Annotated in this window: 56 protein-coding genes; 9 read left to right on the top strand and 47 right to left on the bottom strand. The window is 58.9% G+C overall.

Annotated elements, in window-relative coordinates; translation table 11 throughout:
* Positions 1–202: 202 nt before the first annotated feature.
* Positions 203–1,090 carry a glycosyltransferase gene (locus VL197_09830; protein ID HUJ18276.1) on the top strand — a complete coding sequence of 296 codons (888 nt, stop codon included), beginning with the start codon at positions 203–205 and terminating at the stop codon, positions 1,088–1,090.
* Positions 1,091–1,152: 62 nt separating this feature from the next.
* On the opposite strand, the gene VL197_09835 is transcribed toward VL197_09830, so the two are convergent.
* From VL197_09835 to VL197_10000, 34 genes are all read right to left on the bottom strand, one after another.
* Positions 1,153–2,349, bottom strand: coding sequence for a hypothetical protein (locus tag VL197_09835; protein HUJ18277.1), 1,197 nt, complete (start codon positions 2,347–2,349; stop codon positions 1,153–1,155).
* A gap of 63 nt (positions 2,350–2,412) precedes the next feature.
* The gene (locus VL197_09840) at positions 2,413–2,796 is read right to left on the bottom strand and encodes a DUF2304 domain-containing protein (GenBank protein HUJ18278.1); all 384 of its coding nucleotides are present in this window, start codon (positions 2,794–2,796) and stop codon (positions 2,413–2,415) included.
* A 4-nt stretch (positions 2,797–2,800) separates the two neighbouring features.
* The gene (locus VL197_09845; GenBank protein HUJ18279.1) at positions 2,801–3,496 is read right to left on the bottom strand and encodes a glycosyltransferase family 2 protein; all 696 of its coding nucleotides are present in this window, start codon (positions 3,494–3,496) and stop codon (positions 2,801–2,803) included.
* A gap of 1 nt (position 3,497) precedes the next feature.
* Positions 3,498–4,535 carry a glycosyltransferase family 2 protein gene (locus VL197_09850; GenBank protein ID HUJ18280.1) on the bottom strand — a complete coding sequence of 346 codons (1,038 nt, stop codon included), beginning with the start codon at positions 4,533–4,535 and terminating at the stop codon, positions 3,498–3,500.
* A 36-nt stretch (positions 4,536–4,571) separates the two neighbouring features.
* Positions 4,572–5,036: a DUF2062 domain-containing protein gene (locus tag VL197_09855; protein HUJ18281.1), complete on the bottom strand. Its 465-nt coding sequence runs from the start codon at positions 5,034–5,036 to the stop codon at positions 4,572–4,574.
* Positions 5,027–6,064: a thiamine-phosphate kinase gene (gene thiL / locus VL197_09860; protein HUJ18282.1), complete on the bottom strand. Its 1,038-nt coding sequence runs from the start codon at positions 6,062–6,064 to the stop codon at positions 5,027–5,029. Before thiL ends, VL197_09855 begins: the two co-directional genes overlap by 10 nt.
* 297 nt (positions 6,065–6,361) lie before the next feature.
* Entirely contained in the window at positions 6,362–8,773 is a 2,412-nt protein-coding gene (lon, locus tag VL197_09865) for an endopeptidase La (GenBank protein ID HUJ18283.1), read from the bottom strand.
* Positions 8,774–8,836: 63 nt separating this feature from the next.
* Positions 8,837–9,706 carry a UTP--glucose-1-phosphate uridylyltransferase GalU gene (galU, locus tag VL197_09870; GenBank protein ID HUJ18284.1) on the bottom strand — a complete coding sequence of 290 codons (870 nt, stop codon included), beginning with the start codon at positions 9,704–9,706 and terminating at the stop codon, positions 8,837–8,839.
* A 71-nt stretch (positions 9,707–9,777) separates the two neighbouring features.
* A complete protein-coding gene (locus tag VL197_09875; protein HUJ18285.1) occupies positions 9,778–11,211 on the bottom strand; it encodes an MlaD family protein in 1,434 nt (477 codons plus the stop codon).
* 96 nt (positions 11,212–11,307) lie between these two features.
* Positions 11,308–12,054 (bottom strand): ABC transporter ATP-binding protein, encoded by a 747-nt coding sequence (locus VL197_09880; protein ID HUJ18286.1) that lies wholly within the window; start codon positions 12,052–12,054, stop codon positions 11,308–11,310.
* 99 nt (positions 12,055–12,153) lie between these two features.
* Positions 12,154–12,924, bottom strand: coding sequence for an ABC transporter permease (locus VL197_09885; protein HUJ18287.1), 771 nt, complete (start codon positions 12,922–12,924; stop codon positions 12,154–12,156).
* Positions 12,925–12,998: 74 nt separating this feature from the next.
* Positions 12,999–14,171 (bottom strand): alanine racemase, encoded by a 1,173-nt coding sequence (gene alr, locus VL197_09890; protein HUJ18288.1) that lies wholly within the window; start codon positions 14,169–14,171, stop codon positions 12,999–13,001.
* Positions 14,152–14,346 carry a hypothetical protein gene (locus VL197_09895; GenBank protein HUJ18289.1) on the bottom strand — a complete coding sequence of 65 codons (195 nt, stop codon included), beginning with the start codon at positions 14,344–14,346 and terminating at the stop codon, positions 14,152–14,154. Before VL197_09895 ends, alr begins: the two co-directional genes overlap by 20 nt.
* A gap of 279 nt (positions 14,347–14,625) precedes the next feature.
* A complete protein-coding gene (ptsP, locus tag VL197_09900; GenBank protein HUJ18290.1) occupies positions 14,626–16,380 on the bottom strand; it encodes a phosphoenolpyruvate--protein phosphotransferase in 1,755 nt (584 codons plus the stop codon).
* Between the two features lie 34 nt (positions 16,381–16,414).
* A complete protein-coding gene (locus VL197_09905; GenBank protein ID HUJ18291.1) occupies positions 16,415–16,684 on the bottom strand; it encodes an HPr family phosphocarrier protein in 270 nt (89 codons plus the stop codon).
* Positions 16,684–17,472 carry a PTS system mannose/fructose/sorbose family transporter subunit IID gene (locus VL197_09910; GenBank protein HUJ18292.1) on the bottom strand — a complete coding sequence of 263 codons (789 nt, stop codon included), beginning with the start codon at positions 17,470–17,472 and terminating at the stop codon, positions 16,684–16,686. Before VL197_09910 ends, VL197_09905 begins: the two co-directional genes overlap by 1 nt.
* 18 nt (positions 17,473–17,490) lie before the next feature.
* Positions 17,491–18,270: a PTS sugar transporter subunit IIC gene (locus VL197_09915; protein HUJ18293.1), complete on the bottom strand. Its 780-nt coding sequence runs from the start codon at positions 18,268–18,270 to the stop codon at positions 17,491–17,493.
* A 26-nt stretch (positions 18,271–18,296) separates the two neighbouring features.
* Positions 18,297–18,785 carry a PTS sugar transporter subunit IIB gene (locus tag VL197_09920; GenBank protein HUJ18294.1) on the bottom strand — a complete coding sequence of 163 codons (489 nt, stop codon included), beginning with the start codon at positions 18,783–18,785 and terminating at the stop codon, positions 18,297–18,299.
* 13 nt (positions 18,786–18,798) lie between these two features.
* Positions 18,799–19,200 carry a PTS sugar transporter subunit IIA gene (locus VL197_09925; protein HUJ18295.1) on the bottom strand — a complete coding sequence of 134 codons (402 nt, stop codon included), beginning with the start codon at positions 19,198–19,200 and terminating at the stop codon, positions 18,799–18,801.
* A gap of 78 nt (positions 19,201–19,278) precedes the next feature.
* Positions 19,279–20,142 (bottom strand): RNase adapter RapZ, encoded by an 864-nt coding sequence (rapZ, locus tag VL197_09930; GenBank protein HUJ18296.1) that lies wholly within the window; start codon positions 20,140–20,142, stop codon positions 19,279–19,281.
* Positions 20,139–21,023, bottom strand: coding sequence for an HPr(Ser) kinase/phosphatase (gene hprK, locus VL197_09935; protein ID HUJ18297.1), 885 nt, complete (start codon positions 21,021–21,023; stop codon positions 20,139–20,141). Before hprK ends, rapZ begins: the two co-directional genes overlap by 4 nt.
* Positions 21,020–21,493 (bottom strand): PTS sugar transporter subunit IIA, encoded by a 474-nt coding sequence (locus VL197_09940; GenBank protein HUJ18298.1) that lies wholly within the window; start codon positions 21,491–21,493, stop codon positions 21,020–21,022. The genes hprK and VL197_09940 overlap by 4 nt, the downstream gene beginning before the upstream one ends.
* A gap of 12 nt (positions 21,494–21,505) precedes the next feature.
* A complete protein-coding gene (gene raiA, locus VL197_09945) occupies positions 21,506–22,036 on the bottom strand; it encodes a ribosome-associated translation inhibitor RaiA (protein ID HUJ18299.1) in 531 nt (176 codons plus the stop codon).
* A 146-nt stretch (positions 22,037–22,182) separates the two neighbouring features.
* Positions 22,183–23,658, bottom strand: a complete 1,476-nt coding sequence (gene rpoN / locus VL197_09950; GenBank protein ID HUJ18300.1) for an RNA polymerase factor sigma-54 — start codon at positions 23,656–23,658, stop codon at positions 22,183–22,185.
* A 78-nt stretch (positions 23,659–23,736) separates the two neighbouring features.
* The gene (gene lptB / locus VL197_09955) at positions 23,737–24,462 is read right to left on the bottom strand and encodes an LPS export ABC transporter ATP-binding protein (protein ID HUJ18301.1); all 726 of its coding nucleotides are present in this window, start codon (positions 24,460–24,462) and stop codon (positions 23,737–23,739) included.
* A 10-nt stretch (positions 24,463–24,472) separates the two neighbouring features.
* Positions 24,473–24,970, bottom strand: a complete 498-nt coding sequence (gene lptA, locus VL197_09960) for a lipopolysaccharide transport periplasmic protein LptA (protein HUJ18302.1) — start codon at positions 24,968–24,970, stop codon at positions 24,473–24,475.
* A complete protein-coding gene (lptC, locus tag VL197_09965; GenBank protein ID HUJ18303.1) occupies positions 24,945–25,526 on the bottom strand; it encodes an LPS export ABC transporter periplasmic protein LptC in 582 nt (193 codons plus the stop codon). The genes lptA and lptC overlap by 26 nt, the downstream gene beginning before the upstream one ends.
* 118 nt (positions 25,527–25,644) lie before the next feature.
* Complete coding sequence (locus VL197_09970) at positions 25,645–26,892, bottom strand: PAS domain S-box protein (protein ID HUJ18304.1); 1,248 nt, start codon at positions 26,890–26,892, stop codon at positions 25,645–25,647.
* A 74-nt stretch (positions 26,893–26,966) separates the two neighbouring features.
* Positions 26,967–27,809, bottom strand: a complete 843-nt coding sequence (locus VL197_09975; GenBank protein HUJ18305.1) for an ABC transporter ATP-binding protein — start codon at positions 27,807–27,809, stop codon at positions 26,967–26,969.
* Positions 27,810–27,992: 183 nt separating this feature from the next.
* Positions 27,993–28,697, bottom strand: a complete 705-nt coding sequence (locus VL197_09980; protein ID HUJ18306.1) for an energy-coupling factor transporter transmembrane component T — start codon at positions 28,695–28,697, stop codon at positions 27,993–27,995.
* Between the two features lie 17 nt (positions 28,698–28,714).
* Positions 28,715–29,395, bottom strand: coding sequence for an energy-coupling factor ABC transporter permease (locus VL197_09985; GenBank protein ID HUJ18307.1), 681 nt, complete (start codon positions 29,393–29,395; stop codon positions 28,715–28,717).
* A gap of 83 nt (positions 29,396–29,478) precedes the next feature.
* Entirely contained in the window at positions 29,479–29,871 is a 393-nt protein-coding gene (locus VL197_09990) for a phage holin family protein (GenBank protein ID HUJ18308.1), read from the bottom strand.
* Positions 29,872–30,169: 298 nt separating this feature from the next.
* Complete coding sequence (locus VL197_09995; protein ID HUJ18309.1) at positions 30,170–30,655, bottom strand: copper chaperone PCu(A)C; 486 nt, start codon at positions 30,653–30,655, stop codon at positions 30,170–30,172.
* 264 nt (positions 30,656–30,919) lie between these two features.
* Positions 30,920–31,111, bottom strand: a complete 192-nt coding sequence (locus VL197_10000; protein HUJ18310.1) for a hypothetical protein — start codon at positions 31,109–31,111, stop codon at positions 30,920–30,922.
* A gap of 876 nt (positions 31,112–31,987) precedes the next feature.
* Between VL197_10000 and VL197_10005 the strand changes: the two genes are divergently transcribed.
* Together VL197_10005 and VL197_10010 are read left to right on the top strand one after the other, a co-directional pair.
* The gene (locus VL197_10005) at positions 31,988–32,188 is read left to right on the top strand and encodes a peptide-methionine (R)-S-oxide reductase (GenBank protein ID HUJ18311.1); all 201 of its coding nucleotides are present in this window, start codon (positions 31,988–31,990) and stop codon (positions 32,186–32,188) included.
* Between the two features lie 310 nt (positions 32,189–32,498).
* On the top strand, positions 32,499–33,530 hold the full coding sequence (locus VL197_10010; protein ID HUJ18312.1) for a serine hydrolase: 1,032 nt from the start codon (positions 32,499–32,501) through the stop codon (positions 33,528–33,530).
* 133 nt (positions 33,531–33,663) lie between these two features.
* Here the strand turns inward: VL197_10010 and VL197_10015 are convergent, their stop codons facing one another.
* Positions 33,664–33,936: a hypothetical protein gene (locus tag VL197_10015; protein HUJ18313.1), complete on the bottom strand. Its 273-nt coding sequence runs from the start codon at positions 33,934–33,936 to the stop codon at positions 33,664–33,666.
* Between the two features lie 387 nt (positions 33,937–34,323).
* On the opposite strand from VL197_10015, the gene VL197_10020 reads away from it, so the two are divergent.
* On the top strand, positions 34,324–34,965 hold the full coding sequence (locus tag VL197_10020) for a DUF922 domain-containing protein (GenBank protein ID HUJ18314.1): 642 nt from the start codon (positions 34,324–34,326) through the stop codon (positions 34,963–34,965).
* A gap of 123 nt (positions 34,966–35,088) precedes the next feature.
* Here the strand turns inward: VL197_10020 and VL197_10025 are convergent, their stop codons facing one another.
* Together VL197_10025 and VL197_10030 are read right to left on the bottom strand one after the other, a co-directional pair.
* Positions 35,089–35,412: a hypothetical protein gene (locus VL197_10025; protein ID HUJ18315.1), complete on the bottom strand. Its 324-nt coding sequence runs from the start codon at positions 35,410–35,412 to the stop codon at positions 35,089–35,091.
* Positions 35,413–35,807: 395 nt separating this feature from the next.
* Entirely contained in the window at positions 35,808–36,788 is a 981-nt protein-coding gene (locus VL197_10030; GenBank protein HUJ18316.1) for a formylglycine-generating enzyme family protein, read from the bottom strand.
* Positions 36,789–37,111: 323 nt separating this feature from the next.
* Here VL197_10030 and VL197_10035 point away from each other — a divergent pair, with 323 nt between their 5' ends.
* The 3 genes from VL197_10035 (at position 37,112) to VL197_10045 (ending at position 40,605) form a co-directional block, all read left to right on the top strand.
* A complete protein-coding gene (locus VL197_10035) occupies positions 37,112–38,305 on the top strand; it encodes a pyridoxal phosphate-dependent aminotransferase (protein ID HUJ18317.1) in 1,194 nt (397 codons plus the stop codon).
* A 137-nt stretch (positions 38,306–38,442) separates the two neighbouring features.
* Entirely contained in the window at positions 38,443–39,243 is an 801-nt protein-coding gene (locus VL197_10040; GenBank protein HUJ18318.1) for a hypothetical protein, read from the top strand.
* Positions 39,244–39,477: 234 nt separating this feature from the next.
* Positions 39,478–40,605 (top strand): sensor domain-containing diguanylate cyclase, encoded by a 1,128-nt coding sequence (locus VL197_10045; GenBank protein ID HUJ18319.1) that lies wholly within the window; start codon positions 39,478–39,480, stop codon positions 40,603–40,605.
* An 874-nt stretch (positions 40,606–41,479) separates the two neighbouring features.
* Here the strand turns inward: VL197_10045 and VL197_10050 are convergent.
* The 9 genes from VL197_10050 to VL197_10090 form a co-directional block, all read right to left on the bottom strand.
* A complete protein-coding gene (locus VL197_10050) occupies positions 41,480–42,280 on the bottom strand; it encodes a tetratricopeptide repeat protein (protein ID HUJ18320.1) in 801 nt (266 codons plus the stop codon).
* Between the two features lie 2 nt (positions 42,281–42,282).
* Positions 42,283–43,353: a SpoIID/LytB domain-containing protein gene (locus VL197_10055; protein ID HUJ18321.1), complete on the bottom strand. Its 1,071-nt coding sequence runs from the start codon at positions 43,351–43,353 to the stop codon at positions 42,283–42,285.
* Between the two features lie 54 nt (positions 43,354–43,407).
* Positions 43,408–43,944 carry an epoxyqueuosine reductase QueH gene (locus VL197_10060; protein HUJ18322.1) on the bottom strand — a complete coding sequence of 179 codons (537 nt, stop codon included), beginning with the start codon at positions 43,942–43,944 and terminating at the stop codon, positions 43,408–43,410.
* A 67-nt stretch (positions 43,945–44,011) separates the two neighbouring features.
* Positions 44,012–45,031 carry a Holliday junction branch migration DNA helicase RuvB gene (ruvB, locus tag VL197_10065; protein HUJ18323.1) on the bottom strand — a complete coding sequence of 340 codons (1,020 nt, stop codon included), beginning with the start codon at positions 45,029–45,031 and terminating at the stop codon, positions 44,012–44,014.
* Between the two features lie 296 nt (positions 45,032–45,327).
* The gene (gene ruvA, locus VL197_10070) at positions 45,328–45,918 is read right to left on the bottom strand and encodes a Holliday junction branch migration protein RuvA (GenBank protein HUJ18324.1); all 591 of its coding nucleotides are present in this window, start codon (positions 45,916–45,918) and stop codon (positions 45,328–45,330) included.
* A gap of 1 nt (position 45,919) precedes the next feature.
* The gene (ruvC, locus tag VL197_10075; protein ID HUJ18325.1) at positions 45,920–46,483 is read right to left on the bottom strand and encodes a crossover junction endodeoxyribonuclease RuvC; all 564 of its coding nucleotides are present in this window, start codon (positions 46,481–46,483) and stop codon (positions 45,920–45,922) included.
* A gap of 258 nt (positions 46,484–46,741) precedes the next feature.
* On the bottom strand, positions 46,742–47,485 hold the full coding sequence (locus VL197_10080) for a YebC/PmpR family DNA-binding transcriptional regulator (GenBank protein ID HUJ18326.1): 744 nt from the start codon (positions 47,483–47,485) through the stop codon (positions 46,742–46,744).
* Between the two features lie 124 nt (positions 47,486–47,609).
* Positions 47,610–48,629, bottom strand: a complete 1,020-nt coding sequence (locus VL197_10085) for a PIN domain-containing protein (protein HUJ18327.1) — start codon at positions 48,627–48,629, stop codon at positions 47,610–47,612.
* A 95-nt stretch (positions 48,630–48,724) separates the two neighbouring features.
* Positions 48,725–50,224 (bottom strand): DegQ family serine endoprotease, encoded by a 1,500-nt coding sequence (locus tag VL197_10090; GenBank protein HUJ18328.1) that lies wholly within the window; start codon positions 50,222–50,224, stop codon positions 48,725–48,727.
* 190 nt (positions 50,225–50,414) lie between these two features.
* Between VL197_10090 and bioA the strand changes: the two genes are divergently transcribed.
* Entirely contained in the window at positions 50,415–51,812 is a 1,398-nt protein-coding gene (gene bioA / locus VL197_10095; protein ID HUJ18329.1) for an adenosylmethionine--8-amino-7-oxononanoate transaminase, read from the top strand.
* Here bioA and VL197_10100 read toward each other — a convergent pair.
* Entirely contained in the window at positions 51,809–52,450 is a 642-nt protein-coding gene (locus tag VL197_10100; protein ID HUJ18330.1) for a hypothetical protein, read from the bottom strand. The genes bioA and VL197_10100 overlap by 4 nt on opposite strands.
* A gap of 354 nt (positions 52,451–52,804) precedes the next feature.
* On the opposite strand from VL197_10100, the gene VL197_10105 reads away from it, so the two are divergent.
* Positions 52,805–53,207: MFS transporter (locus VL197_10105; protein HUJ18331.1), on the top strand; the 403-nt coding region annotated here is incomplete at its 3' end.

Raw genomic sequence — 53,207 nt, forward strand, 5'->3', positions numbered from 1 at the left:
GCGCGCGCCGGGAAGATCAGCGAGGTCCTTCAATGGCAGCCACGGTATAAAGACCTCGGGACGATCGTCTCAGATGCGTGGCGATGGGAGCAAAAGTTGGCAATCGGCGCAAAACAAAAAGGGCGGCCTTGATGACCGAAAGAGGCCGCGCCGTATCGCCGGCTTGGGCCGCGCACGATGTGAGCAATGCAGCGGAGAACAGATGAAACCGTTACTCAGTATCATCATCCCGGCCTATAAGGCCGAAAAGACCATTGACAGGACCCTCGATTCGCTCTCGCGGATGTCTCCCGAATCCCGAAGTGCTGCGGAAGTGATCGTCGTCGATGACGGGTCCACGGACCGGAGTGCTGAGATCGCGGAATCAAAAAGGGCGTCCCTTTTGCCGCTCGAACTCTTGATCCTGTCACAATCGAACAAGGGACTGTCTGCTGCACGGAACACGGGGCTCCGGCACAGCCGGGGCGAGTATATCTTCCTGCTGGACTCCGATGATGAGCTCGCCCTGGATCCGGTTCCCTGGATCCGCCAGCAGAGAGAGGCCTCGTCACTTCTCTTCGCTGTTCGCTATCAGAAGGGAGATTCATTCCTGCGCAGGAGAAAGGCGCCGTCCCTGACGACGCACAATCTGTTCGACGTGTTCACCGCGGGGAACGCATTAACGGTGTCCAGCATCATCTTTCGAAAAGACCGCGTACGATGCCCCTTCGATGCAGCCCAATTCAGCCTCGAGGATTGGCTTTTCTGGATGACGAACCCGTTGATTTTCGAGAAGACACGATCTTTCCCGCAGGAGACATCGGCCATTATTCACGTGCATGAAGAGAACATGTCCTCGAATGCCGGGAAGATGGGGAAATACCGTCAGAGGGCTGCGGAAATGATGCTGGCGAACGCGGGGGGCGGGCTGACGCGGAAGCAGAGAAACAACCTGCTGATCCAGGCACGAATCGGTATGATCCAGCAGGGGATGAAGGCGCCCGTCGGGACCTATTTTCTCGTTCCCTGCGCGATGTCTCTTTACGTGCGATTGATTCTCTACGGTGTCACGGGGGGGAACCTGGGGAAGCTGGGATTATACAATAGCTGATCGGTTTTCACGGTGCAGATGAACTCCGGCACAGGAATGCCCGCGCCGCGTCCGGCGGCGCTTCATGCCTTCGCTTCTTTCAATGCCTTCCGCTCGAAAACCCAGTCAAAGAAAAGCTCATAGCCCACGACGAAGACCATGATGAAACCGATGGACGGCATATACATGCGGTGCTCGAAAATGATGTCGAGAATGGGTACGAAGCTCTGCACCGGGGACAGCCCGATGTAGAACCACGCAACCCCGAACGGAACCAGCAGGGATCTCTTCTTGAGGTAGAGCCAGAAAGCGCCGCACACGACCGCGACATGCCCGAGGAACGACAGGAGCGTCGGGAACTCGAAGAGGGTTTTTGCCAGGGGATAGTCGTAATCGAGGTTCTGGTTGATCGGGAGCAGCATGAGTCTGATATAGGTCCACATCACGTTGAATGAGGTGAGCAGGTACGTCATGGGCGTTATCCCCTTCTGACCGCTGATGCCGAACCCCGCACTCGTGCTTCCGCCCGATCCCGACATCGACGGCATCACGATCTTCAGGATCAGGGCCCAGGGAAGGACCAGCAGGAGATAGGCCTTCCACCGGCCCAGCACGTTCTTCAGGCTGCCATCGGCGACGAACAGGAAATCGTACAGCGCCAGCAGGGCCGGCAGCGTCACGGCCCATTCCTTCGAGGCCATGGACAGGAGGGAGGTGAAGAAAGCAAGCACATAGTGCCTGAATTTTCCCGTCTGGAGCCCTTCGATAAAGAAGAGGAACGTCGAAAGATAGAAAAACGTCGCCAGGAGCTCGCTGCGGCTGATGATATAGGTCACGGATTCGGTCTGGATCGGATGCACGGCAAAGAGCAGGGCGCCGAACAGGGCCATCCTGCGGCTCTTCTCCGCATACCGGGCGCTCAGGCTGGGCAGGTTCAATGTCCGGAGGAGGAACAGGAAGACCAGGACGCTGTTGGCGATGTGAACCCCGATGTTGAAGGCATGCCACCCGACCACTTTCAGCCCGCCCAGGGCATAGTTCAGCATCAGCGACAGATTGACAACTGGCCGGTTGGAGTTCAGGCACGTCAGGATGTTCTCGACGGTCACATGTTTGATGGCAAAGTTCTCCGATATGGCGGCGTCATCATCAAAATGAAAACTCGCCGTGAAGGTGTTCGAATAGGCAATGAGGACCAGGACCGCGATGAGCCCGATGGCGATGAGATTGAAACGGGGGCTGCCGAAGATCCGGGCAAGTTTGTCGCTGAACGCATTCATGACTTCTGTTCAACCTCCCTGCAATTTGTGCAATCTACCATGGAAAATCAGGCAAGTAAAGCATTAATTCCCGTGTTGCCGGCTTCCGGCACCGCCCGCCGCTCCTTGCTGGCTCATCGCGGCCACTTCCTGTTTGAGGAGCGCAAGCTCCTGCGCAAGCTTCTTGTTCTTTTCGGACAGCCCCGAGATCACGATGGAAAAATGCAGCGTGATCATCAGGAGGAAGAGGAATGCGATGAGAAACAGGGCCGACGGCGGGTAATAGATGCCGACGAGGTGTGAAATATACTCGATGCCCTTCGTCGCGGACAGGACGAGCAGAACTCCGCTCGCGAGCAGCCAGAGCAGCGAATAGCGCTCCTTGAGGCGGCCCCTCCGGATCAGTTCGATCACCAGCAGCAGCACCGCTGCGCTCCCGCAGATGGCGAGCAGCTTCAGAATGTCCATCGTCTCACCTCACCTCTTTCATCAGATCGATCAGGATCGCCAGCATCACCTTGATCATATAGTAGGCGGACCGGAGCGGCGTGATCGAGGACGTGCCGCCGGTTCGCTCCTGCATGACGACGGGGACCTCCCGGATGCTCATCCGCTTCTTGTGCAGGAGGACCAGAGCCTCCACCTCGGGGTAGTCTTCCGGGTAACTCTCGGCGAAGAAATCGATCACCTTGCGGTTGACCGCCCGGAATCCCGACGTGCTGTCCGTCACCGGCGTGTCGAGGATACGGGACAGGACGGTCGAAAAGATCCATATCCCCGTCCTTCTCAGAAAGGGGGCCCGGTAGGTGCCGGCGTTCACGAAGCGGGACCCGATGACCAGGTCGGCATGTCCGGACCGGATCGCGCCCAGCAGCTTTTCGATCTCCGAAGCGCAGTGCTGCCCGTCGCCGTCGAACTGGATGGCCGCGTCATACCCGTTCTGCCTGGCATACAGAAAGCCGGTCTGCATCGCGCCGCCGATACCCAGATTGAATGGCAGGTCCACGACCCTGACCCCGAGCCCGGCCGCCGTTTGCCCCGTGTTGTCCTTCGACCCGTCGTTCACGACCAGGATGTCCGCTTCGCCGAAATGAGCCCGGAGATCGTCTATCACTCCTGGAAGGCTCGCTTCCTCGTTGTAGGCCGGTATGATGACCAGGATTTTCATGTCAGTCCTTCAAGGCGAGCTCCGAAGCGGAGATGCCGTGCGCGCCGAATAAACGGTACAACTCGCGACGTCCGATGCGCCGGAGAGGCCGAAGCTTCCGCCGCTGCTTCAGGATGCGGACCAGCGACGCGAGTGCGGCGCCCCATGCCTTCAGCAGAACGGCGGCTGCCGTGAACATACCCTGCTCGGAGGAGAATTTGCCGCTCGCGCCCCGCCCGGTCACCGCTCCGTAGAGCTGGATGGCCAGGCGTTTCAGCGTGAAGAGCGGGCTGACCATGATCAGCTCCGCCGGATAATACTTCAGCAGCACCCAGATCCTGTTCCGCTCCACGAGAAAAGCCTTGAGCGGGGAATAGGTCGATGACGACGAGGAGTAGCGGTGGTAGACTCTTGCCGAGGGCACATACACGCACCGCCAGCCCGCGAGCCGGGCGCGGAGGCCAAGGTCCACGTCGTCAGCATACGCGAAAAAATCCTCATCGAGCAGTCCGATCTCGTCCAGCATCGACCGCCGGTACAGGCCGGCGCACCCGCTCGGGAACAGGACCTCTTCCTGCCGGTCATATTGTCCCTCGTCCCGTTCGAGCCGCCCCCTGCCGCGGGCAAGCCCGTCACGGTACAGCAGAAGACCCACGTTGTCGATCACTCCCGGATCATCGTAGGTCAGGATCTTGCTCGCCCACATTCCCGACTGCGGGTCCGCCTCAGCGGCCGCGATCAGGCTGCTCAGCCAGTCAGGGTCGGCTCGCGTATCATTGTTGAGGAGCGCGATATACGCCCCCGATGAAACTCGGATCCCCGCATTACATCCGCCGGCAAAACCCGTGTTCGTTTCCAGGCTGACAAGCACAACCCCCGGATGTTCCCTGCGCAGGTATTCGACGGAGCCGTCCCGGGATCCGTTGTCGACCACGACAACCTCAAAATCCCCGAACCGCTGCTGCGAAAGCGACTGCAGACAGTCGGCGAGCAGCTTCTTCCCATTCCAGTTTACGATGACCACGGAGACAAGCGGTGATGGTACTCCATTCTGCGGCATATGTTTCCGTGCGGCCTTCCGGCGTCCTGACCAATGCTAGGAAAGCGCGCTGATTTCCCTTTCTCGTTTTCGGTACCGGATCACGGCCCAATAGATGACGACGTATGCCACTCCGGCGGCGACGGCCCCGATGATGACGGTCCCCGCGACAAAGGGCCAGAGGTAGGGCATCAGCACTTCATAGGCATTCCGGAACGTGAGCTCGTTCCAGGCGATCACGGGAGCAGCGATATCGGCTCCGGTGATTTTGAGTCCGAACCAGAGGCAAAACCCGTACAGGGGTACAACGGTCCAGGGATTATTGATGAGGGCTCCCGTGAACACGACCAGCTTGCTCAGGCGGAACAGCCACGCGAGCAGAAGACAGCTGATCGTGTGCAAGCCGAACGTGGGGGAAAAGCCGATAAAAACACCGAGGGCGAAGGCGGCAGCCATCTGGCTCGGAGAATCGTCCAGCTTGAAGATCCTCCTGATACGGTCTCTCACATATTTTATAGGCATCGTTGTTCGGGCGTCCGGCGTTTCCCCGCTCCCGGCGCTTCGGCCCGGAAATGATCGTATCCGGCCGGCGGCAGCTCCCGGGAGCCCGAGTCGTCGATCAGGCGTACGCCTTTCCGCTTCGTTACGGTCCCCACCTCCGTCACGGGAAGCTTCAGGGCATGGAGCCTTTTCACACGGCCCGGGGGAACGGTGAATAAGAGTTCGTAATCCTCGCCGCCGGCAAGCGCGTACTGGAGCGCGGGCTGCGGGAGTTGGGATGACCATTTTCGAAGTGCCGTCGAGAGGGGCAGCTGACCGGCAATGATATCGGCGCCGACCCCGCTTTGCGAGCAGATATGGGTGAGATCCGAGGACAGGCCGTCGCTGAGGTCGATCATCGCGCTGACGCATCCGGCGCGGGCGAGCTTTCTCCCCTCGGCCACCCGGGGAATTGGCCGGAGGTGCTTTTGGACCAGCCGTCTCATGCCCGGCTCTTCACGCCCGACGCCCGCCTTCAACAGCTCGAGCCCCGCAGCGGAATCGCCCAGCGTACCCGTAACGAACACCTTGTCCCCGGGCCGGGCCCCTGCCCTCGTAATGGTCCGGGACGGCATCGCTTCTCCGATGGCGGTGACGCTGATGAAGAGTCCGCGCCGGGAGGCACAGGTGTCTCCGCCCGCCAGGAACGCCCGATGGCTGCGCAGCATGCTGTGAAAGCCGCGGTAGAATTCGACGACCTGTTCCGTGGTGATGCTCCGCGGAAGGCCGAGCGCCGTCAGACAGAACCGCGGCGAGCCTCCCATTGCGGCGATGTCGCTGAGGTTCACGGCCGCCGACTTCCATCCCAGGGAATAGAAATCGGTGAAGGAAAGGTCAAAATGAACGCCCTCGAGCAGGAGATCGGTGGTGACGAGCACGGCCGCTGAGGCCGGCAGCCTGATGACTGCAGAGTCGTCCCCGATGCCAACGAGCAGCGAGGGGTGCCTGCCCGGAGACATCTTCCGGATGCGGTTGATCAGGCCGAATTCACCGAGGTCTGATAATTTCATGCGATGCAGACTGCAGACGACAGGCGGCCGTTCCTTGTGCGTCTGTCCCTGTCCTCTGGAATCTGAACTCCCAACCCGGCCAAGCCGGAATCAAGATTGTCATTAACCACAGGCGGCAACTCGACTAACCTCGTCGAGGTCTTCGCCGCACACGGGCAGAAGCACGGATACAAAGCGCGAGCCCGCTTTATCTGTGTGTCCGCGAAGCGGACCCGTGGTTCAGCAGGGTTTTGGCTTTCGCAGTGTGTGCGATTATTCGAATGCCCCACCACGGTGAGAGAACTCTGACGTATTTGTCTAATGCGTGGCCCGGGATCTGCCGGGGAGCTTCTTGTGCGCAATGCGGCGCGGCTGCTTGGCGACAAGCGCCGACGTGATCACATCGTCCATGGTCTTGGCAAAGATAAAGTGCATATCCTTCCGGAGATACTTCGGGATGTCGTCAAGGTCCTTCTCGTTCTCCTTCGGTATGATCATGGTCTTGATGCCTGCCCGGCGTGCGGCGAGCGTCTTTTCCTTCAGCCCGCCGATCGGCAGCACCCTCCCCCGGAGCGTCACTTCGCCCGTCATGGCAAGGTCCTTCTTGACCGGCGCATTGGTGAAAACGGAAGCAAGGGCCGTTGCCATGGTGACGCCGGCCGAGGGACCGTCCTTCGGAATGGCGCCCGCGGGAACGTGGATATGCACGTCGGTCTTGCCGAACACCTCGGATTGGATGCCGAGCAGTCCTGCGCGCGACCGCACGTAGGTGAGCGCCGCGTGCGCCGATTCCTTCATCACATCGCCGAGGTGCCCGGTCAGCGTCAGGTTGCCCTTGCCGCGCATGGTCGTCGCTTCGATATACAGGATATCGCCGCCCGTCTCGGTCCAGGCCAGCCCGGTCACGACGCCGACCTCGTCCTGTTCACGCTCGACCTCGGGCAGGAATTTCGGCACGCCGAGGTACGTGTGGAGGTTCTGGGGCGTGATCGTGAACAACCCTGTTTCTCCTTCCGCGACCTTCCTCGCCACCTTGCGGCAAAGATGCCCGATCTCGCGTTCGAGGTTCCTGACGCCGGCCTCGCGGGTGTACTGGGCAATGACCTGCAGGACCGTCTTGTCGGGGATCGCGATGTTCTTTTCCGATATGCCATGCTCGGTAAGCTGGCGCGGGATCAGATAGCTTTTCGCGATGCCGAGCTTTTCCTGTTCCGTATAACCGGAAAGATGGATGATCTCCATACGGTCTTTCAGCGGGCCCGGGATCGGATCGGTCATGTTCGCGGTGGTGATGAACATCACCTTGGACAGGTCAAAAGGCAGCCCGATGTAGTGATCGCTGAAGGAATTGTTCTGCTCCGGATCGAGCACCTCCAGCAGGGCGGCCGAAGGATCGCCCCGGAAGTCGGCCCCGATCTTGTCGATCTCGTCGAGCATGAAGACGGGGTTGTTGTTCCCGGCTGTCTTGATGCCCTGGACGATCCTGCCGGGCAGCGCGCCTACGTAGGTCCTGCGGTGGCCGCGGATCTCCGCCTCGTCTCGTACCCCGCCCAGGGAGATGCGCACGAACTCCCGTCCCAGCGCGCGGGCAATGGATTTGCCGAGCGAGGTCTTGCCAACTCCCGGAGGCCCGACAAAGCACAGGATGGGGCCCTTCATCTTCTCCTTCAGCTTCCTGACCGAGAGATATTCCAGGATGCGCTCCTTCACCTTCTCGAGGTCGTAGTGGTCCTCTTCGAGCACCCGGTGCGCCGCCTTCAGGTCCAGATTGTCCTTGGTCGCCTTGCTCCAGGGAAGCTCGGCCAGCCATTCGATATAAGTCCTGGTCATGGATGCCTCGGCGGCATCGGGATGCATGCGCTCCAGCCTCCGAAGCTGCTTCTCCGCCTCCTTGGCCGCCTTTTCCGGCATCTTCGCTTCCTTGATCTTCTCGCGCAGCTCGCGCATGTCCTCGGACCGGTCGTCGGTGTCGCCGAGCTCGCGCTGGATCGCCTTGAGCTGTTCACGCAGGAAGTATTCGCGCTGGGTCTTGTCGATCTCACCCCGCACATCGGCCTGGATCTTCTGCTGCATGGAAAGCAGCTCGATCTCCTTGCCGAGCGCCTCGTTGATGCGTTTGATCCGCTGGATCGGGTCGGTGATCTCGAGGATCTCCTGGGCCTGCTCCACCTTGAGCCCCATGTTGGCGACAGCGAGATCGGCGAGCTTGCCCGGATCGTCCACATTCTCGATGACCACCATGATGTCGGGGAGGATCACCTTGCCGAAGGAGACGAGCTTCTCGATCTGCTCCTTCACATTCCGCATGAGCGCTTCGGTCTCGAGGTTCGCCTCGGACGGGACATCGGCGAAGGTCTTGATCTCGACCTGGTAGTAGGGCTCCTTCTGCAGGAACTTCGCGGTCTTCGCGCGGGCGACGCCCTGGACCAGGATCTTGATGCGGCCGTCGGGAAGCTTCAGCATGCGCATGATCACGCCGACGGTGCCCACCGAGTAAAGATCGGAAGGGGAGGGATTCTCCACGTTGATGTCCTTCTGGGAGGTCAGGAATATCATCCGGTTCCCTTCCAGCGCGACCTCGATCGCCTTGATGGACATTTCCCGGCCCACGAACAGCGGCAGCACCATGTAGGGAAAGACCACGATGTCGCGGATCGGGAGCAGCGGCAGTTTCTTGGGTATCTCGATGGACTGCTGGAGATCGATGTTTTTTGTCTCTGTCTTGGCCAAGCCTTCCTCCTCAATGAACGGTTCCTTCTGATTCCCGCGGGTCCGTTCGCAGCCGTCCCTGCCCTACAATTTTAACTTCTGAAGATAATTTTTAAACTCCGTTCCGAACTCCTTGTTCTTCAGGCCGAACTCCACGGTGGCCTTCAGGAACCCCAGTTTGTCGCCGGCGTCATGGCGGATCCCCTTGAACTCGAATGCGTAGATGGGCTCCTTCTCCATGAGCAGCTTGAGTCCGTCCGTGAGCTGGATCTCGCCGCCCTTGCCGGGTTTCGTCTGTTCCAGCGCCGGAAAGATCCCCGGGGTCAGGATGTACCTGCCGATGATGGCGAGGTTGGAAGGCGCCTCGGCAGGGGCCGGTTTTTCCACCAGGTCCTTCACGAGATAGAGACCGTCCTCGATCCGACTGCCGTCGATGATCCCGTACTGGTGTGTCTGGTTCCTGGGCACTTTCTGGATCGCGAGGATCGTCGACGGATAGCGCTGGTAGACCTTGATCATCTGGCTCAGGACCGGAACGCCGGAGTCTATGATATCGTCGCCGAGCAGCACTGCAAAGGGATCATCGCCCACCACGCGCTTCGTGGTCAACACGGCATGGCCGAGTCCCAGCGCCTTCTTCTGCCTTATGTAGCAGAACGTCACCAGGTTAGCGATGCGCTGCACCTCGGAAAGCAGCTTGTGCTTGCCTTTTGCCTTGAGGTCTTCTTCGAGCTCGAAGGCTACGTCGAAATGGTCCTCGATGGCGCGCTTGCCCCTGCCCGTGACCAGCACGATCTCCTCGATGCCGGACGCGACAGCCTCTTCCACGACGTACTGGATGAGCGGCTTGTCCACGAGCGGCAGCATCTCCTTCGGAGACGCCTTCGTGGCCGGCAGAAACCTCGTCCCCAGGCCGGCGGCCGGGAATACGGCCTTGGTGATCGTTTTCTGCACGAAATTCCTCCCTGGACGTTCTCATTCTAAGAAACTGGCCTCTAAATGTCAAGGCTGGAACCCGCCGGTCACTATTTCGGTACCGGAACGCTGCCGAGCAGATACTTCAGGTTCTCATCGTCGAACCTGAGGCCGAACCCTATAAAGGGCGCAGCGCGCTCGTGGTTCAGGAAGTTGTCATACCCGGCGTGAACGAACAGAAGATTGCTCACGTTGTAATTGACCGTGGCTTTGAGGTGGGCGTTTTTATTGTTGGGTTCCTGATCGTTAGTACTGCTGAAGTTCCACGCGTCGAGACTGAACTTGATCTTGTCGTTCCAGGCGTAATAGTCCGCGCCGACGCCGCCGGTGGACTCGATGAGACCGGCGCGCATCCCCAGGTTGCCCCAGCGCTTGGCGAACTCCAGGCTGAACTTGAACTTGTAATCATAGGTATCGACGGTATAGAAGGTCCCCGGCGGATTGATCGCCACCTGCGACTGCGTGAACTTCCCGTTCGGGTCGGACGTGACCTCGAAGATGTAATACTGGTCCTGCACGGGCTTCAGCTCCAGGCTGAAGTAGTTCTGGTACTGCGGGAACATGTACTGCGTCCGGAAGCTGACGATGGTCTGCATGCGCTCCACGCGCGAAACGTAGTTGCTGAGCCCCTTGGCCGCGTTGTCGACGTTGTTGTACATGCTGTCGTCGCTCACGAGCTTGCCGAGGGTGCCCTCACCTTTGTCGACCTTCCGGGCCGCGTCCTGGATCGAGGCAAGGGCCAGTTCCGCGTTCTTCGAGGCCTCGCGGACGTTCTCAATGGCAACCCGGACATTGTCGCGGTTTTCGCCCACGACGCTGTTCAGGCTCGCGACCAGCTCGTTCATGCGCATCACGAGCTCGCTGCCGTCGTTCGTGAGCGTGGAGGAAAATTCCCGGATGTTCGCCGTGGTCGCGCGGAGGTCCGCCACGATGTCTTCCATGGACCGGGTGCCGCGCTCGGATCCGAACACCTGCCTGAGCGAGGACGTCACCTGCTTCACGTCGTCGGAGATGGAGCTCAACTGGCCGATCAGCCTGTCCACATCGCTGGGGGATACGGTCACCTGGATGGTCTCGCCGGGCTCCAGGTATCCGGTCTGAACGCCCGCCGGCTGCCGCCGGCCCCCTTCCTCGAGGACGCGCGAGGGGGGTATGATCTCCACGAACTTCTCGCCGAGCAGGCCCATCGTTTTGACGGCCCCCTCGGACCCGCGCTGGATCCGGACCTCGGGGTCGATCCGCATAATCACCTTTGCCTTGCTATCGACCAGTTCCACCCGATCGACGGTCCCGATCTTGACACCGGCCATCCGCACGGCAGCCTTCGCATCCAGCCCGGACACCGACTCAAAGACCGCCGACAGGAGGTAGCCCCGCTCGGAGCCGAACTGGTATTTGCCGACGACAAAGGTCATGTACAGAAGAATGACGGAGCCGGCAAGCACCAGCAACCCCACCCGTGCCTCTGCGCTCATTTTAGCCATGCGAACTCCCCGGTTGCGGAATGCCGACCGCAAGGTGATGGTTCAACTCAGCATCCTTCTCTCTGCTCTCTGCAAGCTGCAATGCGAAATGCCCCGTCAATCCGCCGTAATCGGCCCCGTTGCGCTTCCGGTGATGAACTGCTGTACGATCGGGCTGGACGACTGCTTGATCTCGGCAGGCGTGCCGACTTCCAGGATCTCCCCCTTGTACAGCATGGCAATGCGGTCTGAGATCTTGTAGGCGCTGTGCATATCGTGGGTGATAGCCACGGACGTTACGCCGAGTTTTTTTCGCAGGTCAATGATCAGGTCATTGATGGCATCCGCGGAGATCGGGTCCAGTCCCGTCGTCGGTTCATCATACAGGATGATCGAGGGATTGATCGCGATCGCTCGGGCCAGGCCGACCCGCTTTTTCATGCCGCCCGACAACTCAGCGGGCATCTTGTCCTCGACTCCCTTCAGGCCCACCAGCGCCAGTTTCTCCGTGGCGGCCGCCCGGATCTCGCCGTCCGACAGCTTTGTGTGCTGTTTCAACGCAAACCCCACGTTCTCCCACACCGAAAGCGAATCGAAGAGCGCGGCCATCTGAAAGAGCATACCGAACTTTTTTCGAACCTCGTTCAGTCCCCGCGGGTCGAGGTCGTTCAGCCGCTGGCCTTCGACGACCACGGCACCCCGGTCGGGGAACAGCAGGCCGATGATATGCTTCAGCAGCACGCTCTTTCCGCTTCCGCTGCCGCCGATCACCGTCATGCTCTCGCCCTTTTCCACGGTGAGGTTGACGCCGCGCAGAACGTGTTGAGCGCCGAAGCTTTTATGCAGGCCGGTGATCTCGATCATTATTCAGAAGTCAGAGGACAGAAGCCAGAAAACAGGAGCAAGAAAGCCTCTCTCCTCGTGTCGGTACTCTGTTGTTTGTCCCCTCTTGTCTGATTGCTCTCACCACAGCAGGGCGGACAAGAAATAATCGAGGATAAGGATCAGCATGCAGGAAACGACGACGGCGCCCGTCGTCGCCTTTCCCACGCCTTCCGCACCGCCCTCGGCATTGAATCCCTTATAGCAGCCGATGAGGCCCACGACCGCGCCGAACACGAGCGCCTTGACCAGTCCGTACCAGATGTCCTTGACCTCGGTATTATTGATGCTCTGGTTTACGTACGTGACGGGATTGGTGCCCAGCACCTTGACGCCGACGAAATAGCCGCCGGAAATCCCGATCATCATGCCGAGCACGGTCAGGAAAAACATCATCACCGTGCTGGCGAGGAACCGGGGCACGACCAGATACTTCATGGGGTTGGTTGCCAGGGTCTCAAGCGCGTCGATCTGCTCGGTGACCTTCATGGTTCCCAGTTCCGCGGCCATAGCCGCCCCCGCCCTGCCCGCGACCATGAGCCCTGTCAGAACCGGACCGAGCTCGCGCGTCATGGAAAGCGAGACCACGGTGCCGATGAGCGATTCCGCGCCGAATCGCTTAAACCCGGTGTAGCTCTGAAGCGCCAGCACCATGCCCGTCGAAAGAGCCGTGGTGAGGACGACCGGGACCGAATCAACCCCGATAACCTCCATCTGCTTCAACAGGTTCCTGAGATAGAAGGGAGGGCCTAGGCTCCCCCGAAGCGCCTGGCTCAGGAAGATCATTACCTTCCCCATCTCCATCAGCAGCAAAAATATCCTGCGGCCGATTTTTTCAAGCCAGGCGTACATATAGCCGGTCTCTCTTCCCCTGAGACGATGCTTTCACACTGGCACGCGCCCGCCTGTTCGTGCGGCGGAGTGCCTTATGCCGGCAGATACCTGCGCGGCACGCGGCCGCCGATACCGCACAGGACCTCGTAGGCGATCGTACCGGTTGCGCCGGCGATATCGTCTGCGGTGATCCGCTCCGATCCCTGCCGCCCGATCAGCACGACCTCGTCCTGCTCGCACACGCCGGGAACGCCCGTCACGTCGAGCATGCACATGTCCATGCACACCCGGCCCGCAACGGGCACACGCAGACCGCGGACCAGGGCTTCTCCCCGGTTGGAGAGCGCCCGGCTGTAACCATCGGCATACCCCAGCGGAATGGTCGCGATCAGGCTTTCCCGTTTGGTGACAAAGGTCCTGCCGTAGCTGATCGGCACGCCGGCCGGGACCTTCTTCAGATATGCAATGCGCGTCACAAGCGAGAGGACCGGATCCAGTCCCCGGTCGCCTGTTCTGTTCCGGAAAGGATCATAGCCGTAGAGCATGAGTCCGGGCCTGACCATGGTAAAGAGCGCACGTCCGTACTCAAGGAGGGCGGCGCTGTTCGCCGCATGCCTGAGCGGTATCGAAATCCCCTGCTCTTCGAGTGCCGTCAGCAGAGCTTCGAACCGGGCCATTTGCTCCGCAGAGAACCGCTGATCACCGAGGTCGGCGTCGGCGAAGTGGGTCATGAGCCCCTGCGCCGAGATGCCTACCAAGGTCTTCAGCTCCCGTATGAAGGGAAGTGCTGCTTCGGGAGGAATGCCGATCCTGCCCATGCCCGTATCGATTTTCACATGGACCGGCGTCGTCGTGCCGCGGCTGAGGCTCGCAGCGGAAAGGGCGCACGCCATGGGCAGCGAGAACACCACAGGGGTCAAACCCAGCCGGACGATCTCCTCAGCCTGGTCCGGGAAGACAGCGCCCATCACCACGATCGGCGCCTGAATGCCCGCGCCCCGCAGCTCCCGGCCCTCCTCTACGAGGGCGACGCCGAGCATATCGGCACCGAGACCGAGCAGATGCCGGGATACGGCTATTGCTCCGTGGCCGTAAGCCTGGGCCTTGACGACCGCCAGAACCTTCCGCCCGCCGGCGCGGCGCAGCGCTTCTTTGAAATTACGGGCAAGTGCATTCAGGTCAATGAGCGCCTCCGTCGGACGGTCGGTGCCGGAGCCACCCGCGGCTGCGCCAGTCGAACAGGGCTCAGTGGATGGTGCTCTCATTTATTTCCTCAAATGCGTTTGACGCCGGCAATATCTCTATCTTGTCGAACGACTCGGCGCAATCCAGGCACTCCCAGTGGTGAACGGTCCAGTACTCATAGTCCATCTGGAGGCTGAAGTCATCCTCCTGGAACAGGTTGGTCCCGCCGCAATAGGGGCACATGATCGGTTCCATGCTCGTCCTCCGATCCTTTTCACGACATCGGCCGCATGGTCGGGTAGATGTCGCCGATTCCGGAAGTGTCATCGGGCAGCACGCAACGAAGGCCGGACCGGCATAAAAAGATACATTTTTTCAAAGCTTTTTTTTACTCTAGCACAGAGAAAATGAATTTGCAAAATAATTCCGGCAGCCAATTCAGCAGGACGCAAAGCACCCGAAACGCAGCGCCCGTCCTTCCGGCCGGGCAGCGTGATGAACAGGAGATACCACCCGCACCGTGATGCACGGACATTAGAGTTCCGCTGCCAGGTCGGGGAAGCGCTCCTCCATGAAGTGCTCCGCCGCCCTCCGCGCCTGGGCGGCAGTAGGCTGCTGCATGACCAGCGCCGCAAGCTCGACGGCGTCCTGCATCCGCACCGACCGGATCACTTTCTTGACCCACGGGATGGACGCGACGTTCATGCTGAGGTGCTCGAAGCCCATCCCGAGCAGGATGGCCGCGTACAGCGGGTCGCCCGCCATCTCCCCGCACATGGCCAGCGCAATTCCGGCCTCGCGGGAAGCCGTGGACACGTACCGCAGCAGGCGAAGCACTGCCGGGTCGAGAGGTTCATACATGTACGCCACGTGTTCGTTCAGCCGGTCGATCGCCAGCGTATACTGGATCAGGTCATTCGTCCCGACGCTGAAAAAATCGACCTCTTTGGCGAGGAGGTCGGCGATCAATGCCGCCGAGGGGATCTCGATCATCACCCCGATCTCCACCCGTTCATTGAACGGTGTCCCTTCCGTGCGCAGTTCCGCCTTTACCTCATCGAGGATCTTTTTTGTCTCGTACAGCTCCTGCAGGCCTGAGATCATGGGGTACAGGATCTTGATGTTGCCGTGGGCCGATGCGCGCAGAATGCCGCGGAGCTGCGTCCGGAACACGTCCCGTTTCTGCAGGCAGAACCGTATGGCCCGGAGTCCGAGCGCCGGGTTCGCTTCCTTTTCAAACCCTCCCGGCATCCCGACCTTGTCCCCGCCCACATCGAGGGTCCGGATCACCACGTCATGGGGATAGGTCTTTTCGGCCACGTGACGGTAGGCCCGGTAGTGTTCTTCCTCGGTGGGCAGCGTATCCCGGTTCATGAAGAGGAACTCCGTCCGGTAGAGGCCGATGCCCCTGCCGCCGTGCTCGGCCGTCGCCATCGCCTCCTCGGGAAGCTCGATGTTGCCCTGGAGCGTGATCAGATGGCCATCCTGCGTCTCCGCGGGAAGCGCCTTGATCTTCTCGAGCTCCTGCTCAAAATATTTATACTGGCGTTGTTTCTTCAGGTAATCGAGGAATGTCTCCTCGTCGGGATCGACGATGACGACGCCGTGAATACCGTCGAGGATGACCACGTCGCCCGTCTTGACCGCCGCCGTGATGTTCTCCAGACCGACGGCCGCCGGAATGCCCAGGGAGCGCGCCAGGATGGCCGTGTGCGAGGTCCGGCTGCCGGCATCCGTGGCGAACCCCAGGATCTTATCCTTGCGCATCATGAGCGTGTCGCTGGGAGCCAGGTCATGGGCGATAATCACCGCCTCATCCTTGATGTCTGCCAGGCTCTCCTGCCTGTGGCCCACCAGGCTTCGGAGGATGCGCTCCCCCACCTGCTCAATGTCGTGCTTGCGCTCGCGGAGGTACTCGTCCTCGATCGAGTCGAACTTCAGCCCGATCCCCGATATCGTCTCCTTGAGCGCGCCCTCGGCATTGATGTGCAACTCCTTGATCCGCTTGATCGTCCCGTCCACGAGCAGTTTGTCCTCGAGCAGCATGATGTGCGTGTCGAGGATATAGATATGCGATTTCCCGAGCCCCTTGCCGAACCGCTTCTTGAGATCCTCGAGCTGGCTCTTCGAGAGTTCGACCGCCCGTCTGAACCGCGCAACTTCGTCCTTGACGCTGACGCCCTCGATCCGCTGTCCCGCTACGACGATCTTTCTCCGGTCCAGAAGGTACACGCGTCCGATCACGATCCCCGGAGAAGCCACTATCCCTTTGTAGATTTTTTCCTGCATATTCGTTTTTCCGATAGCCCCGTACGCCGGAACCCTACTCCTTCTCCCCGAACTTGTCCCTGAACAGCTGTTCCAGGCCGGCCAGTGCCTGGTCCTCGTCGTCGCCGTGCACCTGGACCATCACCGTGCTCCCCTTGGCCGCGGCGAGCATCATGATCCCCATGATGCTCTTCCCGTCCACGTCCAGATCGTCCTTGCTGAGGATGATCTTCGATGCATAGCCGCTCGCCGATTTCACGATCTGTGCCGCGGCCCGCGCGTGGAGGCCAAGCTTGTTCTCGATCAACAGCTCTTTTTTCCTCATCAAACGGCTCCTGCATATGCCAGGGCAGTGCACACGGCGGCTATCCCAAGCATGAGTTTTATCGGCGAACCCCGTCGTCTCAGAAGGGCGGACAGTACGAGCGTGATGAGCAGTGCGGCGACCGCGCTCGCGGTACCATTGGCAAAGAGGTCGGGCTTGTACTCCTGCCTCCAGACCGGAAGCATTCCAATCATGCCCCCCAGAACCGCAATCGCGACTGCCTTGAACAATCCCGCCCACCTCGTGAACCGGTAGCGGGCCATGAGTTGCATGACATCGCCGGAACTGCAGTACCCCAGCCGGAGCACGCCGGCCCTGAGCCAGAGATGCCAGCTATTGTACAGCACCAGGAACAGGATCGGTGCCCACCAGAAACCGGCGAGGAGCACCGTCACGGCGATCAGGACCGACATCGGCTTGAGCGCCCCCCAGAAGAAGCTGTCTCCCAGCGCTCCCAGTGGCGCCATGAGCGTTGTTTTCAGCTCCGAGACTTCGCTCTTCGTGCCCTCCCCCCCCGCCGCCCGCTCCTCCTCGAGCCTCACCGCCGCGCCCAGTATGAACGACGCCAGGTAGGGTTGCGTGTTGAAATACTCCATGTGGAGGCTCAGGCGGGCGCGGAACTCCTCCCGCCCGGGATACAATCTCCTGAGCGCAGGCAGCATCGCGTACGCAAAACCGAGCGACTGCATGCGTTCAAAGCTCCAGGATGCCTGGATCAGGAAGGACCGGAAGAATATGCTGATCCAGTCCCTTTTTTTGATCGATTTCCGACTCTCGCGCTCGTTCACAGCGTCTCTCTTCCTCGCTCAGGACCGCCGCTCCCGGTACGCGGCGCCTGCGAGACCCGCCGCAAGAACCAGCAGGATGATGACCAGCGGGCGACCGCCGAGCACAGTGGTCAGCGCAGCGGCGGCGGCAAAACCCGTCACCAGGAATCGGTCCAGGACCGCTATCGACAGCCTGTTCAGTACGACCGCCGCTCCCAGCAGCGGCAGCACTTTCACAAACAGCGCCATCGCCGCATGCGCCGGCGCCGGCACATGCCGGAAGACCACCGCTGCGGCCAGCCCGGCCGGCACGAACAGCAGAACCAGGACGAAGGACTTCAGAAAGAAGACGGCAACTCCGGCAATATGGCTTCGCGAGAGAGCGCACGCCGGGTCTTCATCGGCTCCCGCACGGGCCGATTCCGCAAGGGCCGCATTGCTCTTCCGGATGAACTGGTCCGTGATCATGCTGACCGGCGCCATGCCGGTGGTGAGCAGAATACTGAACCCGATCAGGTCGAGCGGCGCCTGTCCTCCGCTGCCGATCACGGCGATCGCCGTCGCTGACACCGTTCCCACCGTGATATCGGCAGGGACAAAGTTGCCCACCGGCATGTCCAGCACCCAGATCAGTTCCAGGAGCGCACCGATGACGAACCCCGCCGAAGGATCGCCCAGGAGCCAGCCGGTCACCGGCCCGGCAACGATCGGCTGCGATATCATGACCTGCCCCGCGGCGGTCCGGTCGAGACCGATGAGGCCGCCCGCTGCCGCCGCGAGGAGGATCAGCGCAACGGCATGAAGATCGAACAACGGCATAGCATCCTCTTTCCGCCCTTGATGCATTACGATTCTTCCAGGCGACAGACCGCGAACAGCCTTTCCAGCGCCAGCGGCTTCTGGGTCGGCACCGCCTGAACCGTGACTTTCACTCCGCGGGCGCGTATCTGCCTGAGCGCAAGAAGGTCTTGCTCATCCACGGCCAGCACATCGACCAGCTTCCGCTTGCCCGGCATGTAATGCATGCCACCCACGTTCAGTTCGCGGCACGGAAGGCCGAGGTCGAGCGCCCGCAGGACGGCGGACGGACTCGCAAAAAGCAGAATGGCACGCTCCTGCGCCGGGGCGGGTTCCCGCACCCTTTTACAAATTTCTTCCACACCGCCGATGCAGACCTTCAGGCCCCGGGGCGTCGCTATTTCCATGATCGAACACTGCAGGTCGTTCGCGGCAACGACGTCATCTGCCACGAAGATCGTGTCCGCCTTCAGGTAATTGACCCATCCTTCCACGACCTGTCCGTGGATCAAACGGTCGTCTATGCGGATGAACACGACCATACTCCTGCTATTTCTTCCCCTTCAGCATCTGGCTGGCGATCACGATGCTCTTCTGTGCCGCCTCCTGCACGAGCTTCGCCAGGTCCGGAAGGTTCTTTTCATCGCGATGGTTGGCAAATTTGATCAGCATCGAAAGATTCACCCCCGTCACGACCTCCACGGATTCTCCGAGGAAGGCGAGCGCGATGTTGGACGGTGTGCCGCCGAACATGTCGGTAAACAGCATGACGCCCTTCTTCCGGTCCACGTTCCTGATCGCGGCCTGAATCTGGTCGCGCAGCACTTCCGGAGCGCTGTCCTGCATGACGCTCACCGTGGCGACGGCCTCTACCTTGCCCACGATCATTTCAGCAGCCTTCACGAGTTCGGATCCCATATCCTGATGACAAACCACCACAAGCCCGATCATGCCAGCATCTCCTTTGTCGTATGAAAGCGTGGGCACCGTGCCCGTGTTTACGGGGTTGCGGCAATCACACGCGGCGCTTCAGGGCCCCCTCAGGTCCCGGTGCTTCAGATTCACTTCGTACCCGCGTTCCCTCAGCCGCTCCGCGATGGTGACGGCCACCGCCACCGACCGGTGCCTGCCTCCGGTGCATCCGAACCCGATCGTGAGGTAGCTTTTTCCTTCCCGCTGGTACCGGGGAAGCAGATATTCCAGAAACTGTTGGAGCCGTGCAAGAAATTCCAGTGAAGCCGCCCCGCCCGTGACATATTCCCTGACACGGGGCTCCTCTCCTGTGTGGTCCCTGAGCTCCGCCACGAAATGCGGGTTCGGCAAAAACCGCAGGTCGAACATCAGGTCCATGTCATAGGGTATGCCGTATTTATACCCGAACGTGATCAGGGTGATCACCAGCGGCCTCCCGGCGTCAGCCCCGCTGTAGTGGCGCTCGACCGCCTGCCGCAGGTCGTGGACCGTATAGTCCGACGTGTCGATGATGCGATCAGCCAGCCCTTTGATCTCCCCGAGCGCTGACCGTTCCTGCCGGATACCGTCGATCAGCGCGGTGGTGCCGCGCGCAAGGGGATGGGGCCTCCTCGTCTCGCTGAAACGCCGGACGAGCGCCTGATCCGAAGAATCAAGGAACAGGATCTCGATCGGATCGCCCTTGGCCCGGAGTTCGCGGGCGAGAGCAGGGAACCGATCGGGAAAACCTTTTTCCCGGATATCGATGCCGATGGCGGAAAGGACGGCATCTTCGGAACCCCGCGCGAACTCGACGAAGGCGGGGAGGAGAACAAGCGGCAGGTTGTCGACACAGTAGAAGCCCATGTCTTCGAATGCCTTGAGCGCGGCGCTCCTGCCCGATCCCGAAAGCCCCGTCACGACAACCATCCGTCGTCTCATCCCGCAAGCCTCTTCGTCAGCTTCCGGTTCAGGTCTCGGGCGGTATAGATGCCCCGGTTCTTGAGCATCTGGTTCCTGGCGGCAACTTCGATCAGCGTCGCAATGTTCCGCCCGCTCTTAACCGGCAGCTTCAAATAGGGAATATTCACGCCAAAGAGCTTGTAGCGGCGTTCCCGGAGACCGACGAGGCTGTAGTGATGACCCTTCCTCCACTCCTCCAGTTCGACGACGAGGCCGACCCTGCAGAGGCTCTCCGTGGCCGACTCGCCGTACAGGGCGCGGATGTTTATGACTCCGAGCCCCCGGATCTGCAGGAGGTCTGCGCCCATTTCCGTGGCGCGTCCCGTGATGCCTTCGTCGGACTTCTCCAGGATCACGATATCGTCGGCGATCAGCTTGTGTCCGCGCAGCACCAGGTCGAGCGCGGCCTCGCTCTTACCGATGGCGCTTTCACCGATGATCAGCGCTCCCAATCCAAAAATCTGGACCAGCACGCCATGAAGGCTGGTGCGGGCGGGCAGTTTCCGGGCTAGTTCCCGGCCCAGCTTGGCCAGGCTTCGGCTCCGGAACACAACCATGCTCGCCGCATCCGCCTCGTCAAGCAGCTCCTTCGGGACGGAACCGCCGCTTACGACAATGCACGCCGGCTTCTGCTTGAGGAGGGCCCGGATGATCTGCAGGCGCTTCGCGCGGGGAAGCGACGCGAGGTGGGCAAGCTGACTGGGGGGGAGGTGCACCAGGCTGGAGGTGATGTCACGCCACGAATCGGCCGAAGCGAGCTGGGGCGCGCTCATCAGCGGCGAGGAGATTCGCCTGCGGATGCCCGGCCGGCCCGCCAGGATCTCCGGCTGTTGTGCCACGTCTCGTACGGTTACGTTCATCGCTGAGGGTATCTGCCGTCTTCTTCGCAGATCAACCGCTGGATCTCTTTCCCGTCCGGCGCATGCCTCAGGTTATCGCGCAACATCGGGTTCTTGAGGATGCGGGAAACGCGGGCGAGCATCTTCAGGTGATCGCCCGGCTTGTCTATCGGTGTAATGATCAGAAAGAACAGGTACGCAGGCTTCCGATCAAGCGACTGAAAATCGATTCCCCGGCTGGAACGTCCAAAGGCGACGATGATGTCGGGGATGAAGGCCAGCTTCCCGTGAGGTATGGCAACCCCGTCCCCGATGCCGGTGCTGCCCAGGGACTCGCGCTCCATCAGCGTGCGGAGCAGTTCCCCGGAGTCCCTGACCCTGCCTTTCGACTGCAACAGGCCCGCAAATTCCCTGAGTACGCCCGTCTTGTCGGTCGCCCGAATATCATCGATGACCAGTTCGTCCCGGAGCAGGTCTCTGATAGTGGCCATTTGACCGATCCCTCACTGGGCAGGCTCGATCAGGCCCACATTCCCGTCTTTCCTCTTGTAGATGACGCTGATCCGCCCCCCGTTCCCGGCGTTGGCGAATATAAAGAAGTCCTTGTCCAGGAGTTCCATCTGCATCACGGCCTCCTCTGCCTGCATGGGCTTGAGGTCGAACCGCTTTGTCTTGATGATCTGCGGAATGGGGCTTCCCGGCTCCGTCGATGACGCACCGATCTCGGCCTTGTTGCTCTGATGCTTGTGGTCGACCAACTTCTCCTTGTACCGCCGCACCCTGCGTTCGATCTTCTCGATCAGCAGATCGATCGCAGAGTACATTTCCTCCGTCTCCTCCGACGCCTGGATAAGCAGCCCGTTGGACTTGATGACGGCCTCTGCGATATGATGGACTTTTTTGACCACGGATAGAGTTACTGTCACCTGTACGGTCTTCGGCAGATACTTGTCCAGCCTGCTGAACTTCTCCGTTGCGTACTGTTTCAATGCCTCCGTTGCCTCAATGTGTCTTCCGTTGACCGTAACCTGCATAGAACCCTCCTTCGAATTTCCGAACTCCCCATTCAAAAATCACAAACAAATTGCACTATCCAATATGCCAACCCCGCACGGTGATCCGGATTTCAGACATTGAAATTTATTTGGAATTTGGTGCCTGGTTATTGACGTCAAGTCACTTATCCCATCCGTCTGCGTACGCTTGTCGGCGGTATCCGGAGCTCCTCCCGGTATTTCGCCACGGTCCTCCGCGCGATCTCGATCCCCTTCGATTTCAGCGCATCGACGATCTGCTGGTCCTTGAGCGGGGCGGCAGGGTTTTCCTCCTTGATCATCTTCTGGATGACATCCTTCACCGTGAGCGACGACACTTCGATGCCCGGAGCGCCGGCGTTGAGGGAAAATCCGGTCGTGAAGAAAAACTTCAACGGGAAGATGCCCTGGGGCGTATGCATGTACTTGTTGGTGGTTACACGGCTGATCGTGGATTCGTGCATGCTGATGTCTTCCGCCACGTCCTTGAGGACCATGGGTTTCAGCTGGGAAATCCCCTGGTCCAGGAAGTCTCGCTGGAACTTCACGATGCTCTCGGCGACCCGGTAGATCGTCTTGCTCCGCTGCTCCATGCCCTTGATAAGCCACTGCGCCGAGCGGAGACGTTCCTCGATGTATTCCTTGGTGACCTTATCGACGCTGTCCTTATGGCTCAGTAATCTGCGGTAGTAGGGATTGATGCGGATGCGCGGCATTCCTTCGTCGTTTAACTGCACGATGTACCGGTCCTCCACCTTCAGGACGTACACATCGGGCGTTACGTAGTTCGTGTCTGACGGCAGGAACGGCCGGCCCGGCTTCGGCTCCAGTTCATGGATGATGACCTGGGACGCCTCCATCACTTCCTGGGCCGTTACGGCGAGGGCCTTGGCGATCTGGGCATACCTGCGCTTTTCGAGGTCCTGCAGATGGTCCCGGACGATCTTCTCTACGAGGGACCCTCCCAGATCCAGGTGCTTCACCTGGACCAGAAGGCACTCCTGCAGATCACGTGCTCCGACACCGACGGGGTCGAAGGTCTGAATGAGGTCCAGCGCCCGCTCCATGTCGTGCAGCGGCAGGCTGGACTGTTGGGACAGTTCTTCCAGAGTAGCCCTCAGATAGCCGTCATCGTCCAGATTGCCGATGATCCATTCTCCTCCCCCGACGAGCACCGGGTCGGATGAGGACAGATGGAGCTGCCACAGCAGGTGATCGCTCAGACTCGGAAGACGGGTCAGCGTCTGGTCATAGGAGGGCAGCTCCTTTTCGTCAGCTTCTGCGTACCCGTAGTCCCGGCCGTCCCCCATTTCGTTCAGGTACTCGTCCCACTGGGGGCCGAGCTCCAGATCGGTCTTCAGCTCGGCGGTGTTCTCCTGCTCCGGGGGGCTCTCCGGAATGGATTCCGCGGCTGCCGCCTCAGGGGCGGACTCGCCTTCACCTTCCGGGGCTTCCTCGGTGGAATCGGAAGATAATTCCTCAAGCACGGGGTTCTCGGTCAGTTCCTGGGCGACGGACTGCACCAGTTCGAGCCGGGACAGCTGCAGCAGCTTGATGGCCTGCTGGAGCTGTGGCGTCATGATCAGCTTTTGAGAGAGTTTTAGTTCGAGTCGCGCTTCCATAGAAATAACAATGTGCCTGTTGCTTCTCCCCGGATGGTTATCGTGTAAGCGGCCAAGCCAGGCTACTTCCCATTATAGCTACAGCTTGAACGCTTCACCCAGATAAAATTCCCTGACCCGCGGGCTCGCCGTGATCTCAGCGGCCGTCCCCGCCTCAATGATCTTCCCCTCGCTGATGATATAGGCCCGGTCGGTTATAGCCAGTGTCTCCCGCACATTGTGGTCCGTGATCAGGATTCCGATCCCCTTGCTTTTCAGAAGCGATATGATACCCTGGATGTCCTGCACGGCCAGCGGATCGATCCCGGCAAAGGGCTCATCGAGGAGAATAAACTTCGGCGAAAGCGTGAGTGCCCGTGCGATCTCCAATCGTCGGCGTTCTCCGCCCGAGAGCGTGTACGCCCTGCTTCCGGCCAGGTGACTGATGCCCAATTCGTCCAGCAACGTATCCTGCCGCTCCCGGCGCTCCATGCCGGACAGGTCCATGGTCTCCAGAACCGCCATCAGGTTTTCGGCTACCGTGAGCTTCCGGAATACGGAGGGCTCCTGCGGTAAATAACCGATCCCGTTCCGCGCCCGCCGGTACATGGGCATCCTGGTTATGTCCGTGCCGTCCAGAACCACCCTTCCCTGGTCCGGTTTGACGAGCCCCACGACCATGTAGAACGTCGTGGTCTTGCCCGCTCCATTCGGTCCAAGCAGCCCCACCACTTCCCCGTATTTGACCTGGACGCTGACGCCGCGGACGATCTTTCTGCCGCGGTAGCTCTTCTCCAATTTTTTTGCTTCAAGCGCCTGCGTCATAGGGGAAGTGCTATCTTCTCTTTCTGCCTTCGGCCTTGCTGTCCTGATAGAACAGGACCTTCCCGCCTTCAACAATGCTCCGGTCATCACGCATGAACAGCGTGATCCGTTCGCCGCCCAGCTGGTTTTCGTTCTCGATAATGCGCGCGTCACCGGTCAGCACGATCTTTTCTTCCTTGCTGTAATAGGAGGCCTTTTTCGAGAGGGCAACTCGCCCTTCCTTGCGAACGACGACATTGCCCTCGGCCTCGATCTCGTTGATGCCCTTGGACGGTGCGTCATAAAAGACGATCATCGTGTCCGAATAGAGAGTCATCCCCTCCTTCTTCAGCGTCACGTCGCCCTTGAAGGTGATCTTATCCCCGAGTTTATCGGCTTCCATGCGGCTTGCCGTGATCACGATCGGTTCCCGCCTTCCCTCCGGCCGCCCACCTGCCCTGGGCATGGCTGCGATACAGAGCGCGGAGACAAGAAGCAGGAGACTATTCCTGAAGCACCGCTTTAACATTGTTTTGTACGACGATCGTCCGCATGTCCGCGTTTGCCGACAACCCTTTGCCCTCAAGATAGATCTCCTTCCCAAGCAGTTTGAAGGGGTCAGGAGTGTTGACCAGCCTGGGGCCGGCCCTCCAGGAGAGGGACCGGGTGGTCAGCAGATAACCGTCGCTTGTGACGACCCGGACTTCGTGTTCGACACCACGGATCGATGCGTCGCCCGTCGCTGTGTCCATCCGCCCTGAATCACCGATCAGAGCCGCCACCTTCAGGTCCGGGGCGGTGAAGGTGATCTCAAGGTCTTTCAGCTGCGCTTCCTTGTTTTCATAGAGATCGGCGCTCCCGGCGCGCATCCTCCAGGCCACCCTGCCGTTTTCCGACTGCGTGAACCGGAACCCCTGCATGCTCATTAACAGCCGCGGTGTCTTGGCCGGCTTGAACAGGGATGGCATCGACAGGTCCTCTATGCCTCCGCGGCGTATGAGTTGCAAACCGCCATAGAGCGCCGCGATGAGAAGAAGAACTGCGAGCAACAACGCGCCCCGTTTTGCGCTGGCTTTCATGTTCATGATTAAAGTTATTATGGCGGCCCGAACCAGGCCGCCATGCATAATTTATACCATGAAACCCGTGACATGTAAAGGTTAAAATCGGAAAGATCAATCGGGACGCAGCCGGAAGAAGTTTCTAAGATCTCCGCCCTGCCTTGAGTTCCGCGATCTCTTTCTGCTTCTCCTTGAGCAGATTCTCGAGTTGGAGGAGAGAGGACATGTCGCGAACCACAGACTGCACGAACCGCTTACCCATGAGCGTGAGGCCTACGGCGCTGACATCGACAGGCACGATTCCCCCATCCGCCTTTCTGAGATCGGCATGGCTGAGGCCGCGCCCCCCCTGCGACGCCTCGGCCAGAAGCTTCCGGAGTCCGGCAGAATCGACAAAGAGTTCAAAGAAGTTCTTGTGCACGAGATCGTACTTCGTGCAACCCGTAAGGCGCGCTGCCTGCTCGTTCACGAAAACCACATCCCCGTTCTCTGCCACTACGAAGATCGTATCGCAGGCGTTCTCAACGAGGCTCCGGTAGCGCTCTTCGGACGAACGGAGCTCCTCGGTCTTCTCCGTAACCCACTGCTCCAGTTCCAGGTTCATCTTCCGGAGTTCGATCTGCATCTGCTCGTTCTGCACCGTCGTCGCAATGATGCCTGAGAGCGTCGTGAAGAAGTTTATCTCCTCGTCGGTGAAACTTCTCGGTTTGGTGTACAGCACCTCCATGACTCCCATCAGAGCTCCATTCGAATAAACATACAGCGGGAGGCAGTAGGCCGATTGATAGCGGGAGAGGTTCAGTTCCGGGATCTCCCTGAACCGGCCGTCGCTGCGCAGGTCCTTCAGCATGACCGGTTCGAGCTTCCGGCCGACCCAGCCCTCGATGCCTTCACCGAGCGCGACCCTGACGTTCTTCAACCCGTCCATGAGGTCCTTGTTGGCTGCGCTAAGCACGAGTTCGTCGGCCTTCTTGTCGTATAGGAAGAGCAGGCAGACCTCGGCCTCCATGACCCGGGCCGTCACGTCAGCGACATCCTTCATGCGGTTCGAAAACAGTCGCGGTGAGTTGGCCGCATAGTTGACATCATAGACGCCAAGGAACTTGATGAAGAGGTCGTCCTTGATATCGAGCAGTTCCTCCTGCCGGAGGTGAAGTTCGAGATTTGCATCCTCAAGACGCCGGTAGTAGGGGAAGATCAGCTGCCGGTAGAGGAGGTAGGCGGCGCCGGGCACGACGGCAAGGATGACGAGGGAAAGCAGAAACCCTGCGCCGTTTCGCTCCAGGCTGAAATAACAGACCGCCGAGCCGGCGATCACCGCCGCAGCGAGGACCAGCGCAATAGCCGTGATCAGGCTTCCCTTCCGGTGTTCGAAACTGGTGTTCATCATACCTCTTCCTCCTGGCGCCCCTCCCGGTCAGACGGCAGTATACCGGTGACGCGCTGGAAATGCAACAACCCTTCTCAACCGCGCGGCAACTCTTTGAGCAGCGGGACGAGGCTGGCAACGGCCTGCTCGAGATGGATCGGAACGTTCACCTCCACCCCGCGCTCCCGCAGCTTCAGAAAGAGCTCCGTCAGGAGCGGCGGATCTATGCTGGATGCCTTGAGGGCCCCGCTGTTCACCAGGATGTCTGCGGGAGTGCCCGCAGTCACCACACCCTTGCCCTTGGCGAGCACATAGACGCGGTCGGCGAAGGCCGCGACCAGGTTCAGATCATGAGTAGACATGACGATGGTCATGCCCTCTCTATTCCGTGCGTTCAGAAGCGACACCAGTTCCCCGCGGGACCGTGAGTCGAGCCCCTCAAAGGGTTCGTCAAGGATGAGGAGCTCGGGCCGCATCACGAGCGCGCCGGCGAGGGCCACCTTCCGCTTCTCGCCTCCCGACAGGTAGTGACAGATCCTGTCGCGCAGGTGTTCAATGCCGAGCTCCGCAAGGACCTGCGCGACCATCTGTTCCCTCAGCGTCCGTTCGTAGCCGTAGTTCCGTGGCGAGAACGATACGTCGTCCCAGACCGTGGGTGAAAGGATCTGCTCGTCGACGCTCTGCAGCAGCACGCCAATGCGCTCCCGGACGGCAGGATAATGCGTGGCAGGGTTCATGCCAAACACGGTCACCTTCCCCTCGTCCGGCTTGAGCAGGCCGAGAACATGGTACAAAAGCGTGGTCTTACCCGACCCGTTCCCGCCGAGGATCGCGACGCGTTCGCCCCGGTTCACGACGAAGTCCAGGCCGCAGATATGGATCTCGGTCGTGTCGGGATAAATATGCTTCAGACAGCTGACGGTTATGATCGGTTCCATGGTTAAAGACTATTTCAATCCTGCGGTGCTCGGACAAGAGCGATCTTCCGGCAAAGGGAGGGAGGACATCATCATGCTCTGAATATCTCCTTCACGATGCCCGCCTGTTTCCGCACTCGTTAGCAGCTTGTGACGAACGCTCCCCGCTTCACGCGTGGCATCACGCTGTGCTCCTTTCCTCCATTACGTCCACATGATCGCAAGCATGAACACCGTCAGACCCGTCGCGAGAGGGAGCCAGTCCTCGCGTCGCATTCCTTCAGCCCCCTTCTGGGCCATGCTGCCGTTGTAGCCCCGGACCGCCATGACGGCATAGAGCCGCTGCGCCCGCTCCACGGCCCGCACGAGCAGCATGCCGATCCCCTTCGCGATGTTCGAACTGTTCTTCGCCAGACTGCCCGGCGAGAACCCTCCACGCAGCCGGATGGCCACGCCGAAATTGTCCATCATGTCCAGGAGAATGAACAGCGTCCGGTAGGTCATGAACAGCCCTGCGGCGAGGATCTCGGGCAGGACCGTACTGATCAGGGAAAAGATCCTCGGATAGGGCGTGCTGACGACGAGCGCCAGCAGGGCCAGGGACGGCGTGATCGCCTTGAAGACCAGCAGCGCATAGGCCAAAAGACCGCCCTGTATGCTGATCCCGTACAGAACGGCGAACAGGACCGCGTAGAGGGAAAGCGGGACGAGTCTCGCCCACGGCAGCCCGGAAGCGGCAGCCACAACGAGGATCAGGCCGTATCCCGCCATCAGCGGATAGGGGGACCGTGCCGTCAAGGCGCTGCCTACCACGAGAAACAGGAAAAGGAACTTCGCAAGGGCCGAAGCCCGGTGAAAGGGGCCGTTCCCGCTCGTTGCCCAATGGTCGATCCGCGCGACAGAGATCACGCCCTTCTCCTTGTTTATTATTTCTTGGAGCTGCGGTGCAACCCGTGCCCCAGCAGGTCGGGCTTCACCTGGGAGATGAACCTGACAACCGCCCCGGTGATCGCCGCCTCAATGATCCATCCCACGGCCCCGATCGTCAGCACCACAACAGCAAAGGTCGATACCGATCCACAGGAATGCACTGCATGGTCGTGCTCCTCGCCGTGATGGAGCACGTCGGGATCGAGATGAGCGACGGCCACGATTCCGATCAGCAGCATCGTCGTAATGAACAGGGTCACCACCGTGGCCGCGGCCGCCCGCCAGAACACGGGCAGGCGTTTCAGGAGCGAGAACAGGAGGTGGCCGAGAACCGCTTCGGACCCGAGGAGCAGCGTGTTCAGCCCGATGACGGTAATGCCGCCGTGTCCCATGAACGCGAGAATGACGCTCGTGATGAATGCCGCGATCAGCCCGAGACTGGGCCCGATCAGGATGCCGGTCACGACGGTCAGGTTGATGTGATAGCCGGGAAGAATAGGCAGGCTCATCACCACGAGCATGGCCGCGGACAGGGCGCCCAGCAGGGGGATCATCTTCTTCGTATCCATGCCGCGGAGACGGTAAAAGCTGAACCCGAGAGCCACGGCCATGGCCACGAATCCGGCGAGCCAGAGCCAGACGGGAAGAATGCCGTCCGGTATGTGCATGTGTGTCATGGGCAGCCCTGCTTCTTTTTATGATTTTGCCAGGAAATCCGGTGGCGGCGAGAGGGGCGAACTGCCCTTCCTTACCCGGCGCGTTACTTGCGTTCGCCGTCCTTGCCCGCCTTCTTGATGAATACGAACTTGCCATCACCGGCAATGAAGATGTTCAGAATCCAGCTGATGAGGCTGATCAGGAGTGCGCCGAAGAAGGCTGCGCGAAAACCGTCGATCACGAGACCGGGCACGAGCATGGAGACGAGCTGGAGCATGGCTGCGTTGATCACGAGCGTAAAGAGGCCGAGCGTCAGAAGGTTGATCGGAAGCGTGAGGACCAGCACCGCCGGTCGGATCACCGCGTTGACGATGCTCAGGATTCCCGCCGCGAGGATGCCCATTTCGACGCTCTGGATCCTGATGCCCTGGATCAGCGACGCGGCGATCATGAGCGCGAGCAGGTTCATGGACCAGCGCAGAATAAATCCGATCATGGCTCCTCCGAAAATTTCAAAAAGTTTAGCATAGTTCCCGGCGGTTTGCAACCCGGAGCATGATCGGAGCGCCCATGAGGAACGAATAGCGGGCAAATGCCGCGTCCGTGATGAGGTGTACCAGGGGTGAAAAAGGGGTTGGCGACCGGAGCGCGCTCCCACCCGAAGTCGTCAGCCCCCTTTGAAGTTCACGATCGGCAGCCAGACTGCCGCTCAATCTCTCCCCGCGATTGATTCGGTTGTCCGCTCTCGTGGTCTCCCCGGAACCCGGCACGCTCACGAGGGTCTTCAATTCCCATCAGTGCTTATGATACTCGTGAGTCGCGGGAGGCTTTACCGGCTCGCTCCTAGGCTTCGTGAACTCCAGGAGCACCTGGAGTTCACCCGACCGCTGGAACTGGAGTGTCAGAGTAAACTGTGAGCCGACCTTCAGGTCTTGGGGCAGATTCGCGACCATGATATGCGGACCCGCACGCGCGAGCACGAGGCTGTTCTTTGCGGGTATGACCAGCGACTTCGCGATCACCATCACGTCGCCTCGCATCTCGTGAATATCGGCCTCTGCGCCGGGGATGTCGACGCGGGCACGGAGCAGTCTGTCCGGTCCGCCGCTGTTTACGATCGTGAGATACACAGACGCTTCATCGCGCATCACCTCCGAAAATTCGACGTGCGCATTATGGATGTTCAATCGGGGTGGTTCGCTGGTGCAGCCCCAGACTACAGCAGCCACGATCGCAGTGCCTGCGACGAAGTCCCTGATGGTTCCCTGCCTGTGCTCCATGGTTCCCTCACTGTTCGTTTTTTTTGTGCCTAATCTGCTCCAGAGTTGTCCGGATTGAAAGCGGCTTCGTACCGAGGGAAAGGCCGTCCCCTCGTGATCGCCGCGGCTGAAAACCGGCGTTCACGAAGCCCTGTTCCGGCCCTGTTCCCCCGGAAGATCGTGGCAGAAGCGGAATGGACAGTATTGCATCGACGTGGGAAAAGAAGGGGACGGGTAGCTCAGAGGCATGGGGAAGCGTTCGGCCGCACACGGCAGGGGCCTTTCTCAGGAAATGAACAGGTTCATCTGATCCCGGCTGCCTGATTCCTTGCCCGCGTGGCGGCCATACCGCTCGGCGATCGTGAATATCCGGTCGAAGAACGTCTTCTCATCGATGGAGCCGCTCCGATACTCCTCGACGATCAGGTAGAATGTTTCCAGAAGGTCTTTCTCGAACCAGCCGGGCGTTGCACTCATATCTCGTACCGCACTCCTTCTTGACGGGGCTTCCCCCTCAGGCAGGAGACTATACCGTAAAGGCAGAGTCAATTGCAAGTATTTCCTTCCCCTTTGCGTCCGGCAAGACCCGCGCCGACTTGAGACCTCATAGATACCGGTCTCAGTCAGGTATTTATTTGCGCTGCTGTACTGCTGCGCCACGAATTTATCATCAGTCGAGCCCCACCGCCCCTGTTCTCCTAGTAGCGGGTCCAGTGGACCTGGATAGAGACCAGGAGCCTAGGCGTGAACGCCGGTTCGGGCAGCGGTGCGATCTGCATCGAGCGCAGGAACTCAGAACGAGCAGGCAGGAGAGACCGGGAGCCGGCCCCACAACTCTCGGATCATAGTACCCTCACCTCCCCGGTATGGATCGATCACGGCCGGATTCCTCATCTAAATATCTGAACCCGCGAAAAAATGAAACTTCTTTACGGGCAGCCCGGGTCTCTCTTGCGGAGAACTTATCGTGCATGCCGCCTCCCGCCTGCCTACGCCTGGTGTATAATTGAGATAGAAACTAGGATTAAATATGTCGTGATTCCTTCTGGAGAATTCCTGGTGGTGGTAATTACGGGTCGATGGAAAAAAAGCCCCTTCCGCTACTTCTGCCGGTTCGACGCAGGGGCGACTAGGATATCGAAGATATCGCAGGGGTGAATATAAAAGGTATAGGGAAGGGGAGGGCGGCATACTAACCGCACAGTACGAGAACGGGTACGTCAAACCCTCGCGTGAGGGCTAAAAAAACGGCGTACGCCGATACAGTACACGGTCATCCAGGGGAACGGCACCGAGCCGCCGGTCCGCAATGAGTACTGGAATAATAAGAGAAGGAAGGCATCTACGTAGACATTGTTTCGGGCGAGCCGCTGCTCAGATCGGTGGGCAGTACGGACGGGATGGCCCAGTTTCACGAGGCCGCTCGAGGCGGGCGACATTGCCGAGAAGGAAGACCGGAGCTGGTTCCTAGTCCAGACCGAGGTGAGAAGCAGGCAAGGCGACTCACAGGTGGGCAAGGTGTTCCGACGGCCGCAGTCTGCCGGCCTTCGCTAGTGCACGAACTGCGCAACGCTGCGGTTCATCCCTCGGGAAACCTTTCCGGGGAAGGATATGACCGTACCTAGCGCTGTCCGTTCATGACCGGGAAAACGAAGAAATGCGTTGTTGCCGGATCGCTCTTTGTCGTCCGGAGAGGCACCTCAACAAAAGAGCGGGACGAGAGAGTCTTCAGTTTACCCTTTTTTTCGCCTTGTGCCCCCTGGTGGGGTATAATGTATACGTCTTTGCGCCGGCGACTCAGGATGCCGGCCCGGCGGTGCGGTGAAATACGGTCAAGAGCTATTCATTACTGTCCAGTAAAAAAATGGAGAAAACAGCAGCCCATAAGATGACGATGAGCCGGTCGCACCTGATGACCCTGCTGCTGGGCGCTCTTGCGCTCGGCTTTTTTATCGGAAGCGGCATGGTCGGATTGCTCTCTCCCTTGCAGACCGAGAGGAGCGATGAAATTGCGCTGACCCGGGAAGGTGCATTCCGCTTCATCCGGACGTCAACGGAAACAAACAATGCTGCGGGACAGCCGGCAAAGGAACTCAAGCCATTCCGGTACAAAATAAACGATCTTCTCGATGAGAGGTTGCACACCGGAGTCGTTGCCTCAGCGGCCGTTTATTTTCGGGACCTCAACAATGGGAACTGGATTGGGATCAACGAACGGGAGATATTCTCGTCCAAGATCCTCCTGAAACTGCCCCTGATGATCGCCTACTTCAAATGGGCCGAGTCGAACCCGCTCGTGCTGCGCAGGACGCTGACCCTCGCCGCCGGAGCACCCGGTGAACGGGTGCCGGAGGGGAGCCCATCCCCGATCGAACCGGGAAAACCCTCCTCCGTGAACGACCTCATCTTCCGGATGATCGCCTATGATGATGATTCGGCGTACACACTACTGCGCGCGAACATCCCGAACCAGCGGCTGGACCGGGTATTCAAGGACCTCAACGTGGAATACAACCCGCGAGATGAAGCCGATTCCCTTTCGGTCCGGGGTTACGCGTCTTTCTACCGCGTGCTGTTCAATTCATCGTACCTGTCCGAAGAGATGTCCGAAAAAGCCCTGCGGTACCTGTCCAAATCCTCTTTCCGTGCGGGGATGGCTTCCGGTATTCCCGCGAACATCGATATCGCGAGCAAGTTCGGAAAGCGCCTGGTCACAGTAGCGGAACACGGCGAGGAGAGAGAGCTGTACCAACTGCATGAGTACGGCATCATTTATCATCCGCACAGGCCGTTCCTTCTCGGGATCATGGTCCGCGGAGACGACGAGAGCGCCCTCGTAAAGACGATCCGCGATATTACCCGACTTGTGTACGATGAGCTCGATCAACAGTCGTGAGGGGGGCTGAAAGGGAGATGAGATTGGTGGCGGCAGCCGGTGCTTCAGGTTGCGTTTTGAGGCCGCGGGAGAAAGCAAGGGTTTGTTCCAGGAGTGACGGTCAGGGGCGGGATGAGAGACGGACTGCTGTGCTTTACATGTCCCGGTCAAGCCTGCAGTTATTCAACTGGTCCAGCGCGATACGTCCCTTCACGAGGGCTTCCAGGTCGCTGACCGTGAGTTCGCGGTCATTGTGCAGAACGTATCCCTGGACCCTGAGCCTCTTCAGCCAGATGGACAGGTTCACATCCCGCCAGTCAGGGCCGATCATATGCTTCATGGCTCGCTCGAGGTTGTCCCTCTGTATGCCACGGTTCATCAGTTCAAAAACCATGGTCACGAGGTCGGAGTCACGCAGAACGCCCATTCTTTTCCTCCACGAAAAAAGCGGCCGGATATATGCATATTCATCACCGGGAAACGGCAATTCTGGATCCGGCAACTGGGATATCGAAATAATAACGTCATTTTGAGATTAGCATTATTCTTATTTACATTGCAAGAATAATTTCGGGGTATATTTTAGGTTAGAGCTAAAGTATTAGAAATTGTATTGTTTATATATTGCGACTGAATAGAATTCATAATAGAATTATCACGTTTCAAATGATCTGTCTCAATATTGCACCGATAACGAACATGTTCATTTCGTTCTTGATTTCCATATTTAGAAAGTCGTACTATTAAAAAGTTTAGTGAATCCTGGAACTAAGAACGTGCCTCTTTGGCGCAAAAGCATCCCGGGTGGGCAAGCATGGAAAGAAAAATAAAAGCATTCCTCCTTATCATAATGACCGTTACCACTACTGCATTTGCAGGTGAAAACGGGGCTGTAATGGCAAGCCTTGAAAAGGATCGCAGTTCCTTGAAAAGAAAAACCGTTTCAGCACCGCTGCACACGGAAACATATGAGTATTACGAGATTTGCGGGTCCTGTGAAAGAGACCTTCTTGACCAGATGACCCGGAAAGCGGTAATGTGGCACGATGGTGTCAAGTATGATTCCGTCACAAGCTGGAAGGTGAAGTGGGATTACGATTATGACCGCAGCTCCCATGCCTGTTCCGCCGATTCATTTAGAATGACTGTCAACGTCATCTATCGACTGCCTAAATGGGTTAGGACCGGCGATGTTCCCCAGTCACTCGTCGACAAGTGGGATGCCTATATGAAGCACCTTATGACTCATGAGAACGGACATGGGAAGATCGTGTTGGAGGCGGCAGATGAAATGACCCGCGCCGTTGCCGAGCTTTCGCCGGCGCCCACGTGCGAAGACCTGGACCGCCAGGTAAAGACCCTTTGCCGGCTGCGGCTCAAGAAACTGGATGATGAGCAGAAGAGATATGATGAATCGACCAGCCACGGCATCCTCCAGGGAGCCCTATTCCCTTAATCGCTCGCCGGGGTGCGTTGCTGCCAGTTAAAAAAAAGCAGGCTGTCTTCAGCCTGCTTTTGTCTTTCATAGTGCATGCACATAAACTTTTTATCTTACGTCCCTGCTCCTACGACCTCCGTACTAAAATGCGGTAATGCCATTGTCGATAAACTTGCCCGGATGTTCATCGCCTGCCGGACGTGTCATCTCAAAGTACGTAACGCCATTAGAGAGAGGCTTTTCCTCACGCAGTCCGCCTGCAGCCGATCCCTCCAAATACATGTCTGAGTCCACATGTGCCTGCATGGGAAGAATAGCCGCATCATCGAGTGCCACAACACCCGTGCTGAACACCGTGATCCCATTCGATGGCCAATCTTTCGAAACTTCTGCAGCATCCACATAGGTCACCGCAAAAGCTAGCGCAAGGGCCATTACCGTTAATATAAGTATAGTCTTCTTCATAGCGAACACCTCCTTTACCTCAAGTTAATTATATTATACTACTCTCCTGGAGCAGTGAAGGATATTTCAAGTATTTTTTTTAATATTTTTACTTTTTAACAGGGCTAATTTTGTCCTGTTACTAAAGTAGAAGAGGCATAATGTAAAAATGTACTGAGTCAGGGAGGAAAGAACCTGACAGAAAGCTCAGTAACGATACGCTCTGTAAACGGAGAAGAGGCTTTCTGAGAGACGTTTATGACGTGGAAGACTACTTCTGAGCCTGATTCGCGAAGGCACCAGGATTGTTGACAAGCTTCCAGCGCAGAACGCAGCGGACGACGATGGCGGAGAGGGCTCTCTTAGATTCAACGAGGGATCAGCGCGTCATGGTCAGAGGATGATATTTCGTTGAATCATCGCACCGCATGGCCCCGTTCGAGCTTCGCGAGAGCATCACCATCGGCCCGCGGACACTTTGCTTTCAAGCGGAACCCAAAGTAAGCGCTGCGGTCCGCCTGGAACCTCTTGTTGCGGAACATCACGCGCACGGCGCCCGGCTTGTTGCTCCAGGAGCCGCCGCGAAGCACACGGAGGGGTCCCTGTGACGTGCCCGTCGGATTGTCTTTCGGACTTTCCTTATAATAGGTTTCGCCGTACCAGTCAGCTGTCCACTGCCAGACGTTTCCCGTCATATCATACAGCCCGAGTTCGTTTGGTTTAAAACTGCCAACCGGCGACGTATACACGAAGCCGTCATCATATCCAGCCCATATTTCCAGACCGGAAACCGAGCGCTTTAGCGATTCATCACCAATATTTCCTGACGGCTTGCCATTTCCCCAGCTGTATCTATAATTCCTCCCCCTGCTTCTCGCCGCATACTCCCACTCCGCCTCCGTTGGCAGGCAATACCTCACCTTCGTCTTGCGCGAAATCCATTCGGCAAACGCCTTGGCGTCGTTCCACGAAACACAAACCACGGGGTGCTGGTCGTCCTGCGCAAAACCCGGATTACGCCAATTCTTGTTGCCGTCGTACTGCCACCTGCTCCCGTTCCATACAGCGCAGCCCTGGCTTCGCTCGGCATCGGTCGCATATCCGGTATCCTTCACGAACTTCCGGAAGTCCCCTACCGTGACATCGTGCTTCGACAGGTAGAAATCAGCAATGCAGACCTTGTGCACCGGTTTTTGATCCTTCTCTCCGTCGCCGAAAACATCGCCCATCTCGTAGCACCCGCCCTTGACCAGGACGAACTCCGAGCCGATGGCCGGGTCCGTGTACGAACGTTCAGCGGCAAAAGTTTCCCTGCTTTTTGTTTGCCCTGGACTGAGCATCCACAGAACCATGAGGGTCGAAAGGATCGCGGTTACGATCATTTTTCTGAGTGTCATACGAATTCCGGTTAAAGAGCGGTCATAAGGTCATCTACTTGTTCCCATATCTGATTGTATCACGCTGCTCAGGAACACAGGGTCACCTCTGCTGCTCGTAAGAAGGCCTTGATCGCGGTCATCCCGACAGGAGGCTTGTGCTGATGTTGGCGGCGAAAGACCGGAGCGTCGTTCAGCCCTTTCAATTCTTCATCCTTGCTTACGCCTAAACAAGCCGATTGTGCCCCGCTTCCAACAATCTGATTGACTTTGGCCTCTTTGTGTGCTAAAAATTCAAGCACTTAGAAAATGACCACTGATGGCACGAAAGGTTTTCCATGAGCATGGGAATTGCGAAAAGAGCTATGGCAATCAAGCCTTCCCCCACGCTGGCAACGGCGGCGAAGGCCAAGGCGATGAAGGCGCAGGGCATCGATGTTGTGGATTTCGGCGTGGGAGAGCCTGATTTCGACACGCCGGAGAACGTGAAACAGGCCGGGATCAAGGCAATCCAGTCCGGATTCACGAAATACACGCCCGCGGGCGGGACCGACGAGCTGAAAGAGGCGGTCGTCGAGAAGTTCAAGAAAGACAACGGACTCACGTACGAAAGATCCCAGATCATCATTTCCTGCGGCGCGAAACACTCTCTCTACAACATCGCGGAAGCGCTCTTCGATCCCAACGACGAGGTGATCATCCCCTCGCCTTACTGGGTCTCCTACCCGGACCAGGTGCTCTTGAACGATGCGACGCCGGTCATTGTAGAGACCACGGAGCAGGAAGGGTTCAAGCTTTCCGCTGCCCGGCTTGAAAAGGCCATCACGAAAAAGACCAAAGCGCTGATCCTGAACAGCCCTTCAAACCCCACGGGTCTGGCCTATGACAGGAAGACGCTCGAGGAGATAGCGGCAATCGCCGTGAAGCACCGGATCTATGTGATCTCCGACGAGATCTACGAAAAGCTCCTGTACGACGGGTTCAAGCATTACAGCATCGCCTCGCTGGGTCCGGAGATCAAGGACCTGACCATCGTGGTGAACGGCGTATCAAAATCGCATTCCATGACGGGCTGGCGCATCGGTTACACAGCCGGTCCCAGGGACGTCATCGCCGCCATGGCCAACATCCAGAGCCAGAGCACGTCGAACCCCGCGTCCATTTCCCAGAAGGCGGCCCTTGAAGCGCTCCGCGGCCCGCAGGACTTCATCCAGACCATGAACGCCGAGTTCGACAAGCGGCGTAAGTACATGGTTGAAAGGCTGAACAAGATAAAAAGCATATCCTGCGTCATGCCGGTCGGCGCCTTCTACGCTTTCCCGCGGGTCTCTCCGCTCTACGGCAAGAGCGTGAACGGAAAAAGGATCAGGAACTCTTCGGATCTTGCGACCTATCTGCTCGAGGACGCCAAGGTCGCGCTCGTATCCGGAGACGCCTTCGGCGCAGACGCGTACATCCGCCTCTCCTATGCGACATCGATGGAGAACATAGTCAAAGGACTGGACAGAATCGAACAGGCGGTCAACAGGCTCGCGTGATAAAAATGCGAGTAGCAGCCAAGCATTTTCACCACAGAGTTAAGGCGACACGGAGTAAGATCACGCTCTTTCCATGAGAATGGCTCCATGTTCACTGTCTCCGTGGCAGATTTCGACCCATTCAGGAGGTTCCCAAGATGAAGATCGTTACCTACTTGCTCGGCGCCCTGCTCGTGGCGGCCCTTACCGCTGCAGCCGTTTTCTATTTCATGACCTTCGAGCCCATGAGGACGGATTATCTGCGGATGAAAGCCGGCATCCCGGAGATGGACAAGGCGAAGGCGGAGCTGAAAAAATACAAGGCACAAGAGACTAAGGAGGCCCAGGAAGTTGCGTGGGTTAATCCGGCTGTGGACGCCCTGAAAGCGGGACTAAGCGATGAGATCAAGGCGGGCAAGGCTGAAGTGACAGCTGCGGGGAACGGCATCGTGGTCAATATCTCCGAGGATATCCTTTACACGCCGGGCTCTGTGACGTTTGCCAAGGACAGCCCTCAACTCCGTCTGAAGCTTGCGGCTCTGCTGGGAAGCAAGGAACTGAAAGGCAGGGAGATCCTGATCGGCAACATGACCGATCCGGTCCCGGCGCAGGGCAAGGGCAAGAAGAAGATACCGCCGAAGGATGCCAGGGTGCTCGCTGCGGACCGGGCACTGGCGCTGGTAAAATTCCTCGAACAGAACAAGGTCGATCAGGCGGCGCTGATCGCTGCCGCCTATGCTCAGAAAATGCCGGAGGCCGGCTTCCAGATCAAGGGCCATAAGACGATGATCGTCATAGAAAGTTCACCGGTTCCGTCCGCAACAACTGCAGCGCAGCCCAATCCTTCGGCCGCACCCGGGGCAAAGCCCGCGGAGAAAACCGAAGCGCCTGCTGCGGGCGCACAGGCTTCACAGCCAAAGGCCATTCCGCTCAAGCCGGCGCAACCGAAAGGACAGTAGGCTCTGGTCACTTGCGACATTGTCTGACGGTATTTCCCTTGAACATGAGCTCTGCGTCAAACAGGACAATGCAATTTTCGAAAACGCGCCAAGCTCGCGAAAAAAGTATTCTGGCTTCAAAACCTTTTTGTGCTCCGCGAGAATCGCTCTTCTCCCCGGCAGGGACCCTCTTCCGGAAGAGATACCCTCTTCGGCGGGTGTTCCTGATGCCATCCCGCTCGTCAAGGGGCCTTCATGTCCGATGAACAGCTGACAGAACGGATCATAACGCTCGAGCAGGAGCTCGAACAGGCGCGAGCGCGGGAAAAATCCGTCAGCGACCTGCTCGAAAAAAAGCTGAACGAGATCTACACCCACTACCACATCTCGCGCACGATCGGCTCCATCCTCGACCTGCAGGAGATGCTGCGCCAGGTGATGGCGTCCGTCAGGAAATCCCTCCCCTTCGACCGGACCTCCGTCTACCTCCTTGATGAGAAGAGCGGACAACTCGAGCTGGTCTTCTACAGCGGTCTGAACATCTCGGACCGGGTCACGCTGAACGTGGGCGACGGCGTACCGGGCAGGATCGTCGAGTCCGGGGAGCACACGCAGATTCACGACCTCGCAATATTCTACGACACCCTCAACGACTTCATCCATTTCCCGGGCGAGGACAAACGGAACGGCTCCTATATCGGCATCGCGCTCAAGGTCCACAACAGGACGATCGGGGCGATCGGTATGGACTCCCCCGAAAAGCACGGACTCAGCGTGGACGACATGGATTTCATGGCCATCCTGTCGCACCAGATCGCCGCTGGCATCGAGAAATCGCGGCTCTTCGAGAAGATCCAGCAGTTGTCCCAGCTTGACGGCCTGACGGGCCTCTATAACCACCGCGTCTTCCAGGAGCGGCTCTTACAGGAGATCAACAGACGCGACCGCACAGGGAAGCCCCTTTCCCTGATCATGCTGGACATCGACCACTTCAAGCAGTTCAACGACGAATTCGGACACCAGGCAGGCGACCGCGTGCTCAAGCAGCTCGCCCAGGTCATGCAGACCCAATGCCGGTGCGCCTCCATCGACATCTGCTGCCGCTACGGCGGCGAGGAGTTCGCGCTCATCATGCCCGAGCTGGAGATGCATCATGCCGTAAAGGCGGCGGAGCGGCTGAGGAAAGCGGTGGAGCAGCACACATTCACCATTGCGGACGGACAGCAGGATGGCAAGGTGACGGTCAGCGTCGGAGTGGCCGGGATCGCGGAGACGGATGACACCAGCCCGGAGCAGCTCGTCAAGAAGGCCGATGAGGCGCTCTATCTCTCGAAGCGGAACGGCAGGAACCAGGTCAGCTACTCCCCCACGGATATCCCGTAAAAGCCCTTCATTCTTCTGCTATCACGTTGTATTCGATCAAGCCGCTGCTCTCTCTTTCTTACGTGTTCCTACCCTGTTGCAGCTCGGGACAAATCTTCAACACGGAGCGGCCCTGGACGCATACAAAACCCATCGTTTTCATGCGCCGATATCGCTGGCGCAAAGTGAGAGAAGCGTGTTGCAAACTTTGAATCGGCTTCAACACTACGCTCCTTGCACTGCTATAGTCTTCAGATCATTCTCATTGTCGGCGTGAGCCACGAATCAAATTCAGAATAACTTATTATCATCAGATAGGCAACGTCAAGACACGCGTCTCGGGGAGCTGGGCGTAATGAAGGGAAAGAAAGAAAACATCTGAAGAAGCCTTACCGGTTTTATAAGTGGAATGATCTGTCGAGGGCTGCGGGAGACGATGACAGCTCCTGAGAGAGGTTACTATCAGAGCCGACGCGACACCTTCGCAACAAAGTTGTTCTGTTCCAATCTTAAGACGTGTTTGGTGCATCGTCCCTGAAAGGCTATTCCAGGCCCGCGAGGATCTGCCGTACCCGACAGTTCAGGTTGAAATTCACGATGTGGCCCTACGTATCACCGCACTCACGCTTAGCTTTTCCTCACGAAGCGTCAGCTTTGAGGATAGATTGTACGTCCGGTGCTTATTGAAGAGGAGGGAGTCATAAGCTCGGAAATCACGGGTCTCGCTTACGGATGATGGGGCCTCGTGCGGGGTGAGACTGAAAAGGGGATGGGTTGTAGAGTGTAGCGCAATCCAGCTCTCTTATTTTGAGACTAATATTATATCCGCAGCGATGCGACCCGGAACCATCCATGAGTCTCCGCGATCACTCGAGTCCAGCCGCCGCTCACGGGTTCACTTCCTCTTACTCATATGCGCCTGCAGGCTCTGGATGTACTGGAGCCCCCGCTGCCGCATTGCGGGGTCCGTCTCCATGGCCACATACTGGTTCGCATACTGCAGCGCCATGTCGATACGCCCGGTCTTCTCGAAGGCAAGGGCCGCGTTCCAGTACCGCGACGGGCCCTCGGGGCTCACATCGATGGCCTTCAGGAAATACTGGAGCGCCTCCTCGTAGTTTCCCTTGACCATCAGGATCTCGCCGAGGGAATTCAGGGCCTGCGGCATGTTGGGCAGGCCGACGAGCGCCTGGCGGATGGCGAGCTCCGCGTCATCGAGCCGCTGCTTTCTCATGTAAGCCACGGAAAGATTGTTCAGGAGGCTTGGATCGTAGGGCGCGTACTGGAGCCCGGTCTGCCAGGACACGATGGCATCATCGATCATCCCGATCCGGAAATAGACGACGCCGATCTCACGGTAAAGGTCACGGAGCGGAACGCTGCCGTCGTCCTTCAGTGCCTGGACCGTCTTGAACTCCCGGATCGCGTCGGTGTACATGCCGTAGGTGGACAGCGCCTGGCCGTAGTTCTCGTGGGTCCTCCGCTTGTTCGCCGATTTGGCGGATGTGTCGGCCCACATGGTCACCGGCGTTTGATACACCCGGTTCCGGACATTCGCCCCGGCGACAAGCCCAGCCACCATGACGGTGAAAAGGATCAGCGCGATCAGGGAGGGCGGTTTTCCTGTTGCCACGGTGATCGCCCGGATCGGTGCGGAAACTGCCGCCTGCAGTTTTTTTCTCTGCTTTTTCTTCATGCTCAATGATTCTCCCTCTTGACCAGCTTCGTTCCCGGATAATAATGGGCGAGTATGGCGCGGTAGTCGGAGCCCTCGCGGGCCATCTGCCGCGCCCCCCACTGACACAGCCCGACGCCGTGCCCCCGCCCCCGTCCGGAAATCACGATCTCATCTCCGTACATCCCGGCCTCAAAGAAGACGCTCGGCACGAGCGAATTGCCGATGGCAGCCCGGAATTTCTCCGCCGGGACCTCGGCTGTCCCTCCCGCATACCTGATCTCCACCTGCTTCACCCTGCCAGCCGGAGTTATGCCATCGATGCCGATGTCGCGAATGTTGTTGATGCGGTAGCCCAGCCGCATGAGCGCGGACCTCAGTTGTACCGGACTTATCCTTTTTTCCCAGACACCGTAGGTGGATATCTCCTGGCAGTCACAGTCCACTCCCCGGAGATACGGCGCATCGATGCCCCACAGCTCGAAAGCGTCTTCCGTGTGCCCCCCGCAGCTTGAGTGATAGAAAGCGGGGATCAATGCCCCGTCGTAGGTGATAACGATGCCTTCCGTTTCCTTCACGGCCCGGGAGGCCGCTTCGTGCTCGCCGCTCCTGCCGTCGTAGACCTGGCTGTCCACGGTGGCGAGAATATGATAGGGACGCCTCCCCGCCGCTCTTTTCTGGTAGAGCGCATACGTTCTCGATGCCACGGCCTGGGCCTTGAGCACTTCCGGCTCCCAGTCATGCGGGACCTCCGATGCCACGACGCCCTTGAGGTAGTCCTCGATATCGATATCGTTGATGACCAGCAGCAAGCCGTTCCGCTTCTTCCTGAGCTCGATGGTTCCCCGGTAGCTCCGTCCGTTCATCTGGACGAACGTGCCTGCGGAGCCCACGCTTACAGGCCGGGTGCCGACGGATGACGGCGTGAAGTGGAGCCTCCTATCGCCAGGGACGCCGTCTGCTGTCAGTCCGGCCTGTGATCTCAGGGTCACGGCCTGCTGGTCATCGGCCACGACGACCCGGATATGTTCCGCAGCAGGAGCCGACACCGCCGCGCCGAGCATGGCAAGCAAGGCCAGTAAGTGAACTTTCATAAATGCCCAACCGCGGAAGACAGGGAAAGGCGAACCTCTCGCCTCTGCGTCAGTTTATTTCGGCTTCGCCTGGTAGCGCTCTTTTTCGCTGTAAATGCACCCGCAGTACTGCTGGCGGTAGAGCCCCATAGACTTCGACTCGACGATCCCCTCCCGCCAGCCATGGCGGAAGTCTTCGTAGTGGAATTCGATCCCCTGATCCGCGGCCGCTTCCCCGGCGATGCCCCTGATCAGGTCATGCTTCTGGTATTTGCTGTACAGGAGTGACGTCGTGAAGACCCGGAAGCCCCGCTCCCGCGCCTCCCTTGCCGCCGTGCTCAGCCTCATGCGGTAGCACTGCTCGCAGCGTCCCGCGCCCTTGCCCGCGACAGCGGACAGAAACTCGTCGAGATCGTACCCGTCGCGGTACACGACGTCGAGGCCGACGCGGATCGAGAAATCCCTGACCGTATCGAGCCGCCTCCGGTATTCGGTGAAGGGATGGATGTTCGGATTATAAAAATACCCCGTGACGCTGATGCCCTCTTCCTTCATCCGGAAGAAGGGGTAGAGTGCGCAGGGCGCGCAGCATATGTGGAGAAACATCTTTATGCTCATACTGTTCGCCCTCCGCTGCCTTGTGTCATGGCTGGTCGGACTCACCGCCGCAACAGACCACCTACAGCAGTTTCTCCTGCCGCGAGGCCGGTCTGCTCCTGCCGAAATATTCGTAGGCGAGGCGCGTTGCCTGCCTGCCCCGCGGAGTCCGGTCCAGGAACCCTTCCTGGATGAGGTACGGTTCGTACACGTCCTCGAGCGTGTCCTTCTCCTCGCTGAGCGCTGCAGCGAGCGTCTCGAGTCCCACGGGCCCGCCGTCGAACTTGTCTATGATCAGGAGCAGCAGCCTGCGGTCCATCTCATCGAAGCCCCGCTCATCCACTTCGAGCCGCTGCATCGCGGACGAGACGATGTCCCCCGTTACTTTTCCGTCTCCCCTGACCTGGGCGAAGTCCCGCACGCGGCGGAGCAGCCGGTTGACGATCCTCGGCGTGCCCCGTGAACGCCGCGCGATCTCCACGGCAGCGGCGGGCTCGATCGACGTCTCGAGCAGGCGCGCCGAGCGGAGTACGATCGTCTTGAGCTCGTCCGGGGAATAGAAGTTCAGCCGGTCGATGACGCCGAACCGGTCCCGGAGCGGCGAGGTCAGGAGCCCGGTCCTCGTCGTCGCGCCGACGAGCGTGAACCTCGGCAGGTCGAGCTTGATGGAGCGGGCGCCCGGTCCCTGTCCGATGATGATATCGAGCTGAAAGTCCTCCATGGCCGGGTACAGGACCTCTTCCACGACGCGGTTCAGCCGGTGGATCTCGTCGATGAACAGGACGTCGTGCGGCTGAAGGTTCGTCAGGATCGCGGCAAGGTCGCCGGCCCGCTCCAGCACCGGACCGGAAGTGCTCTTGATGCCCACGCCCAGCTCGTGGGCGATGATGTTCGCCAGCGTGGTCTTGCCGAGCCCCGGCGGCCCGCAGAACAGCACGTGATCGAGCTCCTCGCCCCTGCCCTTCGCGGCCTTGATGAAGACGTGCAGGTTTTCCTTGATCCGGTCCTGCCCCACGAAATCCTCGAAGCGGACCGGCCTCAGGCTCCGTTCGATCTGGACATCGTCGTCGTTCTGCTCGGGTTCTATGATCCTCTTGGACAATGCGAACCTCAGGCTTGAGAAAAACAGAAGCGCATAACCGCAGAGGGCAGAGAAATTCTTAGCCTCTCCGACTGATAAACCGTTAGCGATCCTCTTTATTCCCTCTTCCAAATGAACTACATTAAAATTTATCCGGAGTCCGAGCGTCTCGCGGCTCAACTTCAAGGAGGAAAGAATCTGTGTTTCATGAATTGGTAATATTTTTTCAGCTTCTTGTATGCCTGATTTTCTCTGCGCCCTCTGCGGTCATCTTTATCCGTTCTCTTGGCGGGCCGGATCATGTTCGTCGCCCGTTCTCACCGCTTAACCAGGATTGAAAGTGTATCCCTGATCAGCTGCTCCAGCGTCATACCGGGTCTTCCCTCCCGGACCTTCCTGACGGCGTCTTCCGCCTGTGACCGTTTATAACCAAGGTTTACCAGCGCCGAGACCACATCCTCCTGGCCAAGGGCAGACGGAGCCGCCCCGGGGACGTCCATCGACAAGCGCGCGATTTTGTCTTTCAGCTCCAGGACCATCCGCGCCGCCGTCTTCCTGCCGATACCCGGTATCGCGCAGAGTTTCGAGTCGTCGGAGGACTGCAGGGCGCCGCACAGCTCGTTTACGGGCAGACTGGACAGGACGGCGAGCGCCAGCTTCGGTCCGATGCCGGAGACGCTCATGAGCAGCAGGAACATGTCCTTTTCGGACGGGGTGAGAAAACCGAAAAGAGAAAGAGCGTCCTCGCGCAGATGGGTGTGGATATGCAGGGTGACTTCCCCTCCCGGCTCGGGGACGCCGTAAAGCGTGGACAGCGGGACCTGCACCTGGTAGCCGACACCGGAAACATCGACAATGAGATAGTCGGCTGCCTTCCGCTTCAGCGTGCCCGTGATCAGTGCGATCATCTTATCCCGCCTGGGTCCTGCGGCCGGCTCCGCTTCTGGGCGAGCCGGCACGCGCCGGTTGGCGCAGCAGGGGGGAGTTCTTGAGGATCTCTTTCAACCGGGAGGAGTGGATGTGGCAAATGGCGGCGGCAAGAGCATCGGCTGCGTCAGCGGGGTGAGGGACCTTCGGCAGGTCCAGCAGCGTCTTGACCATGATCTGCACCTGCTTCTTTTCCGCCTTCCCGTTCCCCACGACCGCCTGCTTCACCTCGAGCGGCGCGTACTCGAACACCGGCAGCCCGGCGTTCATCGCCGCCAGGATTGCGACCCCGCGCGCATGTCCGAGTTTGAGCGCTGACTGCATGTTCTTCGAAACGAACAGGTCCTCGACAACAACGACATGGGGACGGTACTTCTCGATGATCTTCTCCAGCTCCTCGTAGATCTTCTTGAGTCGCTTCGGGAACGGCTGCTTGGCCGACGGGCTGATGCCGCCCGACGCAACGTAGAACAGCTTGTGGTCCTCTTCCGCAACGATGCCGTACCCGCTCGTAAGCGTCCCCGGATCAACCCCCAGCACCCGCATATGATACCTCCCCGTGAACCTGAAAGCATTGTAAAATTCAAATTGCAGGATGAAAATGGAACAATTTCGGGCGTTGTATCCCTGGCAAGTTGCAAAATAACTCTCGAAATGTCATTGCGAGGAGTGTTCTTCGCGACGCGGCAATCTCGAAGTTACTGACCCTGAAAACCGGGCTTGTTTCGCTTGCGAAGACGGTAAAAGACCTTTTCAGCGGCCTGCCACGTCTGCGTTCTGCATCCGGCAAGCAAATGCCTGCGGCTACACCGCGCTCATGATCTCCTCGGGGATATCGAAGTTCGCATAGACATTCTGGACATCGTCGTTGTCCTCAAGCGTTTCCACGAGGCGCATCATCTGCTGCGCTTCCTTGCCCTCAAGCTTGACATAGGTCTGCGGGATCATGGTGACCTCGGCCGCGTCCGGCGTCACGCCGGCATCCTCCAGCGCTTTTTTCACCTTTTCGAAATCGTTCGGCGGCGTGGTGACCACAAAATTATCGTCCTCGGTCTGCATGTCCTCGGCGCCCGCGTCCAGTGCCAGCGTCATGAGCTTGTCCTCATCGATCCTGGCGCTGTTCACGACGATGTACCCCTTTTTGTGGAACATCCACGAGACGCACCCGGCTTCGCCCATGTTGCCGCCAGCCTTGCTGAAGATGTTCCGTATCTCCGAAACGGTGCGGTTCCTGTTGTCCGTCAGAACCTCGACGATGACCGCCACGCCGCCCGGCCCGTATCCCTCGTACATGATCTCCTCGTAGGAGACGCCCGGAAGTTCTCCGGTCCCCTTCTGGATCGCACGCTTGATGTTCTCGGCCGGCATGCTGACGCCCTTGGCCTTCGCAACCGCCGTCCTGAGCCGGGGATTTCCGGACTGGTCGCCGCCGCCAAGCTTCGCGGCCACGGTGATCTCCTTCGTGATCTTCGTAAAGATCTTTCCGCGCTTCGCATCGGTCGCCGCTTTCTTGTGCTTTGTTGTCGCCCACTTGGAATGGCCTGACATGGAACCTCCTCATACACGGTAAATTGAAGATTGGAAATTGGAAAACGAAAAAATGTTACCGCCGTCACGTGTCGCTCTTCAATTTACATTTTGAAATTTCGAATCCGGCGTTCCTCGAATGCCGCTATCTCTCCGCCGGCTGCAGGTCGTGCTCGATGTCTTCCCTGAGCCTGGTGAAGATCATTCTGCCCGCCGCGGTCTGCAGCACGCTCGTTACGGCCACATCCACGTTCTTGTTAATGAAGCGGCGCCCGTTCTCCACGACGATCATCGTGCCATCGTCCAGGTACGCCACGCCCTGCCCCGGCTCCTTGCCTTCCTTCAACACGAACACCCGCATGCTTTCTCCCGGAAGAGCCACGGGCTTCACGGCATTGGACAGGTCGTTGATGTTCAGTACCTTGACGCCCTGCAGCTCCGCCACCTTGTTCAGGTTGAAGTCGTTCGTGATGACCTTGGCGCCCAGTTTCTTGGCCAGGGCGATGAGCTTGCTGTCCACGTCGCGGATCTTGGGAAAGTCCTCCTCGGTGATGCGGACCTCCATGTGACTCATCTTCTGGATCCGGTGCAGGATATCCAGGCCCCGCCTGCCCCGTGCCCGCTTGAGTGAATCGGAGGAATCGGCGATGTGCTGCAGCTCATGGAGAATGAACTGGGGGATAAGGATCGTGCCGTCCAGGAATTCCGTCTCGCACACGTCGGCGATCCTGCCGTCGATGATCACGCTCGTATCCATGATCTTGATGTTCTCATCGGCGCCGCCCCGGAACAGCTTCTTGATGTTGATGGGATTGAACTTCTCACCCTCCCGGATCCCGATCATAACGCCGATGTAGCCGAAGAAGCCGTTCATGAGCAGCAGGATGAAGTTCACAATGCTCCGCTCGAGGGGGACCAGCTTGAGCGGCGCCGCGATGATGTTCGCCGACATGAGACCGAGAATGAAGCCGAGGATACCGCCGACAATGACCTTCAGGGAAACCCGTCTGAACAGGAACTCCGTCAGAATGATGAGGACCGCTACGCCGAAACCGATGGCCATTCCTTCTGTTTTGCTCACCTGATCGTAGAGCTGCGTCGACACGTAGTATCCGAGCAGGGTGCTTAAAAAAATGAACAGGAATCGAATAAGGACAAGTCCCATAATTGTCACCTCCTTCTGATGAAAAAATGAAGAATGAATAAACTGCCATGAATTGCCGATGAACCGCCTCAGGGGAACGGGCGCGCCGGCGGCTGTTATTCCGGCTTGACCGTAACGAACAGGTCTTCACCCTTCCTGCGGATGAGAAGAAGCACCCTTTCTTTCGTGCGTATCTTGGCGACAGCCTGTTTGTAGTCTTCCAGCGTCGTTGTGCTCTTCTGGTTGACCTGAAGGATGATGTCTCCGGGCCTGACGCCCGCCTCGTACACCCTGCTGTCGGGGTCGACCTTGACGGCGACGACACCTTTTTCCTGTTCATCAATGCCGAGCCTGCGGGCGATATCCGGCGTCAGCTCGCGGACCGCGAGGCCGGTGAGCGCTCTGTTCTCCTCTTCCTGGCCCTGCCCTTCCGTGCCCCCGCGGGCGCCCGCCTCGGCCAGTTTCTTGGGCAGCTCCGCGATAAGCACTTCGGTCTCGATCTCCTTTTTCTGGCGGAGGAGCTTGACCTTCACCTTCGTACCGATGGGCGTCTGGGAGACCATGTTCCGGAGATGGCCGGTGTCCTCGACGGTCTTGCCGTTATACTCCAGGATCACGTCGCCCTGCTTGATGCCGGACTTTTCGGCCGGGCTTCCCTTCATGACCGTGCTCACGAGCGCGCCCTTCAGGTCCCTGACGCCGAACTCCTCGGCCAGGTCCGATGTCACCTCCTGGATGCTCACGCCGAGCCACCCGCGCACCACCTTCTGGTACTTCACGAGGCTGTCCATAACCTGGCGCGCCATGCTGCTCGGAACCGCGAAGCCGATCCCCTGGTACCCGCCCGTCCGGGAAAGGATCGCTGTGTTGATGCCGATCAGTTCGCCCCGCGCGTTGATGAGCGCCCCGCCCGAATTGCCCGGGTTTATGGCGGCGTCGGTCTGGATGAAGTCTTCGTAATCGGCGATGCCCACGTTGGCCCGGCCGACGGCGCCGATAACGCCCATGGTCACGGTCTGGTTCAGCCCGAAGGGGTTGCCGATGGCGAACACGATTTCACCCACCTTCAGCTTGTTCGAGTCCCCCCAGGGAAGCGCGGTCAGCCCTTTTGCATCGATCTTGATGACGGCGATGTCGGTCTTGGGGTCTGCGCCGATGAGCTTCGCCTTGTAATCCCGCTTGTTCGAGAGCAGGACCTTGATCTCCTGGGCCTTTTCAATGACGTGGTTGTTCGTCACGATGTAGCCGTCCTCGGACACGATCACGCCGGACCCCAGGCTCTGCTCCTTGTGCTCCTTCGGAACGTTCGGGTGCGGGAGCTGGTCGCCGAAGAACCGCCTGAAGAAGGGATCATCAAAAAGATCGAAGGGGACCTCGTCCCGGGACTTGATCACGCGCGTCGTCGAGATGTTCACAACCGATGGCGTCGCCACGGCAGCGACCTCGGACTGCGCGTCGCTCAACTGGGTCAGAATCTCGACGGACCGCGGGGACACCTGGCTCCTGGCCGGGACCGGAGTGATCACGCCGAGGTGGGACGACAGCACAAGGCCGACGAACACACCGATCGCAAGGATGAACGCGGCAGACAGATAGTAAGACTTTTTCGTGCGCATGAGAAGAACGACCTCCTGAATCACTCCTGGGGACGTGCGATAACGCGTCTTTTATTGAATGAAGCAAAGGGTATTCTACCAGAAGCTCATCAGGCTTTTCAAGCCCTTTTTATTATTGACAAAAACAGGTCATCTCCTATAATGAAAACCTGGCTTCAACGAATCCCGCATATGATATCGGAGAACTTCTGTGCCGTACGACCGGGCAAAGCAGCGATCGCCTCATCTCGACCTGGAACGATTGGACAAGCAATATATCTGGCATCCCTTTACACAGATGCGGGACTGGGAGCGGGAATCCCCGGTCATCATCGAGCGCGGCAAAGGTAGCATGCTCGAAGACATCCACGGCAAGCGGTACATCGACGGCGTGTCGTCGCTCTGGGTCACGGTGCACGGACACCGGAAAAAAGAGATCGACCTGGCCGTTTCGCGCCAGCTCGGGAAGATCGCCCATTCGACCCTGCTCGGCCTGTCCAACGTGCCGGCGGTCCTGCTCGCGGAACAGCTCGTGAAGGCAGCACCGAAGGGCCTGACCAGGGTCTTTTATTCCGACAGCGGCTCCACGTCCGTTGAGATCGCCCTCAAGATCGCGTTCCAGTACTGGCAGCAGAAGGGCTCCCGTTCTGCTGCAAGGACCCGCTTCATTTCTCTGAAAGAAGCCTATCACGGCGACACGATCGGGTCCGTGAGCGTGGGGGGCATTGACCTCTTTCACCAGATATACAAACCTCTGCTCTTTTCCTCGTACAAGATAGATTCGCCGTACTGCTACCGGTGCCCCCTCGGGAAAAGGCATCCGGCATGCGGACTCGCCTGTGCAAGGAAGGCGGAACAGGTGATCCGGAGACACCACCGTGAAACAGCGGCGCTGGTGATCGAGCCGCTGGTGCAGGGGGCTGCCGGCATGCTGATGCAGCCGCAGGGTTACCTGCAGAAGATACGGGAGCTCTGCACGAGATACAACATCCTGATGATCGCCGACGAGGTTGCGACAGGCTTCGGCAGGACGGGGACGTTGTTCGCCTGCGAGCAGGAGGGCGTGCGGCCGGACATCCTGTGCACGGCCAAGGGCATAACGGGCGGCTACCTGCCCTTGGCGGCGACCTTGACGACCGACGAGATCTACCGCGGTTTTCTCGGAGAGTACCGGGAGCTGAGGACCTTCTTTCACGGGCACACGTACACGGGCAACCCCCTCGCCTGTGCGGCCGCCATTGCGAACCTGGAGCTCTTCAGGAAGGAGAATACCCTGAGGAAGCTGCAGCCCAAGATCAGGCTCCTGTCCCAAGAACTGGAAAAGTTCAAAGAGCTTGCGCATGTTGGCGAGGTGAGGCAGAAGGGATTCATGGTCGGCATCGAGCTCGTGCGCGACAAACGAACGCGGGAGCCCTATGCGCTGGAAGAGAAGATCGGGGCCCGGGTGATCCTGGAGTGCCGCAGCCGCGGCCTGATCGTCCGGCCGCTCGGAAGCGTCATCGTGCTCATGCCGCCGCTGTCGATCACGGTCCGGGAGCTGAGGCGGATGGTCCAGATAGTCTACAAGGCAATCGGGAAGGTGACGGGAACGAAGCCCCCGCCGTCTTAATGATTTTTTTCTTCAGCTTCTCGCGTTGCTGATCCCTGCGCTTGCTGTGCCTGTTGTGACTGCTCGAACACGGCATCTAGCGTTTTGATCGCCTGTGCCGCCTTCCTTCCCTTCTCCTCGGATCGATGCTGCGCCTCTTCGATTGCCTGCTTCGTCATGTGAAATACCGTCACCATGTCTTCCGCATGGGCGAAGACGAGATAAAGGGACAGTATGACGATAAGGGACCCGCGAACAATGGACAGGACCTTTTTGTCATCCCGCACTGACACCAGTCTGCTGACGACAATGAAAACGAGGATTGCACCGAGCACGACCGATACCGACTTCAGTATTCGCACGCTGAGCGGACGCGGAGGTTCCTCGGGCGGTTTTGCCGTTTTCTCCACCAACAGGGGTAGTTCACTGGGCCTCTCGATCGTCACGGAACCGGACCGCTTTGCAGCGTCATCCTTTGAATCTCCGTCGATGATAACCGCCGCGGCCCGGTATTGTTCAGGAATGACCGTGAGATTATCAACGTACCAGGCAATGCCATTTTTATCGAAGTACCGATAGATGGCTGCATCCGCCGTACTGATGGCCACGGTTACCAGCACGCACTGAAAAACGACCAGCAACAAAACAGCCTTCTTCATAACGCCTCCTTGCGAGCGTTCTCTTTTTGAAATATATCCTATTCGGGTTTATGATGAAAATCGATGCTCATCATAGAGGACAAATACGGAGAATGTCAATAACGCTGATGGGGTATTTTCAGGGTATTGACAGCTGAATAATGAGCATCATTCCGACGCCGGCATTCGCTTCAACCGCCTCCTGATAACGGCTGGAATGGAAACAAGCTGAATCCGCCAGCTCAGGGAATTGCCTTGCATTCTTGGACCTCTTCGTGCTACGTTGCCATGAACGATACAAAAGGTCATCAGCCGTCGCATCCCCGGTTGATGACTGCTCTCCGCCAGTTGTATTGACGGTCCCCGCATGTGAGAATGAGTAGCCGTACAACTGATGCCATAAATGAACCGAGCTATGGACGCCGCGTGCTATCCTGGTCGTTCTACGACTGGGCTGATCATGCCTATATCACGACGACGGCGACAACTTTTTTCCCGCCCTATTACCTGGCCATTGCCGCTCCCGCTTTTGTGAGACCATCGACGGGAGTCATCGATGAGGCAGCACGGGCCCTTGCACGGAATACGGCCTCCTCCGTGTTTGCCTTCACCGTTTCCTGCGCCCTCTTCATTGCGGCCATCCTTGCGCCGGTCATCGGGGCCTACGCAGACATCACGGACCAGCGGAAGCGCATTCTTATCCGCATCACGATCGCCGGAGCCGTCCTTGCCTCTTCGATGTTTTTCCTTACCGCGGGCATGTGGATCGAAGCGCTGC

This window comes from Nitrospirota bacterium, assembly GCA_035516965.1.
Lineage (GTDB): Bacteria > Nitrospirota > UBA9217 > UBA9217 > UBA9217 > MHEA01.

Bases quoted from the DNA above. Each gene is read 5' to 3' on its own strand.
- VL197_09830 (HUJ18276.1), top strand. From the start codon at position 203: ATGAAACCGTTACTCAGTATCATCATCCCGGCCTATAAGGCCGAAAAG.
- VL197_09835 (HUJ18277.1), bottom strand. From the start codon at position 2,349: ATGAATGCGTTCAGCGACAAACTTGCCCGGATCTTCGGCAGCCCCCGT.
- VL197_09840 (HUJ18278.1), bottom strand. From the start codon at position 2,796: ATGGACATTCTGAAGCTGCTCGCCATCTGCGGGAGCGCAGCGGTGCTG.
- VL197_09845 (HUJ18279.1), bottom strand. From the start codon at position 3,496: ATGAAAATCCTGGTCATCATACCGGCCTACAACGAGGAAGCGAGCCTT.
- VL197_09850 (HUJ18280.1), bottom strand. From the start codon at position 4,535: ATGCCGCAGAATGGAGTACCATCACCGCTTGTCTCCGTGGTCATCGTA.
- VL197_09855 (HUJ18281.1), bottom strand. From the start codon at position 5,036: ATGCCTATAAAATATGTGAGAGACCGTATCAGGAGGATCTTCAAGCTG.
- thiL (HUJ18282.1), bottom strand. From the start codon at position 6,064: ATGAAATTATCAGACCTCGGTGAATTCGGCCTGATCAACCGCATCCGG.
- VL197_09875 (HUJ18285.1), bottom strand. From the start codon at position 11,211: ATGGCTAAAATGAGCGCAGAGGCACGGGTGGGGTTGCTGGTGCTTGCC.
- VL197_09880 (HUJ18286.1), bottom strand. From the start codon at position 12,054: ATGATCGAGATCACCGGCCTGCATAAAAGCTTCGGCGCTCAACACGTT.
- VL197_09885 (HUJ18287.1), bottom strand. From the start codon at position 12,924: ATGTACGCCTGGCTTGAAAAAATCGGCCGCAGGATATTTTTGCTGCTG.
- alr (HUJ18288.1), bottom strand. From the start codon at position 14,171: ATGAGAGCACCATCCACTGAGCCCTGTTCGACTGGCGCAGCCGCGGGT.
- VL197_09895 (HUJ18289.1), bottom strand. From the start codon at position 14,346: ATGGAACCGATCATGTGCCCCTATTGCGGCGGGACCAACCTGTTCCAG.
- ptsP (HUJ18290.1), bottom strand. From the start codon at position 16,380: ATGCAGGAAAAAATCTACAAAGGGATAGTGGCTTCTCCGGGGATCGTG.
- VL197_09905 (HUJ18291.1), bottom strand. From the start codon at position 16,684: ATGAGGAAAAAAGAGCTGTTGATCGAGAACAAGCTTGGCCTCCACGCG.
- VL197_09915 (HUJ18293.1), bottom strand. From the start codon at position 18,270: ATGCCGTTGTTCGATCTTCATGCCGTTGCGCTGATCCTCCTCGCGGCG.
- VL197_09925 (HUJ18295.1), bottom strand. From the start codon at position 19,200: ATGATCGGGCTTGTGGTGGTTTGTCATCAGGATATGGGATCCGAACTC.
- rapZ (HUJ18296.1), bottom strand. From the start codon at position 20,142: ATGAGACGACGGATGGTTGTCGTGACGGGGCTTTCGGGATCGGGCAGG.
- hprK (HUJ18297.1), bottom strand. From the start codon at position 21,023: ATGAACGTAACCGTACGAGACGTGGCACAACAGCCGGAGATCCTGGCG.
- VL197_09940 (HUJ18298.1), bottom strand. From the start codon at position 21,493: ATGGCCACTATCAGAGACCTGCTCCGGGACGAACTGGTCATCGATGAT.
- raiA (HUJ18299.1), bottom strand. From the start codon at position 22,036: ATGCAGGTTACGGTCAACGGAAGACACATTGAGGCAACGGAGGCATTG.
- rpoN (HUJ18300.1), bottom strand. From the start codon at position 23,658: ATGGAAGCGCGACTCGAACTAAAACTCTCTCAAAAGCTGATCATGACG.
- lptB (HUJ18301.1), bottom strand. From the start codon at position 24,462: ATGACGCAGGCGCTTGAAGCAAAAAAATTGGAGAAGAGCTACCGCGGC.
- lptA (HUJ18302.1), bottom strand. From the start codon at position 24,970: ATGTTAAAGCGGTGCTTCAGGAATAGTCTCCTGCTTCTTGTCTCCGCG.
- lptC (HUJ18303.1), bottom strand. From the start codon at position 25,526: ATGAACATGAAAGCCAGCGCAAAACGGGGCGCGTTGTTGCTCGCAGTT.
- VL197_09970 (HUJ18304.1), bottom strand. From the start codon at position 26,892: ATGATGAACACCAGTTTCGAACACCGGAAGGGAAGCCTGATCACGGCT.
- VL197_09975 (HUJ18305.1), bottom strand. From the start codon at position 27,809: ATGGAACCGATCATAACCGTCAGCTGTCTGAAGCATATTTATCCCGAC.
- VL197_09985 (HUJ18307.1), bottom strand. From the start codon at position 29,395: ATGACACACATGCACATACCGGACGGCATTCTTCCCGTCTGGCTCTGG.
- VL197_09990 (HUJ18308.1), bottom strand. From the start codon at position 29,871: ATGATCGGATTTATTCTGCGCTGGTCCATGAACCTGCTCGCGCTCATG.
- VL197_09995 (HUJ18309.1), bottom strand. From the start codon at position 30,655: ATGGAGCACAGGCAGGGAACCATCAGGGACTTCGTCGCAGGCACTGCG.
- VL197_10000 (HUJ18310.1), bottom strand. From the start codon at position 31,111: ATGAGTGCAACGCCCGGCTGGTTCGAGAAAGACCTTCTGGAAACATTC.
- VL197_10010 (HUJ18312.1), top strand. From the start codon at position 32,499: ATGGAGAAAACAGCAGCCCATAAGATGACGATGAGCCGGTCGCACCTG.
- VL197_10015 (HUJ18313.1), bottom strand. From the start codon at position 33,936: ATGGGCGTTCTGCGTGACTCCGACCTCGTGACCATGGTTTTTGAACTG.
- VL197_10020 (HUJ18314.1), top strand. From the start codon at position 34,324: ATGGAAAGAAAAATAAAAGCATTCCTCCTTATCATAATGACCGTTACC.
- VL197_10025 (HUJ18315.1), bottom strand. From the start codon at position 35,412: ATGAAGAAGACTATACTTATATTAACGGTAATGGCCCTTGCGCTAGCT.
- VL197_10030 (HUJ18316.1), bottom strand. From the start codon at position 36,788: ATGACACTCAGAAAAATGATCGTAACCGCGATCCTTTCGACCCTCATG.
- VL197_10035 (HUJ18317.1), top strand. From the start codon at position 37,112: ATGGGAATTGCGAAAAGAGCTATGGCAATCAAGCCTTCCCCCACGCTG.
- VL197_10040 (HUJ18318.1), top strand. From the start codon at position 38,443: ATGAAGATCGTTACCTACTTGCTCGGCGCCCTGCTCGTGGCGGCCCTT.
- VL197_10045 (HUJ18319.1), top strand. From the start codon at position 39,478: ATGTCCGATGAACAGCTGACAGAACGGATCATAACGCTCGAGCAGGAG.
- VL197_10050 (HUJ18320.1), bottom strand. From the start codon at position 42,280: ATGAAGAAAAAGCAGAGAAAAAAACTGCAGGCGGCAGTTTCCGCACCG.
- VL197_10055 (HUJ18321.1), bottom strand. From the start codon at position 43,353: ATGAAAGTTCACTTACTGGCCTTGCTTGCCATGCTCGGCGCGGCGGTG.
- ruvA (HUJ18324.1), bottom strand. From the start codon at position 45,918: ATGATCGCACTGATCACGGGCACGCTGAAGCGGAAGGCAGCCGACTAT.
- ruvC (HUJ18325.1), bottom strand. From the start codon at position 46,483: ATGCGGGTGCTGGGGGTTGATCCGGGGACGCTTACGAGCGGGTACGGC.
- VL197_10080 (HUJ18326.1), bottom strand. From the start codon at position 47,485: ATGTCAGGCCATTCCAAGTGGGCGACAACAAAGCACAAGAAAGCGGCG.
- VL197_10085 (HUJ18327.1), bottom strand. From the start codon at position 48,629: ATGGGACTTGTCCTTATTCGATTCCTGTTCATTTTTTTAAGCACCCTG.
- VL197_10090 (HUJ18328.1), bottom strand. From the start codon at position 50,224: ATGCGCACGAAAAAGTCTTACTATCTGTCTGCCGCGTTCATCCTTGCG.
- VL197_10100 (HUJ18330.1), bottom strand. From the start codon at position 52,450: ATGAAGAAGGCTGTTTTGTTGCTGGTCGTTTTTCAGTGCGTGCTGGTA.